Genomic DNA, 57,671 nt, shown 5'->3' on the forward strand with positions numbered 1-57,671 from the left:
CTCGAATTCATCGAGCGCTTCTTCAAACGAGCCGATCATCGTCAGTGCTTCGGCGTAATCGGCTTGATAATCGAGCTCTTCGGGTAATCGCAAGTGCGGTAAGCGCGCATAGAGCGGTACCGCCTGTTCAAATGAACCGATTGAGGCGTATAATTCGGCCAGTCCATAGACGAGAAGCGGCTCGTCCGGATTCGCCTGTAACGCTTCCATCAATTTCTTGACCGCGACTTCGTCAAGTCCTTGCGACTGATACAAATCAGCTAACAAGACGAGACTTCTCATGTGCGCCTCTTTGTCGCTCGCATCGATCGTTTCAAGGACGGCGATCGCTTCTTCTTCCCGATCGCTGTCGAGATATGCTTCAGCGAGCGACAGCGCCACGTGCGGATTGCCCGCATAGTCGACATACAGCGCTGCTAGTAAATTCACAGCCCGGTCGGCAAGGCCCAGTTCGAGATATAGGTCGGCAATCGCCAACCGATCTTCGTCCGAGCCTTCTGTCTCAAGCGCTTCAAGGTGCGCCAAGGCGTGCTCGGTCTCACCTTTTTCGAGCATCTCGATTATATGGTTTAATACTGATTCGTCTAACATAATTAATTTCCTCCTACCACTTTCAGGTATTGCCGTTATTCTATCTCACGACCGAGCCGTTGTAAATCGTCACGAAAATGAGGGTAACTGATTTCAGAGGCTTCGATCCCGTCGATGACGACGGGTTCGTCGATCAGTAAAGCCGCCACTTGCAGCATCATCGATAGACGATGGTCCGCATGTGAGGACACATGACCAGCCTGAAGCCGGCTCGGGAAAACGCTGAACCCGTCTTCGGTCTCACGGATATCGACACCGAGCGCCGAGAGCTCGCTCGCGACCGTCTTGATCCGATCGGTCTCTTTCACACGCAGTTCACCCGCATCCTTTACGACTGACGGGCTCGACGCCTGCGACGCGACGAGAGCGAAGAGCGGGAGTTCATCGATTTGCCGTGGGATGGCCTCGCCTTCGAGCGTCACCCCTTGAAGTTCGCTCGTCGTCACCGTCACATCTCCGACCGTCTCTTCCCCGAGTGGTCGTAGCCGAGTGATCTCGACGGTCGCTCCCATGCGCTCAAGTGTTCGTAAAAAGCCGATTCTCGTCTCGTTCAAACAGACGTCGGTCGTCGTCACGCGGCTGTTTGGGACGATGGCGGCCCCAGCCCAGAAGAAAGCAGCCGATGACGGGTCGGCTGGCACGTCGACCGTCGCCCCGTCGAGGTGACTTGGCGATAGCCGGATCGTCCGCACGCCATCTTCGTTCGTGATCTCGACTCGTCCACCAAACAGCGGAAGCATCCGTTCCGTATGGTCGCGTGACAGCATCGGTTCCCGGACAATCGTCGGCCCGTCAGCACGAAGACCGGCCAATAGGATAGCCGACTTCACTTGCGCGCTCGCGACCGGTAACGTGTAATCGATCCCGCTCAAGCGCCGCCCCTTGATCCGAACAGGGGCGAATTCGCCGTCGATGTCGGCCCCCATCTGTCGAAGCGGTTCAGTGATGCGACGCATCGGCCGTTTCGAGAGTGAGTCGTCTCCGACGAGCGTGAACTCACCCGAGTACCCGGAGACGAGACCCGAGAGCAGGCGCATCGTCGTCCCCGAATTCCCGCAGTCAAGCGTGGCCGGAACGACTGACGCGACACCTTCGATCCGGAGCCGCTCATCGAGTTCTTCGACGCTTGCCCCAAGACTCCGGGCCGCATCGATCGTCGAACGGCAATCTGCCCCAAGGAGCGGATTCATGACGACCGTCTCCCCGCTCGCTATCGCGCCGAATAAGATCGCGCGGTGCGTGATCGACTTATCACTCGGTACGCGAATCAATCCATTCAACCCCATCAGAACCATCCTTTCAACTGTATGTATGCTTCAGCAAGCCGCTCGGACGGCACCGTTTCAACGGTAGCCGCTTCACCGAGCAACACGAAACGGACTTGTCCATCCCGATTTTTCTTATCGAGCCCCATCACCGTCAAATACGTCTCGAACGGTTTCCATTCAACCGGGCTGACGCGGCGCGCCCGCATCCAAGCGGCGAGCTTACTGGCCCGATCCCTGTCTCCTCCGACGAGAAAGGCGTATACCATACCGTACAGCACCGCCTCCCCGTGCGACAGCCGATACCGTTCGACCGACTCTAAAGCGTGCCCGAACGTATGACCAAAATTGAGCCACGCCCGGACACCATGTTCCCGTTCGTCTGCCTCGACAACGACACGTTTCACTTCAATCCCGCGCGCAAGCCACAATTCCCAGTCCAGCGTACCACCTGACAACGCCTGAAACAGTTCGTCCTCGAATGAAGCAGCGAGGACGTAACGTGACAAGTAAGCATGTTTAATCAACTCACCGAGTCCGCTCAAGACGTCACGATTGTTCAACGTCTCGAGACGGGACACGTTATAATGCACACCGATCGGTTGATAAAACGCACCGATCGCATTTTTAGACAATGGGTGGTTGACGGCGACTTTGCCGCCGATCGCTGAATCATGGGCGAGTACAGTCGTCGGTACTTGTATGTAACGGACCCCTCGCATATACACACTCGCGAGAAAACCGGCCAAATCTCCGATCATGCCCCCGCCAAAAGCGACGACGAGCGTGTCGCGGTCACACCGTGCGGTCAACCCGTCTGTCACGAGTTTTTCAACGGTCTCGAGTGATTTCGAGCCGTCACCCGGCGTGACGACCGACCAAACGATCTGCGGATGGATGCCGGCTAGACGTTGTTTGAACACCTTACCGTGTAGCGCATCCACCGTCCGGTCTGTAATGACCCATACCGTCGAGCAGGCCGGGAAATAATCTACGCGGTCCAACCAGGCGTCGCTGTGTTCAATCGACACGTCATAAGGGACTGATGCGTCAACATGAATCGTCACCACGACCGGATTTCCTCACGATACGACTCGACCCGCGACTGAATTCGTTTGACGGTGTCGTGTCCGAACGTCTCACACAACTCACGAGCGAGTTCGAACGCGACGACCGCCTCGACGACGAGTGACGCAGCCGGGACAGCACAAGCGTCACTTCGTTCGATTTGAGCGAGGAACGGCTGTTTCGTATCGATATCGACCGATTGCAGCGGTTTGTAGAGCGTCGGAATCGGCTTCATGACGGCACTGCAGACGATCGGCATCCCGGTCGTCATCCCTCCTTCAAAACCGCCTAAATGGTTGCTCAGTCTCGTATACCCGGACTCGTCATAGGCGATCGGGTCCATCACTTCCGATCCTGGACGGTACGCCATGTCAAATCCATCGCCAAAGGCAACCCCTTTGATGGCGTTGACGCTCATGACGGCGCGAGCGATGGCCGCATCGAGCTTGCGATCATATTGGACGTAAGAACCCAACCCTGGTATGACGCCATGCACTTCGGTGCAGACGACGCCGCCAAGTGAATCTCCGGCCGCTTTCGCTTCATCAATCAAACGCATCATCGCTTCACCGGACGTTTCGTCAGTCGTGCGTACGGGTGACGCCTCGATGACGGTCCGTAGTTCTTCGAGTGCTGGGTAGTGCTTCGGCGCGGACTCGATGCCGCCGATCACTTTCACATAGCTGACGAGCGTCATGCCGACTGCGTCGAGCAACTGTTTGCTGAGCGCACCGACAGCGACGCGGGCCGCCGTCTCCCGGGCACTCGAACGTTCGAGCACATCCCGAAGGTCTCGGTGGTCATACTTGAGACCGCCGACAAGGTCAGCATGTCCCGGACGAGGCCGCACGACCCGGCGCTTGATTTCAAACTCGTCGTCGACCGGCTCTGCCTGCATGACGTTCCGCCAATGCGCATGGTCTTTGTTTTCAATCCAAAACGAAACAGGGGCTCCGGTCGTCATCCCATGACGAACCCCAGCCCTCACCTCGATTTTGTCTGATTCAATTTGCATTCGGCGTCCACGGCCATAGCCCGACTGACGTTTCGCCAACTCGCCGTTGATTGCCTCGACGTCGACGCTTAAGCCGGCCGGGACTCCTTCGATGATGACGGTCAATCCCGGTCCGTGTGACTCTCCGGCTGTCAAATAACGCATATGCGTCACCTCACTCCTCAAATTTTTCGTAGAAGAAACTTTGTTTCATCTTGTATCCGTAACGCTTCGGCTGGAAGATTTGTTCAGTCCCTCCGACGAAGAGGACCCCACCCGGACGAAGCGAGCGGTGGAACGACTTGTACACTTTCTCTTTCGCCTCTTCCGTAAAGTAAATCAAAACGTTTCTACAGACGATCAAGTCAAAGTTACGTTCGTAGACGTCAGCGAGCAAGTTGTGCTTTTTGAACGTCACGAGTTTTTTAATCTCGTCCGAGACAAAATAATCGTCATCTCGACGGGTGAAATAACGATCTCGAAACTCAGGCGGCAAATCGACGAGCGCCCGTTCATGATACTTCCCTTGTTTCGCTTTTTCGATCACCAAGTCATCTAGGTCAGTCGCTGTGATCGTGAACTGGGCGGGTGACAAATGCTTCGACAATAACATCGCAAGTGAATACGGTTCTTCTCCCGTCGAACAAGCCGCGCTCCAGACCCGGAGTTTCCCTTGGCTTCTACGAATGAGCTCAGGCAACACGTCCGTCTCGAGCTGTTGCCAGCGGACCGGGTTTCGATAAAACTCACTGACGTTGATCGTCATCCGGTCTAAAAATTCGTCGTACAAACCTCGGTCTGACTCCATCGCTTTAAAATACTCGATAAATGTGGCGTAGCCCTTCTTCTCGCGGAGCGCGACCATTCGTCTTTTCATTTGTGCTTCTTTGTATAAATTCAAGTCGATTCCAGACTTTACATAAAACTTTTTTACGAAGATCGCATAATCATTTATCACCAGTTCTAACCTCAATTCTTTCTCTTATCCTAGATCATGTCGTGTCCGAACATACGAAAGCGCTTTAATGCAAATAGAAAAAGGGACAGGAGGCCCCGTCCCTTTTATCGTCATCAAACGTGTGATGTTTCAGTGGCGAACCAGAGCGATAATTCTCTCTCGGCACTTTCCACGCTGTCTGAACCATGGATGACGTTTTGTGACATTGTCGAGGCCAAGTCGCCACGAATCGTTCCCGGCTGCGCGTCGAGTGGGTTCGTCTTGCCAATCATCAACCGAGACACGGCGACGACGTTCTCGCCTTCCCACTCCATCGCGACGACCGGACCTGACGTCAAGAATGCGACGAGTTCTCCAAAGAACGGTTTTTCCTTATGTTCCGCATAGTGCGATTCTGCAACCTCAACTGACGGCGTCAGCATTTCGAGACGGTTCAACGTGTACCCTTTGTTCTCGAAACGTGTGATGATTTCCCCAATCAAACCACGCTTCACCCCGTCAGGTTTTACCATTAAAAATGTCTTTTCCATACCCCTAGTCCCCCTAAATCAATATGTGTACCATGTACTTTATCAGTTTACACGGTCATCTTCATTTTTGAAAGGGTTTACAAGGTGTGAACTACCATTTTCGTTTGCCGATATATTCGGCAATCTCAATCAACGACCGTTTGTCTTGAATATCCGGCAGTGAATCGAGTCGCTGAATCGCCCGATTCACGTAACGGTCGATCGTGCGTTGACTTCGTTCAAGCGTACCGTTCCGTTGCACTTCGCGGACGAGCGTCCGGGTCATCTCATCGTTCGAGGCGTTCGTGACTTGCTGCAACCGCTCATAAAACACAGGATCTTCTGATGAATAGAAGAGCGGCAATGTTTTATGCCCATGCTTCAAATCTTCACCGACGGGCTTACCAAGTTGAAAACTCTTCGCCGTGAAATCGAGCAAGTCATCCGTCATCTGAAACGCCATCCCGATATCATAGCCGAACAACCGAAGTTGTTTGACGACGTCAGGTGACGCCCCGGAGACGACGGCCCCGGCCGCGCAACTCGTCTCGATCAAGAGTGCCGTCTTCCGGGCGATCCGGTCCAAGTATCGTTTCGGGGATTGCGCCCAGTCATATTGGTCTTGAATTTGATTGATCTCGCCGATACAGATCAGTTCCATCGTCTCCGCCATGATTTGCATCACTTCCGGGGAATCGACTTCGGAAACGAGCCGAATCGCTTCCCCGAACAACGTATTACCGGTATACATGGCGACGCTCTCGTCATAACGTTCCATCACGGTTGGTTTTCCGCGGCGCAGTGTCGCGTCATCGATCACATCATCGTGAACGAGCGACGCCATATGAATCAGCTCGAGGCTCGCCGCAACTTTCGTCAGACGAATATCATTTCCAGTTCCAAATCCGGCACTGAGCAATACGAACGCCGGACGGATCCGCTTCCCCCCGGCATCTAGCAATTGTTTCGATGCGGCTTCGATCACCGGATGTTCCGTGTGGACCCGCGTCGACAAAAACCGATCAATCTGTTCGATTTCTCGGTTCATGTGGCGATAAAGTCGCTTTAAAGACATCGTTCACCACTTCTTTCCTAGGTGCATGGCGCACGCACCACCGGAAAACGCCTTGACTTCGACTTGCTCGAACCCGGCCTCTTCAAACATGCGCTTTAACGTCAACCGGTCAGGGAACTGATCCGTCGATTCTTGCAGCCACTTGTATTGATCATACGACCCGGCAAACACTTTGCCGAATAGCGGCATGACTGATCCAAAGTAAAATTTATAGAGTCCGCTGAATAGTGGTGCCGTCGGTTGGCTCGTCTCGAGACAGACCACGGTCCCGCCCGGTTTTAAGACGCGGTGCATCTCCCGGAGGACCGTCATATAATCCGGTACGTTCCGAAGGCCAAACCCGATTGTCACATAGTCGAATGAATGATCTCCGAACGGCAACTCCATCGCGTTCCCGTGAATGAGTTCGATCATCGGATAATCAGCCACTTTCTCGTGTCCGACAGCGAGCATATTTTCAGAAAAATCGAGTCCTTTGACGACCCCGGTGTTTCCGGCCGCCTCAGCGAGTTGAATCGTCCAATCGGCCGTCCCGCAGCAAACGTCCAAACATTTTGCGCCGGGGAACACTTGCATGCGCCGCATTGTCGCTCTGCGCCACCATTTATGCAGACGGAAACTGATGATCGAGTTCATCGTATCGTAGCTTGGCGAGATCGTTTGAAATACTTCATATACTTTTTGCTCTTTCTCTTTCGGTTGCAACACGTAACACCCTTTCCGTTCTAAGCGACAGCATGCGCGAGTAGTGTCGATAGCTGTTCTCTTTTTTCTTGGCGCAGTTCTGTTGCCTTCTGTTCGATGATTTCTTTCCCGTACGATGTCAAATAAGATTGACCTAGCAGTTCGGAAAACGTTTTGATTAATCCGAAGTTCGCTTCCATCCACGTCACAACAGCGACGTCCGTCCCTAAGGCGAGTGTGCACTTCGCACCGTTCACAAGCTGCACGGTTCGGCCGAAACGGTTGCTATAGTCCGCTGGAAACATCGCCAATATTTTATAAAATTGAGCCGAGGCGTAATCTCCGGCGAGCACTTTAAGTTGCCGTTCAAGGGACCCGTTCGGGCACTCCTTCACTTGATCGTGCAGCTCGAGTGCTTGATGGGCAAAATAAGTCGCGAGCACGAGCTGTCGATGTTGATGCGATTCGAGTTCAATCATGTCGATCATCCAACGAAGTAAAGGCATGTCGACTGCGGGTACAATCTCGTGTCTCGTCAAATACGGATGAGTCATACGTTGTTCGATTTGACGAGCAAGGTCGGTGACAACGCTTTCGTTTGTCAACTGTTCCATGCTATCCCCCCTCGTCCTCTTCGTTGTCATTCTGACATAGTATAGCACATTTTTGTCACATTCACGCCATGTGAACTTGCTTTCAACTACAAAAAAAGCCGCCTCTCGGCGACTTATGTATTGCTCATTATTTGACCGCATCTTTAAGCGCTTTACCTGCTTTGAAGGCAGGAACTTTGCTTGCAGGGATTTCGATATCTTCTTTCGTACGTGGGTTGCGACCTTTACGGGCAGCACGTTCACGAACTTCAAAAGTACCAAAACCGATCAATTGAATTTTCTCACCGCTTTGGAGTGCTTCAGTGATTGATTCAAACGTTGCTTCTACGATTTTCGTTGCGTCTTTTTTAGACACATCTGCTTTCTCGACAACTGCGTTGATCAATTCAGTTTTGTTCATCACGATTCACCTCCTCTCACAGAGAGTTTACGGGATTAATCATATCGTACAAACGTTGATATGACAACATTTTTTAAGCGAAAAGGTCATAAGCGGACACCTTGCTCGACTCAATTGTTTAAAAACTCGACCTCACCTTGGTCATTAATCGTATACCCTTGCGAATAAGCCGGGGCGAATGGTGCGTCATCGTAGAGCAAATAACGAATATCCTCCCCTACTTTCGGCTCGGCATCCGTGTTCTCGAGCGCGGCTTCGATGTCAGCCCGGTAATCGACGAACAATTGACCAGTCCCATCCACATAGATCGGCAACTCATTTTCCGTGTATGGGCTCGGGATGAACGGTTCTTCGGAGACGAAAACGAGGTCGTAATCGATCGTAAACTGATTCTTGCCGAGCGATCCTTTGAACGGATATTTCCCTTCTTTGACTCGGAACGAATTGATGTTCGTCTGCAGTTGTTGGAGGCGCTCGGTCACCCGCAAGTCAATCAGTTTGACCGTCGGCTCTGTCTCGGCGTCGACAAGGACGTACAAGAACAAGCCGCCCCCTTCAAAGCTGTTTGCCGGCGGATCTGCCAAATAACCAGGGACGAGGCGGCTAAACTCAATCGGGTAACGTTCCATCAGCGGCGTCTCGGCCGGCTTTGTTTTGATCGGTAAGACACCGGTCGTCTCTTTGAACGAGTCGACCGCCGTCTGGACCGATTGCAACTGGTCCTCATAAGGGACGTTGTCGACCCGATTTGTTTCCGGGAACATACATCCGGCGAGCAGCGTCGCCGTCACCAAACTGACGGCTAAAAACATTCGTTTCACGGTTTACCCTCCTGTCGGTCCAGAAGCGACCACATAAATCATAATGATCGTTCCGAATAGAAAAATCACGAATGCGACGACTCGAATGAGCACCGCAAACCAGCCTGAAAGTTTCGTGTGGCTGACTGCCACCATGAGCGCAGCGACGGCAAACGCCCCAATCCCCGCAAATGAAATCCACATCTTGATGAGTGACGGTGTCACGTCTATCCCCTCGACTTTCTCTATAAATCTTACTCCGTAGTTTAGTGTAGCAAAAAAAACAAAGGAACTGAACGAAAACGTCAGTTCCTTTGCTGTTATTCGCCCTCGAAATGGAAAACTTCTTCCATTTCATGTTTTTGTGGGCGTCTCATCAACTTTTTCACTTCATCATGCGGACTTTTTCCTTCGAACAGCACGTTGTAGAGCGCTTCCGTGATCGGCATGTCGACGCCGGCTTCGCGGGCAAGTGTATGCGCCGCCTCACAGGCACGCACACCTTCGACGACCATACCCATCTGATCGAGTACGTCTTCAAGCTTCTCCCCACGTCCGATGGCGTTACCAGCTCGCCAGTTTCGGCTGTGCTGTGACGTCGCGGTCACGATCAAATCACCGATTCCGGTCAAGCCCGAGAACGAGGCCGGGTTGGCGCCGAGTTTGACACCGAGCCGAGCGATCTCGACGATGCCGCGCGTCATGAGGGCAGCTTTCGCATTGTCGCCGTATCCGAGCCCGTCGGTCATCCCGGCGGCAAGGGCGATAATGTTTTTAAGCGCGCCCCCGTATTCCGCCCCGATGACGTCAGAGTTCAAATAAACTCGGAACTGATCGTTCGTGAGCAGTTCTTGAATCTCATCAGCGACAAATAAATCCTCACACGCGATGGTGATCGTCGTCGGTTTGCGGACGGCCACTTCCTCGGCGTGAGTCGGACCCGTCAATACACCGATAGCTCGACGTTTTGACGGATCGATCTCTTCAGCGATGATCTCAGACAACCGCTTATGCGTCTTCGGTTCGATCCCTTTTGCGGCATGAACGATTGTGACCGGTTCCGTGAGCAAATCGTTCACTTCACGGGAAACCGGACGAATCGCCGAGCTCGGGACGACGAGGAAAATGATCGAGCAATTTAGAACCGCCTCTTTCAAATCGGTCGTTGCCCGGATCGACGCCGGAAGCGGCACATCTTTCAAGTAAGTCGAATTCGTATGCGACGTGTTGATCTCATGGACGTGATCTTCCTCACGTCCGTAGAGCACGACGTCGTGTCCATTGTCAGCGAGGACGAGCGATAATGCCGTTCCCCAGCTTCCTGCACCAATGACAGCTACTTTTGCCATGTGAGGCACCCCCATTACTAGTTTTTCTGACGAGCCACGATGTGAATCGGTGTACCAGTAAAGTCAAACGCGCGGCGAATCTGGTTATCTAGATAACGTTTGTACGAGAAGTGAAGCAACTCAGGATCGTTGACGAACAACACGAACGTCGGTGGCTCGATCGCCACTTGCGTCGCATAGTTGATCTTGAGTCGTTGTCCTTTGTCCGTTGGTGTCGGGTTCATCGCGACCGCGTCGACGATGACATCGTTCAACACGCTCGTCGAAATACGCTGACGGTGTGATTCGGCAACTTGATTGATGACAGGAAGAAGCGTTTGCAACCGCTTCGACGTGAGTGCCGATAAGAATACGATTGGCGCGTAGTCGAGGAATAGGAATTCCTTGCGGATCTTCTCTTCCATCTTCTTCATCGTCTTGTCGTCTTTCTCGACAGCGTCCCATTTGTTGACGACGAGCACGATCGCTTTCCCTGCTTCGTGGGCAAGTCCTGCGACGCGTTTGTCTTGCTCGATGATGCCTTCTTCACCGTCGATGACGACGAGGACGACGTTCGAGCGTTCAATCGCCTTTTGGGCACGCATGACACTATAACGTTCCGTCGATTCGTACACTTTGCCGCGCTTACGCATACCGGCCGTATCGATGATGACGTACTCTTGGCCGTCACGAGTGAACGGTGTATCGATCGCATCGCGCGTCGTTCCGGCGATTGCCGAGACGATAACACGTTCTTCACCGAGAATCGCGTTCGTCAAACTCGATTTCCCGACGTTCGGGCGTCCGATGAGCGAGAACTGAATGACATCTTCGTTGTATTCGTAATCGTCTTTGTCCGGCGCGAGTTCGAGGACACGATCTAACAGATCGCCAAGACCGAGTCCGTGTGTTCCCGAGATCGGGAACGGGTCGCCAAACCCGAGCGAGTAGAACTCATACATGAGTTCACGCATCTCGAAGTTATCGACTTTGTTGACGGCAAGCACGATCGGCTTGTTCGAACGGAACAACAAGTTCGCGACTTCTTCATCCGCTGCCGTGATCCCTTCACGACCGTTTACCATGAAGACGATGACGTCCGCCTCATCGATCGCGAGTTCGGCTTGATGACGCATCTGAACGAGAAGCGGCTCATCGCCGACCTCGATCCCGCCTGTGTCGATCAAATGAAACTTTCGGTTCAACCACTCACCCGTACCGTAAATACGGTCGCGTGTAACTCCCGGTTTGTCATCGACGATCGATACGCGATCACCGATGATCCGGTTGAAAATCGTGGATTTCCCAATATTCGGGCGGCCTACGATGGCCACTGCTGGAATTCCCATATAAACACCTCTTTAACTTTCATTCAAAAAATTATCGTTCCTATTTGCAACTGTACAATTATAGCACAGTCGAATATTAGTGACCATACAAAAAGAAGCGGGAGTATGACTCCCGCTTGAACGACCGTCTTATTTAGAATCGTCCGAGGCGTTTTCACCTGTCAGTTCAGATACAGAGAATCCGCCTTGATCGCTATATTCGTCAAGCAAAGACTGTTCTTCATCATCACGTGAACCGTCTTCTGATTCGAGTGCACGCATCGACAATGAGATTTTCTTCTCATCGAGATGGACGTCGAGTACTTTCACTTTCACTTCTTGTCCTTCAGACAAGACTTCAGATGGCGTCGCGATGTGTCGGTTCGCAATCTGAGAAATGTGGAGCAACCCTTCGACTTGTGGCGCGACTTCGACGAACGCACCAAACGTGACGATACGTTTGACTTTCCCCGCGATCACGTCCCCAGGTTGAATCTTGCCTTCAACCGATTCCCACGGTCCCGGTTGCGTCTCTTTGATCGACAATTTCACTTTTTCATTGTCGAGGTCAAGACCAAGTACTTTCACTTTCACTTTGTCACCTTCTGTGACGACATCACTCGGTTTTTCAACACGACTATGAGCCATCTCAGAAATGTGAACGAGACCGTCGACGCCGCCGATATCGACGAACGCACCAAAGTCAGTTAGACGTTGGACGGTTCCTTCGATAATTTGACCGACTTCAAGCGATTCAAGCGTTTCCGCCTTCTTCGCACTCATCTCTGCCTCTGCCACCGCTTTATGCGACAAGATGACGCGATTTTTTTCGCGGTCCATCTCGACGACTTTAACCGTAATCGGCTTATGCAAGTATGATGAGAAATCTTCGACGAAGTGGTTTTCTACGAGTGAAGCCGGAATAAAGCCGCGGATGCCGATATCGACGACAAGACCGCCTTTGACCTTATCTTTCACCATGACTTCAAATACTTCACCCGATTCGAATTTTTCAACGATTTGATCCCAAGCTGCCTCGGCATCTACGTCTTTCTTCGATACGACAACCTCTTCATCCGTGACCTTTTTCACTTTGACACGGATTTCGTCGTTGACATGGAGTGATTCGTTTAAATCGTCTAAATGCATGCTTGATACTTCGCTGATTGGCAAAATCGCCTCGGTTTTGTAACCGATATCAATTAACGCTTGCTTGTCCTCGATTTTGACGACGATACCGGTCACGATTTGACCTCGATTAATTTCAAAATCAGGCATATCTTTCATTTCTTCGACCATTCCAACACTACCCCCTCACGATGAGTACAAAAAGGAGCGCCCTAAGGCGCTTAACACCTAGTATAAACTTCTTATAATTCGACAGATTTGTCAAGGTGTTATCAGGTTTGTTCCTCTGATTGCAACAGATTAAACCTGAAATTAACGAACGTTCTGTGAATGGGTCATGTACAGTTCGGCGATTGTCGCCATGATCAAATCGGCTGCGGTTTGGGCACTCGCTTTGTCCGATTTCAGCTGCGAGAAATCGATCGGCTCGCCGATGACGACCTTCAACTTCGAACGGAACTTGTATTTACCGATAATTGCGATCGGAAGGACGGCAGCGTCTGAACGGAGGGCGAAAAAACCGACACCGGCCTGCGCCTTACCGAGCGATCCATCTTTCGAACGGGTCCCTTCCGGAAAGATCGAGATGACCTCGTCCTCTTTCAACTTCTGAAGAACAGTACGCAGCGCTTGGCGGTCTCCTTCCCCGCGTGACACCGGGATTTGCCCGGAGCGTGTCAAAATCCGTTTTAAAACCGGGACATCGAACAGCTCTTTTTTTGCAAAAAAACGAATTGGCCGTTGCTTCGGCATGGCACTGGCCAACAAGACCGGGTCCCAGTTCGACTGATGGTTCGAACAGACGATGATCGAGCCGTCCTCAGGTACATTCTCACGACCGACATATTCGACGCGGAAGCTGAGCAGGCGCATGATTCGAACGACGCCGACCGTTAACCGATACATCCCGAACGGACCGTTGTTGAGCGGCCTCATCGTCCGACCACCTGTTCCATGAGCTGTTCAACAGCCGTGACGACACCATCGATCGACAAATCGGTCGTGTCGAGGAAGTGGGCGTCATCCGCTTGACGGAGTGGAGCGACGACGCGCTCCGAGTCCCGCTTATCACGCAAGGCGATCTCTTGTTTCAATTGTTCGAAATCGCTCGGGAGACCTTTTGACACGTTCTCCTCGTGGCGACGACGGGCACGTTCTTCGACGGTCGCGGTCATGAACACTTTCAAGTCCGCCTCAGGCAATACGTGCGTCCCGATGTCACGACCGTCCATGACGATGCCGCCGTCCCGAGCCAAGTCCCGTTGTAAATCCATAAGTGCGTCCCGGACCTCGGGCTGTCTTGCGACAAAGCTGACGTTGTTCGTCACTTCACTCGTCCGAATGACTTCGGTCACTTCCTCGTCGCCGTCAAACACGCGTTGCCCGCTCTCGCTCGGGACGAGACGTAACTCCATCTTGCCGATCATCTCAGCGAGGGCGGGGCCGTCTTCTAATCCGACGTGTTGCTCGAGCGCGCGATATGTGACAGCCCGGTAGATTGCCCCGGTATCGATGTACACGTAACCTAACTTTTTAGCGAGCGTTTTAGCGATCGTGCTCTTGCCGGCTCCTGCCGGCCCATCTAATGCGATTTGTAGCGGTTTAGTCATAAAAATTGGGTATCGGCTCATTCCGATACCCACCTCCTCTCGGTCGTTTGTTCCGAGAACATCATACCAGTTTTTTAACGTGAAGAAAATACGGAGCCGGTCCGTTTTCTGGCTTCGAGCTGGGCCCGGAAACAATAACGTAAAATCGTCTCCTGGTCACGAGGCGTCAAATCCTCAAAACAAAGTGACAGCTCGTGTTTTACGGCCTGCTCTTGAACCCGGACGAGACGGCTCTTGACGCGGAACGTCTGAGGCGTCCCTCGCTCGTCCTCGATCCGGAATACGACGATGACCGACTCATCGACGTCGACCGGCGAACGGTTTGCCACGACACGCATCCCGCCGGCCGACACGTCTAGTGACGTCGTCTCGAATGACGGAAACGCTTCGCCGTCTGCCGCGAGCACCGTCACGTTGATCATCTCCGGCACGCGCAAGTACTCGCGACGTTGGACGCGCTTGATTTTCTTCTCATCCGGCAAGTTAAACGCATAGCGAAGCGTCAGCTGGGCGTCACTGATCCGTTTCGTGACGACTGAATCGAAAGCGTACAGTTGATCTTCGCCTTTGAAAAAGTACAAACGCATCGGTTCATCCTCATGCAAAAAAAACGTCTTTAGCGTCGCAATCTCGCTCGGAGATTCGATCCAGACGACACCGCCGTTAATGGCAGCAATTTTCGTCTTCCCTTCGTTTCTCCCTTCAACTTCAACTCGTAACTCTTGACCAACTTTTAACATGAACCCGTTCCCCTTTTATCTATTTGTATTGACGACGATTTGATCGATTTGCAGTGCGGACGAGCAAGAGTGCGACCATCCATAGAATGACGATATAGAGGACGGCCGGCATCTTATTCGTCGATTCAACGAGTAAGATATAGTCAAACATTCCGTGTAGTAACGTTGCCGACATGACAGCGGTGAACAGCCAAAACCGTTCATGCGCGGAATGTTTGGCCCGACCGAGACAAAAGCCCATCGCCACGGCGAAGAGCGCATGGCCACTCACCGGCAAGACGGCTCGCCAAATCGCAATCTCGAGCGAGTCATAAACCCACAAGTATAGAAAATTCTCCAACGTGGCAAAGCCAAGTGAACAGGCGACCGCATAGAGAATCCCGTCGTAGTAATCATCAAAAACTTTATGTATGTATATTGTATAATAGATCATGAACCATTTAAAAAATTCTTCTAATAGAGCGGTGGCAACGAATGCTTGCCAAAACGGGCCGACAAGGACCCCTTCTTCCACAAACGCATATTGGACGAACATGATCGGAAAGACAAGAATGGCACCGGCGACAAACGAACGAATCACATAGCCGAGCGGTTCCGCTTCCAACTCATGCCGTAAATAGAAGTAGGAAAGAAGGGCGAATCCTGGCGCAACCGCAGACAAGGCGATTGCAATCATGATGCATCTCTCCTTTCTATCGTTAAGCATACACTGAATAAGCCGAAAGAAAAAGTAGCTAACGCCTAGAAAATGGAAGAAAAGGACAAAAAAAGTTGGAGGTCGACTATGAATCATCTATTACTCATCCATACCGGCGGCACGATCGCGATGTCGCAGACCGGTTCGGGCCACGTCTCACCAAGTGAGGTCAATCCGATTGACGCGACGTTGCCGAAAGCGACCGACATCGCAAAAATTACGACGAAGCACTTCTCAAACATTCCGTCTCCTCATATGACGCCCGAGAAGATGCTCGAGCTCGCCCAGTTCATCGCGCAGCAGTTGACGCAAGACACGTATGACGGCGTCGTCATCACCCATGGGACCGACACGCTCGAGGAGACGGCGTACTTCCTGCAGATCACGCTCGGTGCCCCCGTGCCGATCGTCTTGACGGGAGCGATGCGCTCGTCGAACGAGATCGGATCGGACGGCGAGTTCAATCTCATCACGGCGCTCCGGGTCGCAAGGAGCGAAGCCGCACGGGGCAAAGGGGTGCTCGTCGTCTTCAACGGCGAGATCCACTCGGCGTTCAACGTCACGAAGACACACACCTCTTCCGTCGACACGTTCAAATCGGTCCACTTCGGAAACGTCGGGATGGTGACGAAGGACCACGTCCTCATCTACAGCCAACCGACAACGAGACAGCCGAAGATGATTCCAGCGATCACGAAACGGGTCGCCGTGTTGAAAGTTGTCGCCGGCATGGAACCTGACTTGCTAGAAGCCGTGCTCGACCTCGGCTATGACGGGCTCGTCCTCGAAGTGCTCGGTCAAGGAAACGTTCCACCGTCGATCGTCCCGGCACTCGAACGACTCGTCGACCACATCCCGGTCGTCATCGTCAGCCGCTGTTTTAACGGTATCGTTCAAGACGTGTACGGGTATGAGGGCGGCGGTAAACAACTGAAAGAGATGGGCATCATCTTCTCGAACGGTCTCAATTCGCAAAAAGCACGGCTCCGTCTTCTCGTCGAGCTCGAATCAGGCTCGTCGCAACCGGTCATGGAACACAGCTTCAGCTTCCAGCAGTGACTTGCCATCTCAGCCTTCGTTCCATACAATGAGGGATGAGGTGATTTCATTGGACAAACACGCGATCATTGTCGGCGCCGGCCCGTGCGGCCTGTCGGCGGCAATCGAATTAGAACGGGTCGGTATCTCGTGCACGATCATCGAACGAGGCAACATCGTCGATGCGATTTACCGCTATCCGACCCATCAAACGTTTTTCTCATCAGCCACTTTGCTTGAAATCGGGGATATCCCGTTCATCTGTAAAGACTTAAAACCACATCGCCAAGACGCGCTCGTCTATTATCGTGAAGTCGTGAGCCGAACCGGGCTTGTCGTCAAACCGTTCGAGACGGTCGAATCGGTCGACCGTCGTGCCGACAAATTCATCGTCCGGTCCCGTCACGACCGCCACGGCGTCACAGAACGCCTTGCCGACTTCGTCGTTCTCGCGACCGGGTATTACGGACGGCCCCGCAAGTTAGACGTCCCGGGAGAAGAACTCCCGCACGTGACCCATTATTTTAAAGAAGCACATCCGTTTTATCGGCAACACGTCACCGTCATCGGCGGAAAGAACTCGGCGGTCGATGCGGCCATCGAACTCGAGAAAGCCGGGGCATACGTCACGGTGCTCTACCGCGGTGACGGGTATAGCCCATCGGTCAAACCATGGGTACTACCCGCTTTCGACTCCCTCGTTCGTCACGAAAAAGTACGTCTTGAGCTCGAGGCCGAGATCATTCGCATCGAACAGGACCATGTCGTCTATCGACAACATGGCGAAGAGAAACGGGTCGCAACGGACCACGTCCTCGCCATGACCGGTTACTTGCCTGACCACGGGCTGTTCTCGGCAGCCGGTGTGCTCGTCGACGACGAGACCGGCATCCCGCAGTTTGACGAGGCGACGTATGAGACGAACGTCGATAACCTGTTCATCGCCGGCGTCGTCGCGGCCGGGAACGATGCCAATAAAATCTTCATCGAAAACGGCCGTTTTCACGGTCAAGCGATCGCCGAAGCGCTTCGGGAGCGTATCGGTGTCACATTGTCATAAACTTGTTCAACTAAAATGAGGAAGGACCCAACTGCGGGTCCTTCCTCATTTTGCGATGTTCATCGGCAAAGCGCAATCACACCCAGCCCCGGAAGCGCGAGGCCTCCGCCATTTTGCGGACACCGACCATATAGGCAGCGAGACGCATATCGACTTTCCGGGCTGATGACGTGTTGTATACCGTATTGAACGAATGGACGAGCACTTTTTCAAGCTTCGTTTCGACTTCTTCTTCCGTCCAGTAATAACCTTGATTGTTTTGGACCCATTCGAAGTAAGAGACTGTCACGCCACCGCTTGAAGCGAGGACGTCAGGGACGAGCAAGATGCCGCGCTCTGTCAAAATACGCGTCGCTTCGTTCGTCGTCGGTCCGTTCGCCGCCTCGACGATGATCGACGCTTTGATGTTATCGGCGTTATCTTCAGTGATTTGGTTCTCGATCGCGGCCGGGACTAAAATGTCACAGTCGAGTTCGAGCATCTCTTTGTTCGAAATCGTATTTTTGAACAGTGTCGAGATCGTCCCGAACGAGTCGCGTCGATCGAGCAAGTATGGGATGTCGAGTCCGTTCTCATCATAGATCGCGCCATACGCGTCACTGACAGCGATGACTTTCGCTCCCACGTCGTGCATGAACTTCGATAAGAAGCTGCCGGCGTTACCAAATCCTTGGACGACGACGCGCGCACCTTTCAACTCGATCCCCCGGCGAAGCGACGCCTCCCGGATCATGATGGCGACACCTTTTGCCGTCGCCGTCTCGCGACCGTGTGAACCACCGAGTACGAGCGGCTTACCGGTGATGAAGCCCGGTGAGTTGAATTCATCGATACGGCTGTACTCATCCATCATCCATGCCATGATCTGTGAGTTGGTAAACACGTCAGGCGCCGGGATATCCTTGGTCGGACCTACGATTTGGCTGATTGCCCGGACGTAGCCGCGGCTCAACCGTTCGATTTCACGGAAACTCATCTCACGCGGATCGCAAACGATGCCCCCTTTACCGCCACCGTAAGGAAGGTCGACGATACCGGCCTTCAGGCTCATCCATATCGACAGCGCCTTGACTTCTACTTCCGTCACGCTCGGGTGGAAGCGAATCCCACCTTTCGTCGGGCCGACAGCATCGTTATGTTGCGCCCGATAGCCAGTGAAGATCTTCGTCGAACCGTCGTCCATGCGGACAGGGATACGCACGGTCAACATCCGAAGCGGCTCTTTCAACAGCTCGTACATCTCTTCTGGATAACCGAGTTTCTCGAGCGCCTCGTGGACAACTTCCTGTGTCGATTCAAGGATGTTTTTTCTTTTTTGATGACCTTTTTCTTGATCCGTAATCATGAAGGTTTCCTCCCCTAAATTGTCAATTCTCCCCCAAGAATCAACCTCGTATTCGTTTAAAAGTATAGCCGATAAGCAAGCATTTTGAAAGGGTTTTACAAAAATAATGAAAGCGTTTTCTAAAAAGCAGAGAAGGGGAATCCCTTCTTATTTTTCTAAGGCGAGCGCGATGAAACGCTCTAGCAATTCACCGTAAGAAATACCGGCGACGTTCGCACTGTCCGGGAACAAACTGAGCGGCGTCATCCCTGGGAGCGTGTTCGTCTCGAGGATATAGGCCAATCCTTGCTCCGACACTAAGAAGTCAGAACGTGAATAGCCGCTGCAGCCGAGGGCACGGTGCGCCTCAATCGCGGCCGCTTGCACTTCTTTCGTCAACGCCTCCGGCAACTCCGCCGGACAGACGTGAATCGACCCGCCTTCCGAATACTTAGACTCGTAGTCATAAAATTCATTTTTCGGGATGATCTCGATGACCGGGAGGGCGTGCTCGTTCCCACGGTTTCCGAGCACCGGAACGGTCAGCTCACGACCTTTGATGTACTGTTCGACCAACACGGCCGTATCACATTGGAACGCCTTGGCGATGCCCGCGCGTAGCATCGACTCGTCGGTCGCGATCGTCAACCCGTTCGAAGAGCCTTCTTGCGCCGGTTTGACGACACAAGGAAACTCGCCGCCCCATTCGGCCACTTTCAAATCGAGGTCATCACCTGCTTGGACGAGGACGTCACGGGCGACACGAATACCTGAAGCGGCGAAAATGATTTTCGCGCGCGCCTTGTCCATCGCGAGAGCCGAAGCCAAGACGCCCGACCCTGTATAAGGGAGCTGCGCCATCTCGAGGAGCGACTGGACGCGACCGTCTTCTCCATACTTGCCGTGCAGGGCACTGACGACGACGTCTGCTTGAAGCGTCAATAACTCTTCCGCCCGATCCGGGTGAAAATCGATTGCCACGACTTCATGACCCCGTGTCTCTAACGCTTCGATCATACCTTTACCACTCGTAAGCGACACTTCACGCTCACCCGATACTCCACCATATAAAACAGCGACTTTCATCATATCTCTCCTTCAGCTAACTTCTCAAAAATTCAAGTTTTATCATACCATGTGTCAGCTGAAAACAATAGAAACAGAATAGTAAAAAAGCCGTACTTACGCGAACGTATCGTACAGCTGTTTCACTGCTTGTTCAGTTTGGATGGTCTTCCCGTACTCCATCATGAGATACGGGCTGACGGTCGTCGTCTTGCCATATTCAGACAGGATGGCGGCGAGCCGTTCTTCGACTTGCGGTTTGAGAACTTCTACAAAATGTAAGTAGTAGCGGCCGTCATAATGATAGAGTGCCCCACCTTGGTCGGTATCTTGCATATGCGGAAACGCACAAATCGACGCATTGATCACGTCTTCAATATCGTCAAACTGATAAATCAAATGGTGGATCACATCGATCGTCAAGCGAATTTCGACTTGTTCTTGATCCGACTCCGCGACGACCGTATCGACTTTTTGAACATCGATGACGAGTCCATCGCGTGGAAACATCGTCACATTCAAGTCGACAGCACCTTGCGGCATGAACCCATATTCGGCCTCGGCCGTTTCAAGCAATTCCCGCCATAGTTCTTGACCGCTCTCTCCGACAATCGTATCGATGGCGATCCCTCGAATCGATAAGTCGCTCGCAGTCAAGTATACCCTCAAATGTTCTTTTGTCTGTTTTTCAAATCTCAAACGAAAACCTCCAAAGAAAAATCATTCTACTTAATAAGCTACTCCCGTTTTGTCGACCTGTCAAATGGTTGACAACCACTCGTTCCAAGCTTCGGGCGTATCTCCTAGAAACGCCCCTTCAAATTGCGACGCTTGTTGACTGACGGCGTATCCACCCGCTCCGATGACGAGGTCTGGGTGCTCCGCTTGAATGTAACGCATCGCTTCTTGAAGATTGGCAATGTGCTCCGTCAACGTACATGAAAAGATTAAACATTTCGCGTCGATATCATGGAGCGCTATGCTCAAATCCTCTTTCGGGAACCCCGCTCCGAGGAAAATGACGTCAAAACCGTATTGTCTTAAATAGAGCGTCACGAACAAAAGGCCGATTTCATGCATCTCACCCGGGGCGCAGACGCAAATGATCCGGGGCAAAAATGGATTCATCGGCATTTGAAGAGACAACGTCGACAAGCGGGCTCGGAAAAAGGACGTCGCAAAGTGTTCGTGCGCGATCGTGACCTTCCCATTTTCCCAGCGTGTGCCGATATCCATCAGCAACGGGCTAATGATATCTTTCGTCACTTTTTCAAAACTGAACGTGTTGAAGGCACGGTTCATCAAATCGTGCGCTTTCCGTTCATCAAATTTGAGCAGCGCGTCCATTAATCCATCCTTCAATTCTTCATCGTAGAGACGAGCAGGCTTCGGCTTCGGCGCCTCGTGAAGTTGCTGAATCGCTTGCGAGACGGTCAACCCTTCCCGTTGTTTTTCAACGACCCATTTGATTTTTTCGACGTCTTGGTCGGAATACAACCGGTGACCCGAATCGGTCCGACTCGGCTCGATAAACTGATAACGACGCTCCCAAGCCCGAATCGTCGTCGGGTTCACACCGGTCAGTGACGCGACTGTCTTGATGGAGTACTTCGGCATAGCAGCCCTCCTCTCCTACAGGTTCTTCTTTTTAAGTATAGACCCATCATTTCAGCTTTACCTGTTTTATTGTGCAAATTTGTGAGAAACAGGTGTGACTTTTCCAATTCAAGTAAACATCGCGAGGATGTTGAAACAAAATAAAAAAATACGGCGTCTCCACCGTATCATCAGAAAAATAATGTATGACGTCCTATATATAAAAATGCGAGGATAATCGCAAACATCGTCAAAGTCAGCATCATAGCCAGCGGTCGTTTCAACCAATTATCATTCAATTTTTCTTTCCGCTCGTGCTCTTGCCGTTCCGACCGAGACGGCAACGTGTCCACGACTTTTTCACGAAGAGAATCTGCTTGGTTTCGATGTCGCAACGTGTGCCCTCCTTTACCTTTTTTATCATTTTACTATGATATCAATCAAAGGAAAAGATGCGTGCCAACCGATGTTTCCAATCTGTCACATTTTTAGACACAACTTGAACCGACGGCGGGAATGAAATCTCACCACAGACGTCACAGCAATCGGCTTGTTTGACTGGTTGCTCTGAAAAGTAATTCAGCAAGTAATCACGCCGGCACTTCTTGATGAGCGCGTAGTCGATCATTTGACCGAGCTGGCGGTACCGGGCCCGCTTTCTCTCTTTTACCCAATCGACCGCATCGGCAAGCGTACGTTCAGCGAGCATTTGGTTTAGCAAGCCCCATACCGGGTCTTCCTCGTTCATTTTCAACAGCCGCGGTAATTGCGACAAGCTCGTGCCGTTGTCCCGTTCTAAATAAGCTATGCGGATGTCTTTATCTTTCGGGTACTGTTGATCGATTAAAAACTGTTGGATCCGTTCATCCCCTTCGGCATACAGTAAGACGGCAAACGCTGGTTCGCCGTCCCGGCCGGCCCGACCAATCTCTTGCATATACGCCTCGAGCGTCGCCGGCAGTTGGAAATGGATGACAGAGCGCACGTTATCTTTGTTGACGCCCATCCCGAACGCACTCGTACATACCATGATCGCGACTTCATCGCGTAAAAATTGTGATTGAACGAGGCGCCGGTCTTCGGTCGACATCCCACCGTGATAAAACAAGGCGTCATCGAGTTGAAGTGCGAGCGCTTCAGCTTCCCGTCGTGTCGCCGTATAGATGACGGCCGGTGTCGGCACTTCTCGAACGAGTTCGATCAGTCGCGGCATCTTTCGTTCCGTCTCGAGCCGTTCGACGATAAGACGGATCTCAGGTCGATTGGCCGAATGGACGAACTGGGACGGCGAGAATAAAGCTAATTTTTCAATAATGTCCCGTTTCACGTTTTCCGGGGCCGTCGCCGTGACGGCCATGCATTGCGGGCTTCCGAGTTGTTTACGGAGCTCCCCGAGCCGTGCGTATTCCGGCCTGAACTCGTGACCCCATTGCGAGATACAGTGCGCTTCATCGATGACGAGCATTTGAATCGGAGTCCTTGCGAGCGCCCGGGTCACGTGCGGCACGGCAAGCTGTTCGGGAGATAGGTATAAGAACCGATAGCGCTTCAAATGATTCAGTATGTCTTGTTTCTCTTCTAACGTCTCCATCGACGTCAGCCTTGCCACGCCACGCTCGCCGCGCTCCCGGATATGGAGCATTTGGTCTTCGATCAACGACAAGAGCGGCGAGACGATAATCGTCAAGCCTTCGTTCTTTAAATACGACGGGAGTTGGAACGTCAATGATTTCCCGGCACCCGTCGGCATGATCGCCAACACGTCCTGCCCTTCGGCGACCGCTTCGATGACGTCACGTTGTCCGGGACGAAACGTCTCGTGACCGAACACACGCTTCAACGTTTTTTCATACAAATGTCTCACCTCGTTTCAATCTCGCGAACACTAACCGAATTTGGAAGTAACTGAGATTGTCGGTTTTCTCGAAGATCGGCTTTAGCGCCCAGCTGTCTTCTTCCCGTAACCGTTCGACTTCGGCAATCGCGTCGGCTGGCACGAATTGATCGAGCGGGAAGTCGTCCAAATACATCGCCATCTCGACGACGTGGTCTTCGATCGTGCTCGTGCGCAGACGCCTGATCGATTGTACTTGCGCGAACGTGCGACCGGCCGAAAACAAATCGAACGATTCACGCGCCGATAACGTCATCCGCTCATCAGACAATCCGTGGGCAAACCCTAGTATTTTGGCGTCTCGCGGCACAGTCCGTAACAGCGCGTTCCATCCGGCCAAGAAATAAAGCCGTGCCGTCCGAGCATCGACGTCAAGGAGCGTCGCGATCTGTTCATACGTGTATCCCGTCTCGAACGCACCGGTGAAACGATAGACGACTGCCGTCGCATATGGATCACCGACCGTTTCAAGCGCTGTTTCGAGTTCTTGATGAAACGAGGCGATCAGTTCTTTCCACTCTCGTTCCGTTCGCACGATTTGCTTGACCCACCGCTCGGCCATCCGATCGGCTTGGACCGGATAAAACGTGCGCTCGTGTTCGAGTGACATGAACGTCTGGATAAATAAACTGAGACGTTTCCATGTCATCGTCGTATAGTCCCGGTACTCACCACCGAGCCGGTCAAACAACTGGCTGACCGCGTCCGGACTAGCGAGCATACTTCCGGCTTCGGTTAACGTGAACGTCGCCCGATTGAGCCAGCCTCTTTTCTCAAACGAGACTAACAGCTTCTCATAATCATATTTCGTATAAGGGAACAGTCCGAAAATCGGTTCAAGGTCATAAAAAAAAGCATCTTGGAGCGTCGTCGCCGAACGTTTTCCGTTTAAAACGTGAAACAGGCTGCGTTCGCTGCGCTCCCCTTTTAAGCGTTGAATCGATAGGAGCAACACTCCGTCGGCTAAATGAACCATCCTTCCACCCTCTCTCATTATCACTATCCTTCCAAAACGTTATTCGTTTCCTCATTGAAATATTAGGGTATGTAGACTACAATTACTCATAGTCAGTAGAAAGTCATTTCTATGCAGAGAGACGAAACGTATGGAGGGTTACAAATGGCAAAATTTACTATCGTTGACAAAGATACATGTATCGCATGTGGTGCTTGTGGAGCTGCTGCTCCCGACATCTTCGACTATGATGACGAAGGTCTCGCCTTCAACTTGATGGACGACAACACAGGGACAGTCGAAGTACCTGACGAACTGTCGGAAGATTTGATGGACGCGTTCGAAGGATGTCCGACCGACTCAATCAAAGTCGCTGACGAATCGTTCGATGGCGACGCACTCAAATACGAATAAGAGAGACGTGTGTGTCAACTTGACACACATGTCTTTTTTTAACGGGCCGCTCTTCTAAACCCTGCCGCCTCGGCCTCTCCTTCCGTACAGAACATTTCCTCCGGGTTCGTGCGTTCATAGCTCGCACCGCCTGGCACGTGATAAATTTTCTCACCTTCCCGATTAATGTTCCCTTTAATGTCACACGCTTCGCTCGGCTCCGATCGAGGTTTCGCCGGTCGCGCCGCTTCATGGTCGAAACCGTTGCCGGTCACGTAGTCCTCGATGCTCCAAATGCCGAGCAGCTCGCGCCGGGCTGCGCGTTCGACATCGCGGAACGCATCGACGTGCTGGGTGTTCGGGGCGTAAACGTATGCGACACGTGCGAGACCGCGACGCAGCAGCTCTTCATTGAGCATCGCGTCATCATACCATACGTAAGCGAGCGTCCGCTGATAGCGGTCGTACCGCCCGACGTCGTACTCGAGGACGATCGTCTCACCTTCCGGTAACCAACGCGCGACGAACGCCTTCGCGTCCTCACCGAACGGTTGGACCGGCAACGTCGGATGACTCGTCTCAGGCGTGTCGACGAGCAGGAGTCGAATCGACTCGGTCGCACCGCTCTCAAACTCGACTTTAAGCGTATCGCCATCGATGACGCGATCTAACGTGACCGTCTCCGTCTTGCCAATCGGCGCTCGGACTTTTGTCCCGACGTCCGCTGCCGGGTAATCCGACTCGAGTTCGACGAGTGATTCCGGCGGCTCGATTTGCTCGGCGAACCAATCATCGACCGAGCAACCGGCTAACGAGACGCTCAGCACGAGAACGAGCAGTAGTTGCCACCATTGTTTCAATTGTCTCACCTCTACACCAGTATAACAAAAAAGGTTGTTTGACTTAAGCGTCAAACAACCTTGGCAAAACGAGACATATGTCCTTTCCCTCGTCAGCGCTTCCCTTTAATATACGGGATACCAACTGATTTCGGAGCGTCCGCTCGTCCGACGACACCTGCTAGGGCGAGGATCGTCAACGCGTACGGCGCGATCAAGAGCAATACTTGCGGTACGTTATTGATGACCGGCAAGTTACTGCCGATGATCGACAGCGCTTGGGCGAACCCGAAGAATAGACCAGCGCCTAGGGCACCGAGCGGGTTCCATTTCCCGAAGATCATCGCAGCAATGGCGAGGAAGCCTTGTCCGACGATCGTCGTCCCACTGAAGTTGGTCGTAACCGTGACGGCATAGACCGCACCAGCCAAACCACCGAACGCACCTGAGAGCATGACACCCATGAAGCGCATTTTCGTGACGTTGATTCCCATCGTGTCCGCCGCCATCGGATGTTCACCGACTGAACGAAGGCGAAGACCGAACGGCGTCTTGAAGATGACGAACCAGACGACGAACGCGAGGATGATCGCGATGAACGACGTGTATTGGACGTTGATAAAGAACATGCGGAGCACCGGGATGTCCGACAGAATCGGCACGTTCTCTTTGGCGATCCGATATTCGATGAAATCGGTCTGTCCTTTATTGTAAAGAACCCGAACGACGAAGATGGCGAGCCCGACGGCGAGCATGTTGATTGCGACACCGAGAACGGTTTGGTCAGCCCGCCAGAGGATGGCAGGAACGGCCAAGAACAGCGAGAACAGCGCGCCGACAACCATGGCGATCAACAGTGAGAGCCACGGGCTGAGGCCGCCAAATCCCATATCGGTCAATGTGAGCGTGACGATGATCCCCGTCGCCGCACCGATGACCATGATACCTTCTAGAGCGATGTTGACGACACCCGAACGTTCACTGAAAATACCACCGAGCGCCGCGATGATGAGTGGAGTCGCATAGGCTAACGCAACCGGAACGACGATGTAGAGTACTTCTAAGAAGCTCATTTTTTCTCCACTCCTTTCTTACGGTTTCCTTTAAGTTTTTCAATCACATAGTTAAAGGCATATCCTGACGCCACGAAGATGACGATGGCGGCAATGATGACTTTGACGAGCTCAGACGGGATGTTGGCCCCGAGTTGCATCGCAAGTCCGCCGATGTTGAGACCGGCGAACAAGATGGCTGCCAGGAAGACACCGACCGCCGTGTTCGCACCGAGCAGGGCGACAGCGATCCCGTCGAATCCGACGCCGGTGAACGACGCGCTGAGCGTCATTCCGTTGAACGTCCCGAGACCTTCCATCGCACCGGCAAGTCCGGCGAACATTCCAGAGATGACGAACGAGAGAATGATGTTCCGGTTAACGCTCATCCCCGCGTACTGCGAGGCGTGTTTGTTAAATCCGACGGCACGAAGCTCATACCCGAGCGTCGTCCGTTGTAAGATGTAGTAATAGACGATCGCTGCGAGCACGGCGATGAGAATACCCCAGTGCAGACGCGAGAACGTCGTCAATTCTTGTAGCAACGGTGAGGCGAGCGAGGCCGAGTCTTTAATATCGTCGGTCCGTTCGTTCGTCACACCGATGACGCTACGCAAGATCGCGTTCGTCGTGTAGAGGGCGATATAGTTCATCATGATTGACGTGATAACTTCATGGACGTGGAACTTGGCTTTCAAGAAACCAGGTACGAACGCCCATAGCGCTGCCGCGAACATGGCCGCGAGAAGCGCGAGCGGCAAGTGAATGAACATCGGCAAGTCAAAATTGATCCCGACATAAACCGCTGCCACCCACCCGATCAAGACTTGACCTTCGACCCCGATATTGAACAGTCCGGTCCGGAACGCGAACGCGACGGCCAAACCTGAGAAAATGAGCGGTGCTGCCGCACGGAGCGTCTCACCGATCGCATACGGGCTGCCGACCATGCCGCTGAAAAGTGATGAGAACCCTTGGACCGGGTTGTAACCACCGATGAGCATGACGATTGCACCGACGAGTAGTCCCATCAAGATCGACAAAAGCGGGATGAGAAGTCGATTATATGCTAGCTTGTTCATACTGTTTCTTCCCCTCTCTTACCGCCGGCCATCAAGAAGCCAAGCTCTTGCTCGGTCGTTTCTTTCGGATCGCGAATCCCGACGATCTTTCCTTCGTATAAAACGGCGATCCGGTCGGAGACGTGAAGGATTTCTTCAAGCTCGAACGAGATGAGCAGGACAGCGCGTCCTTTCTCCCGTTCTTTAATGAGTTGCTCGTGAATGAATTCGATGGCTCCGACATCGAGCCCCCGCGTCGGTTGCGCGGCGATCAACAAGTCTGGTGACCGGTCGACTTCCCGGGCGATGATCGCTTTCTGTTGGTTACCGCCAGATAGAGCACGGGCTGGCACGTCGATCGACGGAGTTCGGACGTCAAACTTCTCAATTAACGCTTTTGCTTTATCAGCGACGGCTTTATAGTTCATCAAACCACGCTTTGAGAACGGCTCTTTATAGTACGTTTGGAGCACCATATTGTCACGAATCGAGTAGTCGAGGACGAGTCCGTGCTTGTGACGGTCTTGTGGGATGTGCCCGACACCGGACTCTGTCACTTTACGCGGCGTGAAGCCGGTCACGTCTTTCCCGTTCAATAAGATTTTACCTGCTTCAGGCTTTTTCAGACCTGAAAGCGCTTCAATTAATTCGGTCTGACCGTTCCCGTCAATCCCGGCGATACCGAGAATCTCTCCAGAGCGAATTTGTAAATCCAAGCCCTCGACGACTTTCAGTCCGCGGCTGTCTTTGACGACGAGCTGTTGAACGTCGAGCACGACTTGCTGTGGATCTGCCTTGGAATATTCCGCATCAAAGTTTACCTCACGCCCGACCATCATCTCGGCTAAGCTATCTTCATTCACGGTCTCGTCGACTTCGACGGTACCGATATAGCGTCCGCGACGAATGACCGTACAACGATCGGCGACTTGCATGATTTCTTTTAATTTATGCGTGATCAAGATGATCGATTTGCCTTCTTCAATGAGACGCTTCATGATTTGAATGAGTTCTTGGATTTCTTGCGGCGTCAAAACAGCGGTCGGCTCATCAAAAATCAAAATTTCAGCCCCGCGGTAAAGCGTTTTTAAAATTTCGACACGTTGTTGCATCCCGACCGAAATATCCTCGATTTTGGCATCAGGATCGATGCGAAGACCGTATTGTTCCGAAATGTCCATTACTTTTTTACGAGCCGTCGCCCGGTCGACCGTCAATCCACTTCTCGGTTCAGACCCGAGAATGATGTTCTCGGTCACCGTGAACTTCTCGACGAGCATGAAGTGTTGGTGTACCATACCGATTCCGAGATCATTGGCGATGTTCGGATTTTCAATATTCACTTTCTCCCCGCGCACTCGAATCTCTCCACCTTCTGGCTGGTAGAGACCGAACAAGACGTTCATTAGCGTTGATTTCCCGGCACCGTTCTCGCCGAGCAGCGCATGAATCTCGCCTTTGCGAAGTTGGAGGGTGATGTTGTCGTTGGCTACGAACGTTCCGAACTCTTTGCGAATATTGAGCATTTCAATTACATATTCCAAGAAAGTCCACCCCTAACTTTAAGTAAAGGGAGACCGCATGGGTCCCCCCTAACTTAATGAATTATTTTACTGTTTTCATGAACTCTTCGAACTCAGCGTCAGTCGCTGGAGCCGTGATGTCGCCGTCGATCAACTGCGTGCGGTATTCCTCAACTTTTGTGAGGACGTCAGCTGCAACGTTTTCGCTTGATGTTTCAGCGATACCTACACCATCATCTTTCAATGAGAACTCAACGATTTCGCCTGCTGGGAATTTATCTTCCATTGCGAGTTTCGATACTTCGTAAGTTGCCGTATCAACACGTTTGACCATTGAAGTAAGCGTTACGTTTTCAGGAAGTCCTTCTTCGTACTGGTCACGGTCAACGCCGATGACCCATACGTCTTCGCCGTTCTTCTTACGGTTTTTCGCTTCTGTGAAGACACCGACACCCGTTCCGCCTGCTGCGTGATAGATGATGTCAGAGCCTGCTCCATACATACCTGAAGAGATCGCCGTTCCTTTTTCAGCTGAGTTGAAGTCTTCAGCGTACTTGACGTCAATTGTCGCGTCTGGGTTGACGGCCATGACGCCCGCTTTATATCCATTTTCGAACTTTTTGATCAAGTCTGACTCGACGCCGCCGATGAAACCGACTTTGTCTGTTTTCGTTGTGAGACCTGCGACGACACCGACGAGGAACGAACCTTCTTGTTCTTTAAACGTGATCGATGCGACGTTCGGTGCGTCCACGACCATATCGACGAGCGCGAAGTTGTTGTCTGGGAACTGCTCGGCAACTTTCTGGATATCTTCACCCATCAAGAAACCGATACCGTAGATCAAGTTGAAGTTATCGCGCGCCAATTGTTGCAAGTTTGGCTGATAGTCCGCTTGTTTCGAAGATTGAAGATATTTGTAGCCTTCATTTTCAGTCAAGTTGTTGTCTTCCCCGAACTTTTTAAGACCTTCCCAAGCTGATTGGTTGAACGATTTGTCGTCAACGCCGCCAGTATCGGTTACCATCGCGACTTTGAAATCGCTAGCTTCTCCGCCTTCGCCGTTTGAAGAAGTACCCTCGTTTTCATCCCCACCGCAAGCTGCGAGTACTGTTGAGAGCGTGAGACCTGCTGCTAAAGCTGAAAGAATCGTTTTTTTCTTGTTCATCATCGTCGTGTTTCCCCTTTCGGATCATAACAATTAAGGTTGTCATGTCATCAGTCGTCTTTACACCGGTATAAGAAAGCGCTTTCACGCCATTACCCAAAAATAACCATTTCCGCCTTACAAGAACTTGCTTAGACGCGTTTACGAACGACGTGGAAGTCGAAGCGGTCCGCTCGGAAAAAGTTTGCCGAATCGAGCAACGGTAAATCACTCTCATCGTAATGCAGTTGTTTTAAAGCGAGTAACGGTTGGTCCGTTTGAAGTTGAGTCGAGATCTCTGAACTCACACTCGGTTCGATGTGCGTGATCGCATATGCGACCCGACGTCCTACCTCTTTTTCAAGCGCATCGAATAACGACTTCCCTTCTGTCAACGCTTCAGGATTAGAGACGAGATGGGCTGGAATTTTATCCACACAGTAAACGACCGGTGTTTCATCTGCATAACGAATCCGGACAATCCGATAAATCGGTGAGTTCGGTTCAATTTTCAGACGCTCGGCTTCTCTCTCTGTCGCTAACACTTTTTCGGCCACCAATACTTTTGTTCCTGGTGTCATCTTGGCGCGCATGATCATGTCCGTGACACTGAACAGTTCCTCGATCCCAGAAGTGAATGGGGGTTTTGAACTGATGAATGTCCCGACACCATGTTTCCGCACAACAAATTTCTCGTCTTCGAGAATGCGAAGCGCTTCTCGGAGCGTCGCTCGACTGACTCCTAGTTGCTTCGACAACTCGAATTCTGAAGGAAGTTTCTCTCCTTCACGATAGACACCATCGTCGATATCCTGCTTGATTTTCTCAATCACGCGAAGATAGAGCAAGCGATGATCGAGCTTGATCGACATGGGCCTCACCACCTTTACCTATTTCTTACCAGTGCTCAGACATCTGACGTATGAATGTCCTTGCCAATTCTAAGTATAGGGATTCCGCAAAAAGAACGCAATACTTTTTTGTTCGGAATCAAGGAAATGTTTTAAAGCCAAGGGATTATGTATACCACTTAGTCTATATTACCTGTTCTACGAGTGTTTGAAAAGAAATCGTAAAATGAAAACGGTATTAAAAAATGAAAGCGTTTCAACGTTTTCAGTAGTATGTCTTAATAGGTCATATAGTCCAGATGTGCTATATAACTTCTACTGTACATGTTTATCCGACGCGAGGTAACTGAATTGACGATACTTTTAAAAATAAACAAAAAACGAACTATTTAGAACGCATTCGTCCTTATAGTTCGTTTTTCGTATTATGCATCTTGTTGGTTAATGAGTACTTTCCGTGGCTTCGATCCTTCCGAAGGACCGACGTACCCTGCTTGTTCGAGCGAATCAATCAAGCGGGCCGCCCGGTTATAACCGATTCGGAATCTTCGTTGAATCATCGAAGTCGACGCCGTTTCTTGCGTCAAGATGAATTGGACGACTTCTTCGAACAACGAGTCGTCCGAGTCGATCGTCGTCACTTCTTCTTCTTTTGGCATCATCGCCTCGACGTACTGGGCCCGCTGCTGGGCGATGACATGGTTGACGACCGTCTCGACTTCCTGATCGGATACGAACGCCCCTTGGACGCGTACCGGCTTGTTCATTCCGTTCGCGAGCATGAGCATATCGCCTCGACCGAGCAGCTTCTCAGCTCCCCCGCCGTCAAGGATCGTTCTTGAATCGGTCGCTGACGAGACCGCGAACGCGATCCGTGATGGGATGTTCGCTTTAATGACACCCGTGATGACGTCGACGGATGGACGTTGCGTGGCGAGCACCATATGGATGCCGGCCGCTCGCGCCATCTGGGCGAGCCGCATAATCGCGTCCTCGACATCGTTTGAGGCGACCATCATCAAGTCGGCCAACTCATCCACGATGACGACGATGAACGGGAGCCGTTTAGCGTCTTCGTCCTCTGACTTGTCGACGAGGTCGTTATAGCCCTCGATGTTACGGACACCGTAGCGGCTAAACAGCTCGTAGCGGCGCTCCATCTCGGCAACGACTTGCTTGAGCGCTTGAGCCGCTTTTTTCGGATCCGTCACAACCGGCGTCAATAAATGTGGGACGCCGTTATAGACGTTCAACTCGACCATCTTCGGGTCGATCATCATGAGGCGGACTTGATCTGGCCGTGTCCGCATCAAAATAGACACGATCATCCCATTGATACAGACCGACTTCCCGGAGCCGGTCGACCCTGCGACGAGTAGATGAGGCATCTTGTTCAACGCGATCGTGACCGTCTCACCGCTAATACTGCGACCGAGCGCGACGAGGAGCGGTGCCTCATCGCGTTTGACAGGCTCCGCTTCTAACACTTCACGCAGACAGACCGGCGCGACTTCTTGGTTCGGGACTTCGATGCCGATAGCCGCCTTCCCTGGGATCGGTGCTTCGATGCGAATGTCTTTGGCGGCAAGTGCGAGTGCGAGATCATCACTCAATGAGGTGATCCGGCTCACTTTGACGCCGATGTCCGGTTGCAGCTCGTACTTCGTGACAGTCGGACCGAGATGGATTTTGAGCACTTTCACCCCGACGCCGAACGACTTGAGCGTTTGGACGAGTTTCGTTGCGTTCGCCTTCAATCGTGCGTTCTCTCCTGACAAGTCGGTCACGACCGGTTCACTTAAAATCGTGAACTTCGGCAATTCGTATGTCGCAGACACGTCCTGAGCCGCTGTCATCATCATGTCCTCGGTCGTGATATCTGATACGACCTCGCTCTTCACTGTCTCGTCAGACACTTTCTGACGCTTCTCGGCGTCGATGGTCTCACTAAACCCGACAATCGGAATATCATGCATGACGACGGCGTCCGCCTCGGCCTCCACTTCTTGAGGCTTGGGTGTTGATTCGGACGCGCGTGCGTCGACCCGCTTCTTCTCAGTCGGTTTCGGTTTGGCAGGTGTACGTTCTCGGTCGCGCCATTCTTGTTTAATCGCAACGAAACTTTCGAGCAACCGGTTCCCGATTGTCCGCCAAATCGCCGGAGACAGAAGCGAGACACCAACGACGAGGCTGATGATGCCAAGGAAGATAATCCCGAAGTCCGATAGCAAGTATTGGTTCAATCCGTAGAGCGCCCCGTTCACCACTCCCCGTTCCGTTCCCCACACCATGTCCCCGAACAATAGGAAGGACACGAACAGCAAGAAGATGCCGGCTCGTTGGATCGGACGGAAATCATTCAAGAATACAAGCAGGATGAATGCGACGATTAAATATGTGAGTGCACCCCAGCCCCCAAACAGCGTCGTCGCAAACGTCGCTGTCTGAGTCCCGACCCAGCCGAACTCGAACAGCGAAAAGATGAACGCGATCATCGACAAAATAAAGCCGGCCCAACCATATGTACGAAGTGGGATTGGCTGTTTCCGCTTACGATTCCTCGTCGTCGGTCGCGGCTTACGCTTCACCGGGGTCTTTCTCGTTTTTTGTGCCAACTTCTACTCCTCCTAAAAAAAGAGGCAAAAGTCAGATGACTTTTGCCTCGATCTCAATTCTTTAAATTTCCATGATGATCGGCAAGATCATCGGACGACGTTTCGTCTGTTCAAACAAGAAGACGCTGAGCCGCTCGCGGATATTTGATTTCAATTCGGTCCAATCACTTCCAGCTTCGAGACTCTTCTCAATCTGTTTCGTGACAATCCGGTTCGCTTCTGAGATCATCACTTCTGATTCGCGCATATAGACAAATCCACGCGAGATGAGTTCAGGGCCTGAAATCAACTTCTTCTGTTTACGGTTCAACGTGACGACACAGAGGACGACACCATCTTGCGACAAGAGGCGACGGTCGCGGAGAACGATATTCCCGACGTCCCCGACACCGATTCCATCGATCAAGACGTTGCCGGCAGGAACTTTACGGCTCATCCGGGCTTTACGGCCCGTGAACTCGACGACGTCACCTTTCTCAACGATAAAGATGTTGCTCGAATTGATCCCGACCTGTTGGGCGAGTTTCGAGTGGGCCATCTGCATCCGGTACTCCCCGTGAATCGGGAGGAAGTATTTCGGCTTGACGAGGTTGAGCATGAGCTTGAGCTCTTCAGCCGAACCGTGACCGGATACGTGCACTTTACGCTGGTTATAGATGACGTTCGCACCAGAACGGAATAAGAGATCGATCGTTTTCGAGACCGATTTTTCGTTACCCGGAATTGGCGTCGCCGCGATCACCACGGTATCATTCAAGCGAATATTCACTTGTTTATGGGCGTTACGCGCCATGCGCGTCAAAGCCGCCATCGGCTCACCTTGCGAACCGGTCGTCAAGATGACAACTTTATCGTCCGGCAAACGGTTCACTTGCGAGAGCTCGACGAGCGTCTTCGGCTTGAAACGAAGGTAGTTCAATTTTTGCGCAACTTCGACGATGTTGACCATGCTGCGTCCGACGACTGCGACTTTACGGTCGTTTGCCTCGGCTGCAGCAAATACTTGTTGCAAACGATGGACGTTCGAAGCGAACGACGCGACGATCACACGCCCCTCGGCTTGATAGATCACATCGTTTAATTCAGCACCGACTAACGATTCAGACCCTGTTTGGCCTGGTCGTTCCGCGTTTGTTGAATCTGACAATAAACAGAGCACACCGCGCTGACCGATGGCTGCTAACTTGTTAAAGTCAGACTGCTTCCCATCGACCGGCGTGTAGTCGAATTTAAAGTCGCCGGTATGAACGATCGCGCCTTGTGACGTTTGAATGCAGACACCGACACAGTCAGGGATTGAATGGTTGACGCGGAAGAAAGTGATGAAATGATCAGCGATAGTCAATTTCGTTTTAGCGTCAATCAATCTAAGGTCGACTTCTTTCAGTAAGCCCGCCTCTTTTAACTTGAGCTCGATTAAACCGAGCGTCAATTTCGTCCCGTAGACCGGGACATGCTTCAAGTCACGGAGTACGTAGCTGAGTCCACCGATATGGTCTTCGTGACCATGGGTGATGAAAATAGCGCGTACCCGATCTTTGTTTTCTTTTAAATACGTAATGTCCGGGATGACGATATCAATCCCGAGCATCTCATCGCCTGGAAACATAAGGCCGGCATCGATGACGAAGATGTCGTCGTCTAGTTCCACGACGTACATGTTCTTCCCGATTTCGCCTACGCCACCAAGCGCAAAGACGCTAACGTTCTCTGTCTTCTTCTTTGACACTAACAAAAACCTCCTAGATGATTCATATTCTGTTTCGTCCACTTATCGCTACTGAATATTGTATCGGAAAAAACGCTTATATGCCACCATTTCCGTTCAATCGACTAGAGGTTTCATCACATCTGCGAGCGGCATCGTCGCTTTAGTGTCCGGCCGCTTGCCAGCCGCGAGCTGTCGAACCGATAAGCCGAAGTCCATCTGCAAGTGAGGATAGTCCGGAAAACTTCTCCAATCCCCACCCCATTCGAAGCCGAGCGCTTTTCCGAGTTCACCGAGTTCTTGCCAGTCGGGTTCCCCCGACTTATTGTGATCTGCGTTCAAATCGTAGTCGGCCCGGTTATCGTGGATGATGACAAAATCGACCGCGAGTCCATAGTTATGATAACTTTGTCCCGCCTTGGCGTTCGTCACGACTTGCCCTGGTTTTGAGCGTCCTTGCGCGTAGAGCGCATTCTGTTCATCGGCCGAACGATAGCCTGACGTCAAGCGGACTTCAAGCCCGAGACATGAAGACGCCAGTCTTACGAACGATTCGCCACGATCTCGCACATGAGGATGCAAGTTGGCAAACGCCTTGTCGCTACGATCGACAATCGTTTGTTCCGAGCGCGGGCTCCGTTCGCACATCCCGGCTTCGAACGTCGGTTCATCGACCCAAGGCATCGGCCCGGGCCGCGAGAACGTATACGCCAAGAAGATCCCAATCAAAAACGCCGTCATCGCAAACGTCAAGACGCCTGACCATTTCATCTTCTTAACCGTTTACGGAGTCCTTTGACGAGCGGTAATCCTGTCTCGAGGGCAAAGTAGAGCGGGCGGTTCAAGACGAGGTCGAACTCGCCGACTTTCTCGATTTGATCGCTGCCCCAGCCCGATTTAAACGCATACAGGCCCGCATATTCATCGTCCGGATCCGTGCTGCCCGATACACCACCGAAATCATAGCGCTCGGCACCGCTTGCCTTGGCAGATTGCATCATCGACCATTGCATCAGGTGGTTCGGCATGAACTCCCGAAACTCATTCGAGGAAGCACCGTATAAGTAATACGAGCGGCGGCCGGCGAGCGTCAACAAGCCGCCCGATAACACGAGACCATCCGGATAGCTGGCATGAAGCTGTTCGAGTTCCGGCAAGGCCGCTTCAGCTTTCACGAGTTGATCGCGCGTCTGTTTCTGACGATTCGACAAACTGATCCGTTTTTTCTCGACCGTTTCTTTTTCCAAAGACCGTTCGATCTTGTCAAGGTCCCGTTTTGCCTTGTCGAGCGTCGCCATTTGTTGATCGAGCGCGAGTTTCGGTTCAAGTTTCGTCAAAAACAAACGAGCGTCATTCGGCTGCAGGCAATCGTATAAGTTCTCGAAGTAATCTAGCCCGCGAATGGCGAAGCCGTCACGCTCGCCCGTGACTTTCATCAGTTCGGCGAACGTTTTTAAGCCGTCCCTACCGACTTCGGTACAGACAATCCCTTTACGCTCGGCAAGACGGACGTTATAGCGAAACTTATGATGGAACTTGGCGAAAATATCTTTCTCGCTCGGACGGAGGTCCGTCTCCATCGTGAAACGGGGTTGGGCATAGTCAAAGCCGCCGCCGTACCCTTTATGTGTAAAACCGAGGCTAGACATTTCCGTAAGTAAGCCCGGTACTTCGTCCCGGTCGATGTTCGGATCGATTTTGATGACGATCGCCTTTTTCAGTTTGGCGACGCGTTTCGCTTCCTCGGTCAAGGCACGCAATGATGCCACGTCATCGTAATCGACGACGAAACCGCGCGGTGCGTAACAAAGCGTGAACGGTAGCTTTGGCACTTGTTTGAATAAAAGAAGCGCCACTCCTGTCGTCTCACTATTTGTAGCGACGGCAATCCGCTCAGCGGACCAACCATTTTGTTTTTTGACGTCTGCCCAACTCGAAAGTTGGAGCAAGTCGCCGCGGTCGTGTGCTTTGACGAAATCGTCATGCTCTGTCTCTGTCAAGGTAATCGGTTGTACTGCCATAAATCAAGATTCCTCCGTATTTAAAATTGTCGCCCGGACGATCGCTTCCTCATCGAGCGGGATTTTCTCGTTACCGATGATTTGGTACTTCTCATGTCCTTTACCGGCCAACACGACGATATTATCCGCTTTGGCTAGACGTGCGGCGTAAGACACCGCTTCTTCGCGATCGCCGATTTCAACAAAGTTGTCATGGGTCATCCCGGCGGCAATGCCGCTCGTGATCGAATCATACGCCTCAAAACGTGGATCATCCGTCGTGATGATGACGGTACCGGCATATTTTGAGGCCATCTCGCCCATTGTCGGGCGTTTCGTCACATCGCGATTCCCACCTGTTCCAATCAAGAAGACGATGTTCTCTTTAGGGACACCGACAAGCGACTTCAAGCATTGCTCAATCCCGTCCGGTGTATGGGCATAGTCCGCATAGACGTTGTACCCAGGCACGTCGAGTCGTTGCATCCGTCCTTTGGCCGGATGAATCGATTCGAGCGCTTGAATGATTTCAGGCAAGCTGTACCCAGCCGCGAGCAGGCAACCCGTCGCGAGCAACAGGTTGTATACGTTGAAACGTCCGATGAACTGGACCGTCACCGGCAGACTGACTCCTTGATAGTTGAGACGGAAACTCGTGTCTGACAGTGTCTGAACGATGTCTGACGCTGTCACGTCCGCCATTTCGTCGATGGCGTATGTGATGACACGAGCACCCGTCATCGTCTCGTAAAGCTTGCTATACGGATCGTCCGCATTCAAGACGGCTACTTTGTCGCGCGACGCCATCTGTCCGAGTTGGGCGAACAGCAAACCTTTGGCCCGCGCATAGTTTTCAAACGTCCCGTGAAAATCGAGATGGTCGTGCGTCAAGTTCGTGAAACCGACGATGTCGAAGTCCGTTCCGATGACACGACCTAGCTCAAGTCCGTGTGATGACACTTCCATCATCACATCGGTCACCCCTTCACCGCGCATGCGAGCGAGTAGCTGCTGAAGCTCAGAGCTTTGCGGCGTCGTGTTCTTGCTCGGGACGACCGTATCGTTAATCCGGACCTCGACCGTACCGATCAATCCGGTGCTATGTCCAAGCTTTGATAAAACGTCACGTAAAATCGTCGTCGTCGTCGTTTTTCCGTTCGTCCCCGTGATGCCGAACAGACGCATCTGTTCAGACGGATAGTTATAAAATGCCGACGCTAATAAGCCGACCGTACGCGAACTATCGCGCACGAGCAGGTTCGGGACGCTGATGTCGAGCGGACGCTCACTGACGACCGCGACCGCCCCTTTACTCACCGCTAAGTCCGCATAGTCGTGACCGTCGACGGTGTAGCCTTTAATCGCGACAAACAGCGTTCCGGGTACGACTTCCCGTGAATCGGTCGTGACATGGGTCACGTTGATGCCCTCTATAGTTGGTTGATTAATCAACTGTATCTTGGTTACTAAATCCGTTAAGTTCAAGTCTTTCCCTTCTTTCACCTGTATCCTGTCCAATGTAAAGAATACCTCTTAATCAGTGTAGAGAACTTACAATCTGGTTTCAAGTCAGTCTTCGGACGGAAGAACATATGATTTTGCTGGGACGTGCCCGAGCAGTTCCCGAATCAAGGCGTTGACTTCATCGGTTTCGATGCGGTCGATTTTATTGAGCACTTCGTCCAAATCCTCGACTTCGTCAAGTAAGACGAGGTTACGCCCGTTCCGGTTCATTCGGGCGCTCGTGCTTTCGTTGCCGAGGACGAGCGAACCTTTCAACTGGCGTTTGCCTTTAGCGACTTCTTCTTCGGTTAACCCCTGCGCCTTGAGCGCTTCAAGTTCACGCTCCATGATCGTCTCGACTTGAGTCAGCGTTTCCGGTGACGTCCCGATATAAATCGTGAACGTGCCATGGTCAACGAACGTCGTATAGTACGAATAGATCGAGTAAGCTAACCCTTGCTCTTCACGAATCGATTGAAACAGCCGCGACGACATCGTCGCACCGATCGCGTTGTTTGCCAGCGCGAGGTGCGGGAGCCGGTCGTTCGTTGCCGAAATCGCCTCGAAGTTCCAACAGAGGTGCGCCTGCTCCGTCTCTTTATGCTTTTTCAATACATCACTGTATAGAACCGGAATCGTCGATTCTTTCGGTGATTCCCCTGATGGGAGTTCCGCAAACCTCGACGTGACCGCTTCGACCAGCTCGTCGGTCACATGACCGGCGATCGAGACGACGACGCGGTTGCCTGTATACATTGATTCGACGTACCGCAGCAATTGATCGCGAGAGAAGCTGAGCACGCTAGCTTCCGTCCCGAGAATCGGCTTCGCTAATATATCGTCACGGTAGACGGCATAGGCGAGCAACTCATGTACGAGGTCTTCCGGCGTGTCTTCGTACATTTTAATCTCTTCTAACACGACCCGTTTCTCTTTTTCAAGCTCAGTCTCATCAAAGACTGAATGGAACAACATGTCGGCCAGTGCGTCGAAGGCGATGATAGCATGTTCATCGAGCGTCTTGACGTAGTAGCATGTATGGTCTTTTGAAGTAAAGGCGTTCACACTGCCGCCAAGTTCATCAAAGAATGAAGCGATTTCTTTCGCCGTTTTTGTTTTTGTGCCTTTGAACAACATATGTTCGATCAAGTGGCTAATCCCGATCTCATTGTCTTCCTCGGTCCGTGTCCCGGCTTTGATGAATACACCGGTCGATGTACTGCGGACGTCTGCCATCGGTTCGACCACGATGCGGACGCCATTCTTTAAGGTAATCCATTCCATTTTATCACTCCTATGAAAAAGGCCATCGCACCAGACGATGGCCAAAATAATTAGTTTGTTGGTCTTGACGGACGGCGGTCTCCGTCACGACGCGGAGGACGACTGTCACGTGGCGGACGGCTCTCGCGTTGTGCTTTACGTTTCGCTTCATACGCTTCTCGCTCTTCCGGAGAAAGCCCTTCGACAATCAACGTTTTATGCGAGGCGTTGACGCGGCCTTTATCGTCAATTTCTGTGACTTTGACTTTGATCGTGTCACCGAGCTTGACGACGTCTTCCACGTTGGCGACGCGGTCGAGGCTGAACTCAGAGACGTGGACGAGCGCGTCTTTGCCTTTGAACAACTCGACGAACGCGCCGAACTTCTCGATCCGACGGACTGTCGCGTCGAACACTTCGCCGACTTCGACTTCACGGATGATATCACCGATGAGTGTCATCGCCATGTCGATACCTTCTTGATCGGTCGAGGCGATGAACACCGTACCGTCCTGTTCGATATCGATTTTGACACCTGTTTGATCGATGATGCTGTTGATCATCTTACCACCAGGTCCGATGACGTCGCGAATCTTGTCTGGATTGATTTTCATCGTGACAATCTTCGGCGCATACTTCGACAACTGTGGACGCGATGAGTCAAGCGTTTCGAGCATATGGTTGAGAATGTGGAGGCGGCCTGAACGAGCTTGTTCGAGCGCTTCTTCCAAAATCTCACGCGTGATGCCGGCGATTTTAATGTCCATCTGCAACGCTGTGATCCCGTCTTTCGTTCCAGCGACTTTGAAGTCCATGTCGCCGAGATGGTCTTCGAGACCTTGGATGTCAGTGAGTACTGTATAGTGTTCGCCTTCCATGATGAGACCCATCGCGATTCCCGCGACCGGTGCCTTGATCGGAACTCCGGCGTCCATGAGGGCGAGTGTCGAGCCACAGATTGAAGCCTGTGAACTCGAACCGTTCGACTCGAGCACTTCTGAGACGAGACGGATCGTATACGGGAAGTCTGCTTCTTTCGGGATGACCGGGAGAAGCGCACGTTCACCGAGCGCACCGTGACCGATTTCGCGGCGGCCTGGCGCGCGAACCGGACGAGCTTCACCGACCGAGAACGGCGGGAAATTGTAATGGTGCATGAAACGTTTATTCTCTTCTAAGCCGATGCCGTCGATGATTTGAGCGTCACCGATGACGCCGAGTGTCGCGATCGACATGACTTGCGTCTGCCCCCGTGTGAACAAACCGACACCGTGCGCACGCGGCAACACGCCGACTTCTGAAGCGAGTGGACGGATGACTTCCGGACGACGGCCGTCTGGACGAACTTTATCGACCGTGATTAAGCGGCGGACCTCGTCTTTGACAAACTTGTTCAAAATACCAGATACTTCTTTCAACTTGGCCGGCTCGTCAGCGAGACGCGCTTCGTACGACGTGACATACTTCGCGATGACTTCGTTGATCGCTTCGTCACGCGCGTGTTTCTCTTCAACTTGAACTGCAGCGTTAATTTCTGGACGAGCCGCTTCAAGTTCTTGTGACAACACGTCGTCAAATTTAGAGACCGTGTATTCAAACTTCGGTTTCCCGACCGCTTCGACGATTTCTGTTTGGAACGCGACGAGCTTTTTGATCTCTTCATGACCGAACAAGATCGATTCGAGCATGACGTCTTCTGGCACTTCGTTCGCGCCTGCTTCGACCATGTTGATCGCAGTTGCCGTTCCGGCGACTTGAAGTTCAAGATCTGTCTTCTCGAGTTGTGCGACCGTCGGGTTGACGACGAACTGTCCGTCCACACGTCCGACCGTCGCTCCAGCGATCGGTCCATCAAACGGGATGTCCGAGATCGACAAGGCGATCGACGTTCCGAGCATACCGGCCATCTCAGCCGAGCAGTCCGGATCGTTCGACATGACGTAAATCATGACTTGGATGTCGTGACGGAATCCGTCTGGGAATAATGGACGGATTGGACGGTCGATGAGACGTGACGTTAAAATCGCATTCTCACCAGGACGACCTTCCCGACGAAGGAAACCTCCTGGGATTTTACCGACCGAGTATAATTTTTCTTCATAGTTGACCGTAAGCGGGAAGAAATCTAAATCCTTTGGTCCTTTTGAAGCTGTGACCGCGGCGAGCACGACCGTGTCCCCGTACCGGACGAGTGCAGAACCGTTCGCTTGCTTCGCGAGTTGACCTACTTCTACAGACAGCGGACGCCCGCCCCATTCTGTAGAAAAAACTTGTTTCGTACCTAACATGTACATTCTCCTCTCAAACCTTATCTAGTTTATTATGTAACTCATTCATATGTTTGTCTAATGATTTTCCTCCAAAAAAAGAAGAAACGGACTAGGAACGAATGTCCCAGTCCGTCATTTGGCCCGTTCGGATTAACGACGGAGACCAAGGCGTTGAATCAATTCACGGTAACGTGTTACGTCCTTGTTACGAAGGTACGTGAGCAAGTTACGGCGACGTCCAACCATTTTCAAAAGACCGCGACGTGAGTGGTGGTCTTTCTTATGTGTGCGAAGATGTTCGTTCAAAGTGTTGATTTGTTCAGTCAAAACAGCAACTTGAACTTCCGGTGAACCAGTGTCACCTTGTTTTGTCGCGTATTCCGCGATGATTTCATTTTTACGTTCTTTTGAGAGTGCCATTGCCTCTCCACCTCCATTTAATAGAAAATTGCCGCGTTGCCGAGCCGTCGTTGGTGAATCGGTCCAGCCAAGCGAAGCGGTGTACTTTGCGTACCAAACTAGAATACATGACCGCTACTCCAAAGTCAAGATAGGATTGCCCGGGCCGCCGTCTCATCTTGTTTCAACTGGGCGATCAGCGAATCGAGTCCGTCGAACGCCCGTTCATCGCGCAAATAGTGAACCCATTCGATTTCGAGCAACTGTCCGTACAAGTCCTCCGAAAAATCAAATAAATGACTTTCAATCGAGACGTCTCCGGTGTCATAAAACGTCGGCCGTCGACCAACGTTCGTCATCGCATCAAACGTCCGGCCGTCTTCTAGGCGGACGCGGGTCGCATAAACACCGAGCCGTGGCATGACATAAGACGCATCCATCACCATGTTCGCGGTCGGATAGCCGATCGTCCGCCCTCTGGCGTCACCATGGATGACTTCGCCACAGATGACGTAAGGCGCCCCTAACAGCTCACTCGCCAGGTCAACACTGCCTGCGCCAAGAAGTTTGCGAATCCGAGTCGAAGAGACTTTGTCACCGTCACTCGTCTGTTCGGCGACGACGGACGTCGTGAAGCGTCCTCGGGCGTGATAGGGCATCGTCTCCATCGTCCCTTCCCCGAATTTCCCGTACGAATAGTCAAATCCGGCCGTCACGTGCACGGCGCCCGCGCCGATCAAATAATCGTCGACGAACTGTTGCGGTGACAGTGATGCCAATTGCTTTGTGAACGTCAAGACGAGACAACGTTCGACACCGAGCGCGGCGATCCGCTGTAATTTCCGTTTGAGCGGCGTGATATAACGGACAGCATCTGCATTGTTCGACAGCACTTGTTTCGGGTGCGGATCGAACGTGACGACGGTCACGGGAACGTCAAGCTGCTCCGCGTGCTGTTTGGCGTGCTCAATCACGGCTTGATGTCCGATGTGAACGCCGTCGAAGAATCCGAGTACCATGACCGAAGGGACAAACTCTGGCGTCTCGGGATGTGTGAGATGTATCGTTTCCATACTTCAAATTCCCCCTTAGTCGATTGTCAACATGACCTCGACTATTGCGTCTGTCGTTCCGTCAAGCCGTCTATAGAGGGCGAGCGGAATTCCTTCTTCATTATAGACAGTAAACAGTTCAAATTCGAGCGAGACGTCGTTTAAGCGCCCACCGTTGCGAATATACCGTTCCCGGTTAGCCGGAATGGTGATGGAAGGCCAACGTTTGATCACGTCCTCGAGCGGGATGAGCCGTTCAGCGCGTGCCTCGACCGTCTCTAACGCCGCGAGCTCCGCGAGCGTCACAGCGTCCCTTTCATCGAACGTGCCTGACCGTGTGCGACGCAGGTCGCTCATATGGGCCGGGTAACCGAGCCCTTCCCCGATTTGGACGGCAAGTGTCCGAATAAACGTGCCTTTTCCGCACTCGACATCGATGCGAAACCGGCAGACGCCGTCCTCGAAGACAGGTTCGTTCGTCCGTTCTAACCGGTGAATCTCGACGATGCGGCGCGGCCGTTCGACCGTCTGCCCTTTGCGGGCGTATTCGTATAGCTTCTTCCCGTTCACTTTGACGGCCGAGAAGTAAGGAGGCACCTGCTCGATGCTTCCGATCAACGTGCCGAGAACGCGGTCGATAGCTTCACCCGTGAACGCATCCGACGCGACATCTGTTTGCGCGACGACTTCGCCGTGTGCGTCTTCCGTCATCGTCGCCGTCCCAATCGTGACTTCGGCGACGTAGCGCTTGCCCTCATCCGTCAAAAACCGGGACAGTTTCGTCGCACGGCCGAAACAGATCGGCAAAACGCCGGTCACTTCCGGGTCGAGCGTGCCGGTATGGCCAACTTTTTTCGTTTGAAACAGTTTACGCAGCTTGAAGACGCAATCGTGGCTCGTCATCCCGCTGTCTTTGTCTAGTATTAAAATCCCTGTCGGTTCCACGTTCATTCCTCCATATCAAAAAAGGGGAGACACAAGTCCCCCCTTCAATTTATTAGTCTTTATTCAAATCACGGATCAACGAATCGATATGGCTACCATATGCGACCGAAGAATCGTATTCGAACGACAATTCCGGCGTCTTACGAAGACGGATCCGGCTGCCGATTTCACGGCGGATGAAGGCGCTCGCCTTATCAAGACCTGCCTGCGTCTCAGCCTTCACCTCGGCGACGTCTCCGAGCACCGTGTAATAGGCCGTCGCTTGTTGCAAATCTCCCGTCACGTCTACGCTCGTGATGGTCGCGTTCTTTGTACGTGGGTCGTTGACTTCGCGTAAAAGGATATCTGTGATCTCTTTACGCATCTGTTCAGCAACACGTTGGGCACGAATGTTCATACGTGTTCCCTCCTCACTTTATTTACGTTCGACTTCTTTCATGACGAACGCTTCGATGACGTCCTCCACTTTGATGTCGTCGTACTTCTCTACTTTGATCCCACACTCGTAGCCTGTCGCAACTTCTTTGACATCGTCTTTGAAGCGGCGGAGCGTATCGAGTTTACCTTCGTACACGACGATCCCGTTACGGATGACGCGTACGCCGGCATCACGTGAGATTTTACCTTCAGTGACGTAACAGCCGGCAATCGCACCGACTTTTGAAACTTTGAAGACGTCACGGACTTCGACTTGTCCGATCACTTCTTCAACGAACTCAGGGTCAAGCATCCCTTTCATCGCGCTTTCGATTTCATCGATCGCGTTATAGATGATACGGTGCAGACGCATTTCAACGTGTTCTTGTTCGGCCATTGATCGGGCGTTACCGTCTGGACGGACGTTGAATCCGATGATGATCGCGTTCGCTGCTGAAGCGAGGATGACGTCACCTTCTGTGATCGCACCGACACCTTGATGCACGATGTTGATCTTGACGCCTGCGACGTCGATTTTGCGGAGTGATCCAGCGAGCGCTTCAGCCGATCCTTGAACGTCTGCTTTGATGATGACGTTCAAGTCTTTGACTTCGCCTTCTTGAATCCGGCTGAACAAGTCTTCAAGACTGACTTTAGCCGATTCACGGCGCTGCGACTCGAGGTAACGTTGGTAACGTTTCTCTCCGATTGCACGTGCTTTTTTCTCGTCTTCGAAGACGATGAACTGGTCACCAGCTTGTGGGACATCGTTTAATCCTGTAATTTCGATTGGCGTCGATGGACCAACTTCTTTCACACGACGACCGATATCGTTGACCATGGCCCGGACACGTCCGAACGTGCTGCCGACGACGATCGAGTCACCGATACGAAGTGTCCCGTGTTGAACGAGAAGCGTGGCGACAGGACCGCGACCTTTATCGAGCTTCGCTTCGATGACCGAACCGCGAGCTGGCATTTCAGGCGTCGACTTGTACTCTTCGACTTCTGAAACGAGCAAGATCATCTCGAGCAACTCATCGATTCCCTCATCTTTCAAAGCAGAGATCGGTACGAAAATTGTTTCGCCGCCCCACTCTTCCGGTACGAGTCCGAATTCAGTCAACTCTTGTTTGACGCGGTCAGGGTTAGCCCCTTCTTTGTCCATTTTGTTGACGGCAACGATGATTGGGACGTTCGCCGCCTTCGCGTGAGAAATCGCTTCTTCTGTCTGTGGCATGACACCATCATCTGCTGCGACAACGATAATGGCGATATCCGTCACTTCAGCTCCACGGGCACGCATCGTCGTAAAGGCGGCGTGACCTGGTGTGTCGAGGAATGTGATTTTTTTACCGTTGATATCAACTTGGTACGCACCGATATGCTGCGTGATCCCACCAGCTTCGCCAGCGACGACTTTCGTGTTCCGGATCGAGTCGAGCAACGTCGTTTTACCATGGTCGACGTGACCCATGATTGTGACGACGGCAGGACGCTCAATGAGGTCGTACTCAGAGAAGTCGATTTCTACTTCTTCGAAGTCCGTCTCATCGATGATGACTTCTTTTTCGACTTCGAAACCGAATTCAGTTGCGAGCAATTCGATCGTCTCGTCATCGAGTGTTTGGTTGATCGTCGCCATGACGCCAAGACCCATCAATTTCATGATGATCTCGTTTGGCTTTTTATCCATCTTCGCCGCGAGATCCGATACGCTGAGGACATCCTCGTACTTGATGACGTTGCCCATTTCAGACTCTTGCGCTAAACGAGATGCTTTACGCTGGCTCGTTTTTGAATTTGGATCTGCTTCTAACGGGATTGCCGCTTTTGCAGGCTTCCCTTTAAATTTACCGCCGCGCTTTTTGTTGCGGTTATCGTTACGGTTGTTGCCGAAACGGTTGCCACCACGGTTTCCCGCTTGATTGCTCGGGGCGCTAGAAGTTTGTGGACGAGCTTTCGGTGCTTCTTTTTTCTCTGCTTCTTGTTTCGCAGCAGGCTTCGCTTCAGCCGGCTTCGACTCAGCAGGTTTTTCTTGCTTCTCAGCCGAACGATATTTCTCAGGGTTGAAGACACGGTCGAGTTGCTTGACCGACTCATCATCCAATACAGCCATGTGATTTTTCACCGACTTGTTCATCTTCTCGAGCTGAGTAATGACTTGTTTACTTGTTACATTCTGTTCTTTTGCAAATTCATAGACGCGTTTTCCCAAAGCATCCACCTCCGTTAATAGTTAAGAGAGAAGTTGCTTAAGCTTGTTCGCAAATCCGGATTCTGTCACAGACACGACGACTCGCATGTCTTTACCTAAAGCAGCTCCGATTGTATGTCGGTCGCTCACTTCGATTAATGGAACACCATACGATGTACATTTGTCGGTAATCCGTTTTCTCGTCGACGCTCCCGCGTCTCCGGCAAGAATGACGAGCTTGGCTCGGCCAGCCCGTACATCCTTCAAGACAAACTCTTCTCCCATCGTTACCTTCCTCGCACGTGAGGCGAGGCCTAACAATGATTCCCACTGACTCATGATTCGGCACCTGTGACAGCTTGTTCTAGCTGTTCATAAAGTGTCTCGCTCGTCTTTACTTTCAGATGATGATCAAGCGTTCGTTTTTTCTCTGCTAAACGAATCACATCGATATCTCTTGACAAATACGCGCCACGACCGTTCAGTTTGCCGGTCGTGTCGATGACGACGTCGCCTTCCGGCGTCCGTACGACACGAATCAAATCGTTCTTTGGCAACATCTCTTGAGTGATCACACATTTACGCAAAGGAAGTTTCTTTTGCTTCATGGTCATTCCTCTTCTTTTACCGCGGTTGGTTCGAGCGTCACATCAACCGAGTCAGTCTGTTCAACTTCATTGTGAACAATTTCTGGCGTTGATTCAACTTTTTCGGCATACGTATCGAACAAGTTCATGCTCTCTGCATCCGTCTCACTCTTAATATCAATTTTCCAACCTGTCAACTTGGCGGCGAGGCGCGCGTTTTGACCGCGTTTCCCGATCGCGAGCGACAATTGATAGTCCGGCACGACGACTGTCGTCGACTTGTTCGGTTCATTGACGTATACGTCAACGACTTGAGCCGGGCTGAGTGCGTTTTTAACGAACTCTTTTGGATCGTTCGACCAACGGACGATGTCGATCTTCTCACCGTTCAATTCATCGACAATCGTCTGGACACGTTGCCCTTTTGGACCGACACATGCGCCGACTGGATCGACGATGTCTGAGTGGACCGCGATTTTCGAACGGTCTCCCGCTTCACGCGACACCGACATGACGTCGACCGTCCCGCTCGCGATTTCTGGAACTTCGAGTTCGAACAAACGACGAAGTAGGCCAGGATGTGTCCGCGACACTTGAATCGCCGCGCCAGAACCTTTCGTCGTCGAGTCAACTTTCGTCACGTATACTTTGATGCGTTCATGAATCTTATACGACTCGTTCGGCATTTGTTCGTTCGGCGTCAACACCGCCTCGATGTTATTCTCTAAACCGATGTACAAGTTGCGCGGGTCAAACCGCTCGACGATCCCTGTCATGATCTCATCTTCTTTATCGACGAAGTGGTTGTAGATGCGTTCGCGCTCGGCTTCACGCATCTTTTGCGTGACGACTTGTTTGGCCGTCATCGCTGCGACACGACCAAAGTCGCTCGGTGTCACTTCTTCTTTATGGAAGTCCCCTAACTCAAAGTTCGGGTCGATTTCGTGCGCTTCTTCAAGCGAAAGCTGTTGGTCCGGATGCGTCAGGCGTTCAACGACTTCGAGAAGCGCGAACACGCGAATGTCACCTGTCACTTGGTCAAACTCAACTTTGACGTGCTCGTTCGGGTTGGCGACGTTTCGGCGATATGCCGAAATGAGCGCCTGTTCAAGCGCGTCGATGATGATTTCTTTCTCGATCCCTTTTTCTTGTGCAATCTGTTCGATTGTTGTGAGTAATTGTGGCCCCATCTTTACCTCTCCTTAACTAAACGTGACCGCTAGGCGGGCTTGTGCAATTTTATCAACCGGTAGTGATATCGCTTTTTTTCTAGTCTTGATGCGCGTTTCGACAACTGCGGTCTCGCCGTCGTACTCCGTCAAAATGCCCTCGAACTCTTTGGCACCTTCAATCGGGGCAAACGTTTTAATGTAGACGTTTTTCCCGATCGCCCGCTCAAAGTCAGTCGGCTTTTTAAGTGGTCGTTCGGCACCGGGACTCGAGACGTCAAGATAATAGGCTTGTTCGATTGGATCGGTAGCGTTTAATTTCTCCGAGAGTTGCTCGTTGATGTTGACGCAATCATCTAAATCGACGCCCCCCGGTTTATCGATATAGACGCGCAAGAACCAGTCTGGCCCTTCTTTCACGAATTCAACATCGACCAATTCCATGTTCGCTTGCTCGACAATCGGCAACGCGATTGTTTCGACGACTTCTGTTATTTTGGACACTCTCATCCCTCCTTCTGGCTTTTACATACAAGAAAGGAGTAGGGTTCCCTACTCCTTTCCGTCGTAGTATCCAACATTGTTCGATACCAATATATCATATTTTCCCGCTTTTTCGCAACTTACACCCCAAAATCAAAGAACGAAAGTTGGTTCTCGTCAGGCAGGCCTTCGAGACATTTCATCGTATCGAGCGTCTCGATAATCGTCTTCGACAATTTCGCCCGTTTCCGGAGATCCTCTTTTGACAAGAACTGACCTTCGGCACGCGCCTCGACAATCGCTTTCGCCGCGTTCGTCCCGAGTCCATCGACAGCGTTGAACGGTGGAATGAGCGTGTTGCCTTCAATCAAGAACTCGGTCGCATTCGAACGGTAAAGATCGATGTTTTGGAATTTCATGCCACGTTCGAGCATCTCAAGTGCGAGTTCGAGCACGGTGTGAAGCCCTTTATCTTTTGCCGTGGCGTCGAAGCCTTTCTCCCGGATATCAGACATCGCCTTGCGGACGGCCTGAGACCCTTTGATCATCGCCGACAAATCAAAATCGCCGGCGCGGACCGTAAAGTATGTCGCGTAATACAGAATCGGGTGGTGCACTTTGAAGTAAGCAATCCGGACGGCCATGAGCACGTACGCGGTCGCATGTGCTTTCGGGAACATGTATTTGATCTTCTTACAAGAAGAGATATACCATTCCGGGACGCTGTTCTCCCGCATCTCTGACTCCATATCGTCAGACAAACCTTTCCCTTTACGGACCGACTCCATGATTTTAAAGGCGAACGATGGCTCAAGTCCGGCGTAGATCAAGTAGACCATAATGTCGTCACGACACCCGATGACGTCTTTCAGTTCACACGTCCCGTTATAGATCAACTCGTTCGCATTCCCGATCCAAACGTCCGTCCCGTGAGACAGACCTGAAATTTGGACGAGCTCTGAGAACGTGGACGGTTTCGTCTCTTCAAGCATTTGGCGAACGAACTTCGTCCCAAACTCAGGAATACCGAGCGTCCCTGTTTTTGACTCGATTTGCTCCGGTGTGACACCGAGCACTTCAGGTGACGAAAAGATTTTCATGACGGTCGGATCATCCGTCGGAATCGTCAACGGGTCGATGCCTGATAAGTCTTGGAGCATCCGGATGACGGTCGGGTCATCGTGTCCGAGAATGTCGAGCTTGAGCAAGTTGTCGTGAATCGAATGGAAGTCGAAGTGTGTCGTCTTCCATTCAGACGTTCGATCGTCGGCCGGATACTGGATTGGCGAGATTTCGGAGATGTCCATATAGTCCGGGACGACGATAATCCCGCCTGGATGCTGCCCGGTCGTCCGTTTGACACCGGTGACACCCGAGACGAGACGATCGACTTCGGCGTTCCGGTAAATCTTATCGTTTTCGGTCGCATAGCCTTTCACATATCCGTACGCCGTCTTGTCGGCAATCGTCCCGATCGTCCCGGCACGATAGACGTACTCTTCTCCGAACAACACTTTCGTGTACGCGTGAGCGTGAGGCTGGTACTCACCTGAGAAGTTCAAATCGATATCTGGTACTTTGTCCCCTTTAAAGCCAAGGAACGTCTCGAACGGGATATCGTGTCCGTCTTTCGTATACCACGTCCCACACTCCGGACATTGCTTGTCCGGAAGATCGTACCCGGACCCAACCGATCCGTCATTAAAGAAGTGAGAGTGTTGACACTTCGGACAGACATAATGCGGTGGTAGTGGATTGACCTCCGTGATCTCGGTCATCGTCGCGACGAGACTCGACCCGACCGATCCCCGTGAACCGACGAGGTAACCGTCGTCGAGTGACTTCTTGACGAGTTTATGTGAGATCAAATAGATGACGGCGAAACCGTGGCCGATGATTGATTTCAGTTCCTTCTCGAGCCGGGCCTCGACGATCTCCGGAAGCTCGTCCCCGTAAATCGAGCGGGCCATGTCATAACTCATATTGCGGACCTCGTCATCCGCCCCTTCGATTTTCGGCGTATACAGTTCATCCGGGATAATTTGAATCGCTTCAATCTGGTCGGCGATTGCGTTCGGATTCGTGATGACAATCTCCCGTGCGAGCTCGTCACCTAAAAATTTAAACTCTTCCATCATTTCTTTCGTCGTCCGGAAATGGGCATGAGGCAACTCTTTTCTCGTGTTAATGAAGTTGGCCCCGCCTTGCGTCCGGATCAGGATTTCGCGATACGACCGATCCGTCCGGTCCAGGTAATGGACGTTCCCGGTCGCACAGACCGGAAGTCCCGCTTGACCTGCCACGCGAATGATCCGTTTGATGATATCACGAAGTTCAAGCTCGTTCGCGACGATTTCTTTATCGATCAGATGCATATAAAGTGCCGGCGGATGAATCTCGATGAAGTCATAAAATGCCATCATCTTCTCGAGCTCTTCGTCCGACTTGTTCAAGGCGGCGTCAAAGATCTCGCCGTTGTCGCACGCCGAGCCGATGAGCAGCCCTTCTCGGCGCTTCTCGATCTCAGAACGCGGCATCCGAGCCATCCGGAACAAGTAGTCGATGTGCGACAACGAAATCAACTCATACAAGTGACGCAATCCTGGTTTTTTCGTCTTCGCGTAAACCGTCGCATGAAACGGACGGATCTTCGAGACGTCACTGCCGACTTTCGCGTTCAGTGACCGATGCGTCTGCATCTCGAACATCTGTTTAGCCAAATCGAGCAACTTCATGAGCAGGTACGCCGTCGCCTCGGCGTCATAGATGGCCCGGTGATGCTGAGTCAATTCGATATCAAACCGCTTGGCGAGCGTGTTGAGACGGTGGTTTTTGAGCGTCGGTAAAATCGTCCGGGCCAGTTCAAGCGTATCGATGACCGGATAATCGTCCGGCTCATGTCCTCCGCTTCGGAGCGTCGCCTCGAGAAAGCTCATATCGAAAGAGGCGTTATGAGCGACGAGAATCCCGTCGCCACACCAGTCGACGAACTGTTTCGCGATCACTTCTGGGTCGGGCTGCCCGTGGACCATGTCATCGGTGATCCCGGTCAGTTCGATCGTCGTCGCCGAGAGTTGATGCTTCGGGTCGGCGAACGCTTCGAACCGGTCGATGATCTCACCGTCTTTAATCTTGACGCCGGCGAGTTCGATGATTTTGTTGTAGACGGCCGACAGACCGGTCGTCTCGACGTCGAACACGACGTACGTCGCCTCGTCGAGCGAGACGTCGGTCGGATGATACGCGACAGGCACGCCGTCATTGACGACGTTCGCCTCGACACCGTACAAGATTTTAATGTCGTTCTTTTTCCCGGCATAATATGCTTCCGGGAACGACTGCACACCGGCATGATCGGTGATGGCGATGGCGCGATGACCCCACTTGGCAGCCCGGGCGACGAGCGCCGACACGTTCGTGACCGCATCCATCTGGCTCATCTGCGTATGGGCGTGCAGTTCGACGCGCTTCTCCCCGGCCCATTCGTCACGCTTCGGTTCGACTTTCACTTCTTGGAGCTGCGACGCCATCATGCACAGTTCGCGCATGAAGCTATCGTCTTCGACTCGTCCGGCCGCTTGAATCCACATGCCTTTTTTGACGGCACTGAGCATACGGTCGTCATCATCGTCACGTGCAAACACTTTGACGATGAGCGAATCGGTATAGTCGGTCATCTTGATCGTGAATAGCTTCTTCCCGCTCTTCAACTCTTTCCGTTCTGCTGAAAACACGAGTCCACGGATGGCGACACGGCGTTCTTCTTCGATGATCGTCTTGATCGGGACGATCTCGTCTTTGATCAAGGCGCCCATCCGCACTTCCGTGATCGGCTCATCGTTCGATTCGGTCGCTTTGGCGAACTGAGCCGCGAGTGCGAGTTTCGCCTGTTCGATATCTTCTTGGACGACTTGTTCACGCAACGCCTGATTCGCTTCCGCGTCTTCTGAGAAACTCGCTTGGCACGGCTTTTTCGTAAACCCGTAAGCACTGTAGAGCGCTTGAACTTCTTGGCACAGCTCTTTATCGACGTAGCTCGCCTCAGGTGCGGAGCGGACGGGAATGAGCAACTTGTTTTGCTCGAAGCGCGGTTTGACAGTTGCGAAATAGCTTCGCATCGCCCCCGACACTTGACTGAGCTCACTGACGATGCGCGGCCAGTAGTCGATATAATCCTGCTCGCTTCCACCCGTCTCTGTCGTAAAACGAGCGTACACTTCATCGGCAAACGTCGCATACCGATTCTCGACCCGACTCATGAACAATTGATAAACCTCATATGGTAACACTTGGCGGATCTTGAAGTAAAACGTCCACGTCCGTCGTTGCTTATTGACGACAAGACGCGATAGTTCCGCTCCGTCGAACTGATCACTCTCTGTCGTGATCCCGAGATCCGTCAACAGTAATTGCATCTTTTGATTTGCTTCCACGGGTAAGTCGTCCCCCCCTTTTATATGACAATGTCGAAAAATGAAGGTGACGGCAAGAAACCGTCACCTTCATCGATCAATGCGTCTCGTTTAGCTGCGCGACAATCACTTGCGGCAACTCTTCTACCGTCGTTTCAATCACTTCGCCCGTAGCACGGACTTTCACTTCGACGATGCCTTCGCCGGCTTTCTTCCCGACGTTGATACGAATCGGCAAGCCGATCAAGTCAGCGTCGGCAAATTTAACGCCGGCCCGTTCTTTGCGGTCGTCGTACAATACATCATACTTCGACGATAGTTCATCGTAAAGTCGATTCGAAAGTTCGAGTTGCGTTTCGTCTTTCGCGTTGATCGCGATCAAGTGCAGATCAAACGGTGCGACACTCTTCGGCCAAACGATGCCGCGGTCGTCGTGATGCTGTTCGACGATCGCCGAAAGCGTCCGCGAAACACCGATGCCGTAACAACCCATGATGAGTGGTTCCGCCCGGCCTTCTTCGTTCAAGAACGTCGCGCCCATCGCTTCTGAGTAACGCGTGCCGAGTTTGAACACTTGACCGACCTCGATCCCACGTGCGAACCGGACTGGACCAGATTCGTCTGGTGCCAAGTCGCCTTCGACGACGAAGCGGAGGTCATGATACGTCAAGTGCGACAAGTCGCGTTCTGCATTGACGTGCATGAAGTGCGTGTTCGCAACGTTGGCGCCACATACCGCATCGACTAAATATTTAACGGCGTAATCCGCGACGACTTTGACCGGTGAGTTGATCGGTCCGAGCGTCCCTGGTTCACAGCCGAACAATTCAATGATCTTCGACTCGTCTTCCATTTGGATATCGAGTCCGCCAAGGGCGTTCTTCACTTTGACATCGTTCGCTTCGTGATCGCCGCGAACGATCGCCATGACCGTCTCGCCGTCGACGTTGAACAACACCGACTTGATCGTCGTGTTCGTCTCCACGTCCAAGAAACGCGCCACGTCTTCGATCGTCTTATGCTCTTTCGTATCGACTTGCTCGAGCTCGAGCACAACACCCGCTTGCATGTCGTAACGGTCCAGTGTTTCCGCCATCTCGATGTTCGCCGCGTATGACGACGAGTCCGTGTAGACGATCGTATCCTCACCGATTTCGGCGAGCGCCTGGAATTCGTGCGTGTCTTTCCCGCCAATCGCGCCTGAATCGGCCACGACCGGACGATACTTCAAACCGGCGCGGTCAAAGATGCGCGAATAAGCGTTATACATGTTGTCGTACTCTTCGTCCAAATCAGCCTGTGTGGCGTGGAACGAGTAGGCATCTTTCATCAAAAACTCACGTCCACGTAATAATCCGAACCGCGGACGACGCTCATCGCGATACTTCGTCTGAATCTGGTACAAGTTGACCGGTAACTTCTTATACGAGTTCAACTCGTCACGGACGATCGACGTGATCAACTCTTCGTGAGTCGCTCCAAGTGCGAAACGGCGGTCATGACGGTCCGTCAAACGCATCAGTTCAGGTCCGTAGATGTCCCAACGTCCCGTCTCTTCCCATAGCTCCGCTGGTTGGATCGCCGGCATGAGCAGTTCTTGCGCCCCGGCCCGGTTCATCTCTTCACGGATGATCGTTTGAATATTTTGTAACACACGATGACCGAGTGGTAAATAAGAGTAGATCCCCGCTGCATTTTGTCGAATAAATCCACCGCGCACGAGAAGTTGATGGCTGACAGCTTCAGCGTCAGCAGGAACCTCTCTCAAAGTAGGCATAAGCAATCTCGATTGTTTCATAAATATCAACGTTTCCCTTCTCTAACACAGTCTATTTGAAAAATGATTGGATATCGTTCCAAGTGACGATGAGCATGAGTAGCATAAGCAGGGCAAATCCGATAAAGTGGACGAACCCTTCTTTTTTTGGATCGATCGGTCGACCACGCACTGCCTCGAACAACAAGAAGATGAGTCGTCCCCCGTCAAGCGCCGGAAGTGGCAACAAGTTGAAGATCGCCAAGTTGACGGATAAAAGTGCCGTCCAGTTGAGCAACATGATGAAACCGCTCGCTGCCACTTCGTCGGTCATGCGGACAATCCCGACCGGACCTGCGAGTTGATCGACTCCAACTTGGCCGGTCACTAAATCACCGACCGCAGAGAAAATCAATGTCGACATCGTCCACGTCGTCTCAGCTCCTGTTGTGAACGCTTTTGTCGGTGATCGCTCGAGCGCATTTGTCACGCCAAGGATACCGACCGTCTCACCATTTTGTTCGACTGCTTGAGGTGTGAGCGTTACCGTTTGTTCCTCACCCGCCCGAATATAGGTCACCTCGGTCGGTGTATCGGCACGATCGGCCAAAACCGTTCTCAAATCGAGCCAGTTATCAATCGTCTCACCCTCGATCGAGACGATTTCGTCTCCGGTGACGAGCCCGGCTTGATCAGCCGCTGAATCCGGTTGTACCGTCCCGATTTGACCGTCGTCTGTCGGTGTACCTTGCACGAGACCGACAATGACGAGCAAGACGAAAGCAAGGACGAAGTTCATGGCCGGGCCAGCTGCGATCGCGAGCACTCGCTTCCAAACTGATTGCGCTCCGAACGTGCGGTCGTACGGTGCGATTTGAATCTCCATACCTTGATCGACGAGGAGTGTGTCGCGCTCGAGTGTGTACACCCGCACTTCTTCGTCGACGAGCAATTGAATCTTCAATTCACGGATCGAATCGAACTTGTCGACCGTGCCGACGACGTGTACATCCGTCGCTTGGTCCGGTTGGAAATAGACGCGGTCGACTGTGCCAGCGCTCGTTAACCGGAGCCCGACTTGTTGACCGGCCTTCACTTCGATCGGCTCGAAATCCTCACCCGCCATCTTGACGTAACCACCGATCGGCAATAAGCGAATCGTATAGAGCGTCTCATTCTTTCTGAACGAAAAGATTTTCGGTCCAAACCCGATTGCAAATTCATGACAGAGAATCCCTGCCCGTTTCGCCATGACGAGGTGTCCCCATTCATGAACTGAAATGAGCACCCCAAACATCAAAACGATGG

At 52.2% G+C, this 57,671-nt stretch carries 54 protein-coding genes (2 of these 54 only partly in view); 3 read left to right on the top strand and 51 right to left on the bottom strand.

Translation table 11 applies throughout. The annotated features are described in order from the left end of the window. From EVJ24_RS05560 to prsW, 19 genes are all read right to left on the bottom strand, one after another. On the bottom strand, nt 1-591 hold the beginning of the coding sequence (locus EVJ24_RS05560) for a tetratricopeptide repeat protein (protein ID WP_131440186.1). The gene continues 681 nt to the left of window position 1, outside the view; 591 of the gene's 1,272 nt are visible here — the first part of the coding sequence; the start codon lies at nt 589-591; the stop codon falls past the left edge of the window. Nucleotides 592-626: 35 nt separating this feature from the next. Next, nucleotides 627-1,877, bottom strand: coding sequence for a 3-phosphoshikimate 1-carboxyvinyltransferase (aroA, locus tag EVJ24_RS05565; RefSeq protein WP_131440188.1), 1,251 nt, complete (start codon nt 1,875-1,877; stop codon nt 627-629). Then, entirely contained in the window at nt 1,877-2,926 is a 1,050-nt protein-coding gene (locus EVJ24_RS05570; protein WP_131440190.1) for a 3-dehydroquinate synthase, read from the bottom strand. Before EVJ24_RS05570 ends, aroA begins: the two co-directional genes overlap by 1 nt. Beyond that, nucleotides 2,920-4,083 (bottom strand): chorismate synthase, encoded by a 1,164-nt coding sequence (aroC, locus tag EVJ24_RS05575; RefSeq protein WP_131440192.1) that lies wholly within the window; start codon nt 4,081-4,083, stop codon nt 2,920-2,922. The genes EVJ24_RS05570 and aroC overlap by 7 nt, the downstream gene beginning before the upstream one ends. Before the next feature lie 10 nt (nt 4,084-4,093). Beyond that, entirely contained in the window at nt 4,094-4,873 is a 780-nt protein-coding gene (locus EVJ24_RS05580; protein ID WP_131440427.1) for a CheR family methyltransferase, read from the bottom strand. Nucleotides 4,874-4,989: 116 nt separating this feature from the next. Further along, nucleotides 4,990-5,406, bottom strand: coding sequence for a nucleoside-diphosphate kinase (ndk, locus tag EVJ24_RS05585; protein WP_070327431.1), 417 nt, complete (start codon nt 5,404-5,406; stop codon nt 4,990-4,992). A 91-nt stretch (nt 5,407-5,497) separates the two neighbouring features. Continuing rightward, nucleotides 5,498-6,460: a polyprenyl synthetase family protein gene (locus EVJ24_RS05590; protein ID WP_131440194.1), complete on the bottom strand. Its 963-nt coding sequence runs from the start codon at nt 6,458-6,460 to the stop codon at nt 5,498-5,500. 3 nt (nt 6,461-6,463) lie between these two features. Beyond that, nucleotides 6,464-7,165 carry a demethylmenaquinone methyltransferase gene (locus EVJ24_RS05595; protein WP_035386712.1) on the bottom strand — a complete coding sequence of 234 codons (702 nt, stop codon included), beginning with the start codon at nt 7,163-7,165 and terminating at the stop codon, nt 6,464-6,466. Between the two features lie 20 nt (nt 7,166-7,185). Then, nucleotides 7,186-7,758 carry a heptaprenyl diphosphate synthase component 1 gene (locus EVJ24_RS05600; RefSeq protein ID WP_071399652.1) on the bottom strand — a complete coding sequence of 191 codons (573 nt, stop codon included), beginning with the start codon at nt 7,756-7,758 and terminating at the stop codon, nt 7,186-7,188. Between the two features lie 127 nt (nt 7,759-7,885). Further along, nucleotides 7,886-8,161 (bottom strand): HU family DNA-binding protein, encoded by a 276-nt coding sequence (locus EVJ24_RS05605; RefSeq protein WP_198010937.1) that lies wholly within the window; start codon nt 8,159-8,161, stop codon nt 7,886-7,888. A 107-nt stretch (nt 8,162-8,268) separates the two neighbouring features. After that, complete coding sequence (locus EVJ24_RS05610; RefSeq protein ID WP_201740355.1) at nt 8,269-8,970, bottom strand: hypothetical protein; 702 nt, start codon at nt 8,968-8,970, stop codon at nt 8,269-8,271. A 12-nt stretch (nt 8,971-8,982) separates the two neighbouring features. After that, nucleotides 8,983-9,162 carry a DUF2768 domain-containing protein gene (locus EVJ24_RS05615; RefSeq protein ID WP_233589594.1) on the bottom strand — a complete coding sequence of 60 codons (180 nt, stop codon included), beginning with the start codon at nt 9,160-9,162 and terminating at the stop codon, nt 8,983-8,985. A gap of 116 nt (nt 9,163-9,278) precedes the next feature. Next, on the bottom strand, nt 9,279-10,307 hold the full coding sequence (locus EVJ24_RS05620; protein WP_131440198.1) for an NAD(P)H-dependent glycerol-3-phosphate dehydrogenase: 1,029 nt from the start codon (nt 10,305-10,307) through the stop codon (nt 9,279-9,281). Between the two features lie 17 nt (nt 10,308-10,324). Then, a complete protein-coding gene (gene der / locus EVJ24_RS05625; RefSeq protein ID WP_035386714.1) occupies nt 10,325-11,635 on the bottom strand; it encodes a ribosome biogenesis GTPase Der in 1,311 nt (436 codons plus the stop codon). Nucleotides 11,636-11,764: 129 nt separating this feature from the next. After that, a complete protein-coding gene (gene rpsA / locus EVJ24_RS05630) occupies nt 11,765-12,913 on the bottom strand; it encodes a 30S ribosomal protein S1 (protein WP_070327437.1) in 1,149 nt (382 codons plus the stop codon). Between the two features lie 141 nt (nt 12,914-13,054). Continuing rightward, complete coding sequence (locus tag EVJ24_RS05635; RefSeq protein ID WP_131440200.1) at nt 13,055-13,678, bottom strand: lysophospholipid acyltransferase family protein; 624 nt, start codon at nt 13,676-13,678, stop codon at nt 13,055-13,057. Next, a complete protein-coding gene (cmk, locus tag EVJ24_RS05640) occupies nt 13,675-14,352 on the bottom strand; it encodes a (d)CMP kinase (RefSeq protein WP_131440202.1) in 678 nt (225 codons plus the stop codon). Before cmk ends, EVJ24_RS05635 begins: the two co-directional genes overlap by 4 nt. Before the next feature lie 74 nt (nt 14,353-14,426). After that, a complete protein-coding gene (locus EVJ24_RS05645; protein WP_070327440.1) occupies nt 14,427-15,092 on the bottom strand; it encodes a flagellar brake protein in 666 nt (221 codons plus the stop codon). Nucleotides 15,093-15,111: 19 nt separating this feature from the next. Further along, nucleotides 15,112-15,768, bottom strand: a complete 657-nt coding sequence (gene prsW / locus EVJ24_RS05650; protein WP_071399648.1) for a glutamic-type intramembrane protease PrsW — start codon at nt 15,766-15,768, stop codon at nt 15,112-15,114. 108 nt (nt 15,769-15,876) lie between these two features. Between prsW and EVJ24_RS05655 the strand changes: the two genes are divergently transcribed. Together EVJ24_RS05655 and EVJ24_RS05660 are read left to right on the top strand one after the other, a co-directional pair. Next, a complete protein-coding gene (locus EVJ24_RS05655) occupies nt 15,877-16,848 on the top strand; it encodes an asparaginase (RefSeq protein WP_070327442.1) in 972 nt (323 codons plus the stop codon). 28 nt (nt 16,849-16,876) lie between these two features. Next, on the top strand, nt 16,877-17,887 hold the full coding sequence (locus tag EVJ24_RS05660) for a YpdA family putative bacillithiol disulfide reductase (RefSeq protein ID WP_131440204.1): 1,011 nt from the start codon (nt 16,877-16,879) through the stop codon (nt 17,885-17,887). 76 nt (nt 17,888-17,963) lie between these two features. Here the strand turns inward: EVJ24_RS05660 and EVJ24_RS05665 are convergent, their stop codons facing one another. The 7 genes from EVJ24_RS05665 to EVJ24_RS05695 form a co-directional block, all read right to left on the bottom strand. Continuing rightward, on the bottom strand, nt 17,964-19,232 hold the full coding sequence (locus EVJ24_RS05665; RefSeq protein ID WP_070327444.1) for a Glu/Leu/Phe/Val family dehydrogenase: 1,269 nt from the start codon (nt 19,230-19,232) through the stop codon (nt 17,964-17,966). Between the two features lie 147 nt (nt 19,233-19,379). Then, nucleotides 19,380-20,297 carry a D-alanine--D-alanine ligase gene (locus EVJ24_RS05670; RefSeq protein WP_131440206.1) on the bottom strand — a complete coding sequence of 306 codons (918 nt, stop codon included), beginning with the start codon at nt 20,295-20,297 and terminating at the stop codon, nt 19,380-19,382. Between the two features lie 96 nt (nt 20,298-20,393). Beyond that, nucleotides 20,394-20,975: an adaptor protein MecA gene (locus EVJ24_RS05675; protein WP_131440208.1), complete on the bottom strand. Its 582-nt coding sequence runs from the start codon at nt 20,973-20,975 to the stop codon at nt 20,394-20,396. Between the two features lie 60 nt (nt 20,976-21,035). Further along, the gene (locus EVJ24_RS05680) at nt 21,036-21,893 is read right to left on the bottom strand and encodes a MerR family transcriptional regulator (protein ID WP_071399644.1); all 858 of its coding nucleotides are present in this window, start codon (nt 21,891-21,893) and stop codon (nt 21,036-21,038) included. Between the two features lie 170 nt (nt 21,894-22,063). Continuing rightward, entirely contained in the window at nt 22,064-22,267 is a 204-nt protein-coding gene (locus EVJ24_RS05685; protein WP_070327448.1) for a hypothetical protein, read from the bottom strand. 41 nt (nt 22,268-22,308) lie between these two features. After that, nucleotides 22,309-23,736, bottom strand: a complete 1,428-nt coding sequence (locus tag EVJ24_RS05690; RefSeq protein WP_131440210.1) for a RecQ family ATP-dependent DNA helicase — start codon at nt 23,734-23,736, stop codon at nt 22,309-22,311. Then, entirely contained in the window at nt 23,720-24,742 is a 1,023-nt protein-coding gene (locus EVJ24_RS05695; RefSeq protein ID WP_070327450.1) for a helix-turn-helix domain-containing protein, read from the bottom strand. Before EVJ24_RS05695 ends, EVJ24_RS05690 begins: the two co-directional genes overlap by 17 nt. Before the next feature lie 144 nt (nt 24,743-24,886). Between EVJ24_RS05695 and EVJ24_RS05700 the strand changes: the two genes are divergently transcribed. After that, the gene (locus tag EVJ24_RS05700) at nt 24,887-25,135 is read left to right on the top strand and encodes a ferredoxin (protein WP_016510114.1); all 249 of its coding nucleotides are present in this window, start codon (nt 24,887-24,889) and stop codon (nt 25,133-25,135) included. A gap of 38 nt (nt 25,136-25,173) precedes the next feature. Here EVJ24_RS05700 and EVJ24_RS05705 read toward each other — a convergent pair whose 3' ends face one another. The 25 genes from EVJ24_RS05705 to rseP form a co-directional block, all read right to left on the bottom strand. After that, a complete protein-coding gene (locus EVJ24_RS05705) occupies nt 25,174-25,983 on the bottom strand; it encodes a thermonuclease family protein (RefSeq protein WP_131440212.1) in 810 nt (269 codons plus the stop codon). A gap of 83 nt (nt 25,984-26,066) precedes the next feature. Next, nucleotides 26,067-27,026 (bottom strand): ABC transporter permease, encoded by a 960-nt coding sequence (locus EVJ24_RS05710; protein ID WP_071399634.1) that lies wholly within the window; start codon nt 27,024-27,026, stop codon nt 26,067-26,069. Continuing rightward, a complete protein-coding gene (locus tag EVJ24_RS05715) occupies nt 27,023-28,087 on the bottom strand; it encodes an ABC transporter permease (RefSeq protein WP_131440214.1) in 1,065 nt (354 codons plus the stop codon). The genes EVJ24_RS05710 and EVJ24_RS05715 overlap by 4 nt, the downstream gene beginning before the upstream one ends. Continuing rightward, nucleotides 28,084-29,610, bottom strand: coding sequence for an ABC transporter ATP-binding protein (locus tag EVJ24_RS05720; RefSeq protein ID WP_131440216.1), 1,527 nt, complete (start codon nt 29,608-29,610; stop codon nt 28,084-28,086). Before EVJ24_RS05720 ends, EVJ24_RS05715 begins: the two co-directional genes overlap by 4 nt. Before the next feature lie 61 nt (nt 29,611-29,671). Continuing rightward, the gene (locus tag EVJ24_RS05725) at nt 29,672-30,757 is read right to left on the bottom strand and encodes a BMP family lipoprotein (RefSeq protein WP_131440429.1); all 1,086 of its coding nucleotides are present in this window, start codon (nt 30,755-30,757) and stop codon (nt 29,672-29,674) included. Between the two features lie 131 nt (nt 30,758-30,888). Further along, entirely contained in the window at nt 30,889-31,608 is a 720-nt protein-coding gene (locus tag EVJ24_RS05730; RefSeq protein ID WP_016510124.1) for a GntR family transcriptional regulator, read from the bottom strand. Between the two features lie 404 nt (nt 31,609-32,012). Continuing rightward, nucleotides 32,013-34,202: an FtsK/SpoIIIE family DNA translocase gene (locus tag EVJ24_RS05735; protein ID WP_131440218.1), complete on the bottom strand. Its 2,190-nt coding sequence runs from the start codon at nt 34,200-34,202 to the stop codon at nt 32,013-32,015. A gap of 61 nt (nt 34,203-34,263) precedes the next feature. Continuing rightward, entirely contained in the window at nt 34,264-35,931 is a 1,668-nt protein-coding gene (locus tag EVJ24_RS05740; RefSeq protein WP_131440220.1) for a ribonuclease J, read from the bottom strand. 96 nt (nt 35,932-36,027) lie between these two features. After that, on the bottom strand, nt 36,028-36,681 hold the full coding sequence (locus EVJ24_RS05745; RefSeq protein ID WP_131440222.1) for a M15 family metallopeptidase: 654 nt from the start codon (nt 36,679-36,681) through the stop codon (nt 36,028-36,030). Then, the gene (locus EVJ24_RS05750) at nt 36,678-37,931 is read right to left on the bottom strand and encodes a lipid II:glycine glycyltransferase FemX (protein WP_131440224.1); all 1,254 of its coding nucleotides are present in this window, start codon (nt 37,929-37,931) and stop codon (nt 36,678-36,680) included. The genes EVJ24_RS05745 and EVJ24_RS05750 overlap by 4 nt, the downstream gene beginning before the upstream one ends. Before the next feature lie 3 nt (nt 37,932-37,934). Beyond that, on the bottom strand, nt 37,935-39,413 hold the full coding sequence (locus tag EVJ24_RS05755; RefSeq protein ID WP_131440226.1) for a UDP-N-acetylmuramoyl-L-alanyl-D-glutamate--2,6-diaminopimelate ligase: 1,479 nt from the start codon (nt 39,411-39,413) through the stop codon (nt 37,935-37,937). A gap of 66 nt (nt 39,414-39,479) precedes the next feature. Then, nucleotides 39,480-40,697 (bottom strand): M16 family metallopeptidase, encoded by a 1,218-nt coding sequence (locus tag EVJ24_RS05760; RefSeq protein ID WP_131440228.1) that lies wholly within the window; start codon nt 40,695-40,697, stop codon nt 39,480-39,482. Between the two features lie 50 nt (nt 40,698-40,747). Then, entirely contained in the window at nt 40,748-42,964 is a 2,217-nt protein-coding gene (pnp, locus tag EVJ24_RS05765) for a polyribonucleotide nucleotidyltransferase (protein ID WP_131440230.1), read from the bottom strand. A gap of 132 nt (nt 42,965-43,096) precedes the next feature. Next, nucleotides 43,097-43,366, bottom strand: a complete 270-nt coding sequence (gene rpsO, locus EVJ24_RS05770; protein WP_016508254.1) for a 30S ribosomal protein S15 — start codon at nt 43,364-43,366, stop codon at nt 43,097-43,099. Between the two features lie 125 nt (nt 43,367-43,491). Next, on the bottom strand, nt 43,492-44,418 hold the full coding sequence (locus tag EVJ24_RS05775; protein ID WP_131440232.1) for a bifunctional riboflavin kinase/FAD synthetase: 927 nt from the start codon (nt 44,416-44,418) through the stop codon (nt 43,492-43,494). Nucleotides 44,419-44,433: 15 nt separating this feature from the next. Continuing rightward, nucleotides 44,434-45,348: a tRNA pseudouridine(55) synthase TruB gene (truB, locus tag EVJ24_RS05780; protein ID WP_201740349.1), complete on the bottom strand. Its 915-nt coding sequence runs from the start codon at nt 45,346-45,348 to the stop codon at nt 44,434-44,436. 46 nt (nt 45,349-45,394) lie between these two features. After that, complete coding sequence (gene rbfA / locus EVJ24_RS05785; RefSeq protein ID WP_071399626.1) at nt 45,395-45,739, bottom strand: 30S ribosome-binding factor RbfA; 345 nt, start codon at nt 45,737-45,739, stop codon at nt 45,395-45,397. An 18-nt stretch (nt 45,740-45,757) separates the two neighbouring features. Then, nucleotides 45,758-47,977 (bottom strand): translation initiation factor IF-2, encoded by a 2,220-nt coding sequence (gene infB, locus EVJ24_RS05790; protein ID WP_070327463.1) that lies wholly within the window; start codon nt 47,975-47,977, stop codon nt 45,758-45,760. A gap of 21 nt (nt 47,978-47,998) precedes the next feature. After that, nucleotides 47,999-48,295: a YlxQ family RNA-binding protein gene (locus EVJ24_RS05795; protein ID WP_070327464.1), complete on the bottom strand. Its 297-nt coding sequence runs from the start codon at nt 48,293-48,295 to the stop codon at nt 47,999-48,001. Continuing rightward, entirely contained in the window at nt 48,292-48,570 is a 279-nt protein-coding gene (rnpM, locus tag EVJ24_RS05800) for an RNase P modulator RnpM (protein ID WP_236637565.1), read from the bottom strand. The genes EVJ24_RS05795 and rnpM overlap by 4 nt, the downstream gene beginning before the upstream one ends. Next, the gene (gene nusA / locus EVJ24_RS05805) at nt 48,567-49,733 is read right to left on the bottom strand and encodes a transcription termination factor NusA (RefSeq protein WP_070327466.1); all 1,167 of its coding nucleotides are present in this window, start codon (nt 49,731-49,733) and stop codon (nt 48,567-48,569) included. The genes rnpM and nusA overlap by 4 nt, the downstream gene beginning before the upstream one ends. 12 nt (nt 49,734-49,745) lie before the next feature. Next, entirely contained in the window at nt 49,746-50,216 is a 471-nt protein-coding gene (gene rimP, locus EVJ24_RS05810) for a ribosome maturation factor RimP (RefSeq protein ID WP_070327467.1), read from the bottom strand. A 119-nt stretch (nt 50,217-50,335) separates the two neighbouring features. After that, nucleotides 50,336-54,610: a PolC-type DNA polymerase III gene (locus EVJ24_RS05815; protein WP_236637566.1), complete on the bottom strand. Its 4,275-nt coding sequence runs from the start codon at nt 54,608-54,610 to the stop codon at nt 50,336-50,338. A gap of 94 nt (nt 54,611-54,704) precedes the next feature. Beyond that, nucleotides 54,705-56,405, bottom strand: coding sequence for a proline--tRNA ligase (locus EVJ24_RS05820; protein ID WP_131440238.1), 1,701 nt, complete (start codon nt 56,403-56,405; stop codon nt 54,705-54,707). Nucleotides 56,406-56,436: 31 nt separating this feature from the next. Then, a protein-coding gene (gene rseP / locus EVJ24_RS05825) for an RIP metalloprotease RseP (protein ID WP_131440240.1) crosses the window boundary here: on the bottom strand, nt 56,437-57,671 show its 3' portion. It continues 16 nt past the right edge of the window; 1,235 of the gene's 1,251 nt are visible here — the last part of the coding sequence; the start codon falls outside the window, past its right edge — the gene reads right to left on this strand; the stop codon is at nt 56,437-56,439.

This window comes from Exiguobacterium sp. SH1S21 (genome assembly GCF_004337175.1).
GTDB classification, from domain to species: Bacteria; Bacillota; Bacilli; order Exiguobacteriales; family Exiguobacteriaceae; genus Exiguobacterium; species Exiguobacterium aurantiacum_A.

What these genes read in the sequence shown, in the direction of transcription:
- aroA (WP_131440188.1), bottom strand. Translation starts at nt 1,877, where the DNA reads ATGGGGTTGAATGGATTGATTCGCGTACCGAGTGATAAGTCGATCACG.
- aroC (WP_131440192.1), bottom strand. Translation starts at nt 4,083, where the DNA reads ATGCGTTATTTGACAGCCGGAGAGTCACACGGACCGGGATTGACCGTC.
- ndk (WP_070327431.1), bottom strand. Translation starts at nt 5,406, where the DNA reads ATGGAAAAGACATTTTTAATGGTAAAACCTGACGGGGTGAAGCGTGGT.
- EVJ24_RS05590 (WP_131440194.1), bottom strand. Translation starts at nt 6,460, where the DNA reads ATGTCTTTAAAGCGACTTTATCGCCACATGAACCGAGAAATCGAACAG.
- EVJ24_RS05600 (WP_071399652.1), bottom strand. Translation starts at nt 7,758, where the DNA reads ATGGAACAGTTGACAAACGAAAGCGTTGTCACCGACCTTGCTCGTCAA.
- EVJ24_RS05610 (WP_201740355.1), bottom strand. Translation starts at nt 8,970, where the DNA reads ATGTTTTTAGCCGTCAGTTTGGTGACGGCGACGCTGCTCGCCGGATGT.
- EVJ24_RS05615 (WP_233589594.1), bottom strand. Translation starts at nt 9,162, where the DNA reads ATGTGGATTTCATTTGCGGGGATTGGGGCGTTTGCCGTCGCTGCGCTC.
- EVJ24_RS05620 (WP_131440198.1), bottom strand. Translation starts at nt 10,307, where the DNA reads ATGGCAAAAGTAGCTGTCATTGGTGCAGGAAGCTGGGGAACGGCATTA.
- der (WP_035386714.1), bottom strand. Translation starts at nt 11,635, where the DNA reads ATGGGAATTCCAGCAGTGGCCATCGTAGGCCGCCCGAATATTGGGAAA.
- rpsA (WP_070327437.1), bottom strand. Translation starts at nt 12,913, where the DNA reads ATGGTCGAAGAAATGAAAGATATGCCTGATTTTGAAATTAATCGAGGT.
- EVJ24_RS05635 (WP_131440200.1), bottom strand. Translation starts at nt 13,678, where the DNA reads ATGAGGCCGCTCAACAACGGTCCGTTCGGGATGTATCGGTTAACGGTC.
- cmk (WP_131440202.1), bottom strand. Translation starts at nt 14,352, where the DNA reads ATGACTAAACCGCTACAAATCGCATTAGATGGGCCGGCAGGAGCCGGC.
- EVJ24_RS05645 (WP_070327440.1), bottom strand. Translation starts at nt 15,092, where the DNA reads ATGTTAAAAGTTGGTCAAGAGTTACGAGTTGAAGTTGAAGGGAGAAAC.
- prsW (WP_071399648.1), bottom strand. Translation starts at nt 15,768, where the DNA reads ATGATTGCAATCGCCTTGTCTGCGGTTGCGCCAGGATTCGCCCTTCTT.
- EVJ24_RS05655 (WP_070327442.1), top strand. Translation starts at nt 15,877, where the DNA reads ATGAATCATCTATTACTCATCCATACCGGCGGCACGATCGCGATGTCG.
- EVJ24_RS05660 (WP_131440204.1), top strand. Translation starts at nt 16,877, where the DNA reads ATGAGGGATGAGGTGATTTCATTGGACAAACACGCGATCATTGTCGGC.
- EVJ24_RS05665 (WP_070327444.1), bottom strand. Translation starts at nt 19,232, where the DNA reads ATGATTACGGATCAAGAAAAAGGTCATCAAAAAAGAAAAAACATCCTT.
- EVJ24_RS05670 (WP_131440206.1), bottom strand. Translation starts at nt 20,297, where the DNA reads ATGAAAGTCGCTGTTTTATATGGTGGAGTATCGGGTGAGCGTGAAGTG.
- EVJ24_RS05680 (WP_071399644.1), bottom strand. Translation starts at nt 21,893, where the DNA reads ATGCCGAAGTACTCCATCAAGACAGTCGCGTCACTGACCGGTGTGAAC.
- EVJ24_RS05695 (WP_070327450.1), bottom strand. Translation starts at nt 24,742, where the DNA reads ATGGTTCATTTAGCCGACGGAGTGTTGCTCCTATCGATTCAACGCTTA.
- EVJ24_RS05700 (WP_016510114.1), top strand. Translation starts at nt 24,887, where the DNA reads ATGGCAAAATTTACTATCGTTGACAAAGATACATGTATCGCATGTGGT.
- EVJ24_RS05710 (WP_071399634.1), bottom strand. Translation starts at nt 27,026, where the DNA reads ATGAGCTTCTTAGAAGTACTCTACATCGTCGTTCCGGTTGCGTTAGCC.
- EVJ24_RS05715 (WP_131440214.1), bottom strand. Translation starts at nt 28,087, where the DNA reads ATGAACAAGCTAGCATATAATCGACTTCTCATCCCGCTTTTGTCGATC.
- EVJ24_RS05725 (WP_131440429.1), bottom strand. Translation starts at nt 30,757, where the DNA reads ATGAACAAGAAAAAAACGATTCTTTCAGCTTTAGCAGCAGGTCTCACG.
- EVJ24_RS05730 (WP_016510124.1), bottom strand. Translation starts at nt 31,608, where the DNA reads ATGTCGATCAAGCTCGATCATCGCTTGCTCTATCTTCGCGTGATTGAG.
- EVJ24_RS05745 (WP_131440222.1), bottom strand. Translation starts at nt 36,681, where the DNA reads ATGAAATGGTCAGGCGTCTTGACGTTTGCGATGACGGCGTTTTTGATT.
- EVJ24_RS05750 (WP_131440224.1), bottom strand. Translation starts at nt 37,931, where the DNA reads ATGGCAGTACAACCGATTACCTTGACAGAGACAGAGCATGACGATTTC.
- EVJ24_RS05760 (WP_131440228.1), bottom strand. Translation starts at nt 40,697, where the DNA reads ATGGAATGGATTACCTTAAAGAATGGCGTCCGCATCGTGGTCGAACCG.
- pnp (WP_131440230.1), bottom strand. Translation starts at nt 42,964, where the DNA reads ATGTTAGGTACGAAACAAGTTTTTTCTACAGAATGGGGCGGGCGTCCG.
- rpsO (WP_016508254.1), bottom strand. Translation starts at nt 43,366, where the DNA reads ATGGCACTCTCAAAAGAACGTAAAAATGAAATCATCGCGGAATACGCG.
- EVJ24_RS05775 (WP_131440232.1), bottom strand. Translation starts at nt 44,418, where the DNA reads ATGGAAACGATACATCTCACACATCCCGAGACGCCAGAGTTTGTCCCT.
- truB (WP_201740349.1), bottom strand. Translation starts at nt 45,348, where the DNA reads ATGAACGTGGAACCGACAGGGATTTTAATACTAGACAAAGACAGCGGG.
- rbfA (WP_071399626.1), bottom strand. Translation starts at nt 45,739, where the DNA reads ATGAACATTCGTGCCCAACGTGTTGCTGAACAGATGCGTAAAGAGATC.
- EVJ24_RS05795 (WP_070327464.1), bottom strand. Translation starts at nt 48,295, where the DNA reads ATGAGTCAGTGGGAATCATTGTTAGGCCTCGCCTCACGTGCGAGGAAG.
- rnpM (WP_236637565.1), bottom strand. Translation starts at nt 48,570, where the DNA reads ATGACCATGAAGCAAAAGAAACTTCCTTTGCGTAAATGTGTGATCACT.
- nusA (WP_070327466.1), bottom strand. Translation starts at nt 49,733, where the DNA reads ATGGGGCCACAATTACTCACAACAATCGAACAGATTGCACAAGAAAAA.
- EVJ24_RS05815 (WP_236637566.1), bottom strand. Translation starts at nt 54,610, where the DNA reads ATGCAATTACTGTTGACGGATCTCGGGATCACGACAGAGAGTGATCAG.
- EVJ24_RS05820 (WP_131440238.1), bottom strand. Translation starts at nt 56,405, where the DNA reads ATGAAACAATCGAGATTGCTTATGCCTACTTTGAGAGAGGTTCCTGCT.